We start from the raw sequence: 57,671 nt of genomic DNA, 5'->3' as shown, positions 1-57,671 counted from the left end.
TCAAGTGCCAGATAATTAAACCCGTTCTTTTTTAATTTCTTCAGTAATTGAATTGTAAATATTCGATGTTTTGGATACCAGTGATTTTCATTCACCATAACTACGTTGGTAGATTTCGATTCTTTTGCAATTTTATTCAAGGCAGAGGTATTATAATAAATCTTTGAGGTATCAATACTTGCTATATTTACTTTTTGTTTACTTATTCTCTTCTGTTCAAATACATTAATCAGGCTATCATACATTGTATTATTCTGCATAAAAGAATTGATGGTAGTCAAAAACTGGTATTGCATCCAGTCTTGCCCAAGGCTATCTTCAACTGGCGCATTTATTAGTTTTTCACTTGCTCGTAGATAATTAATATCTTTCCTTACGCTTTCGAAAACACTGGAATAGGTTAAAGCATTACTACTATCTATCTTAAATTGAAAACTTTTTAAAATTTCTTTTCCATCTTTAATAACACCTTCAATATTCATACTATCATCCCTTGTTAATAATAGATAAGCCCTTTTTTGATTATTAGCAGTTTGAAATAGTACCGAGTTCGTTACCGTATCTTTTATGGGAAATTCTAAATTATCTATATCTTTTTCATAATCCCTAAGAAATAAATATGCCGTATATCTGGGTGCGATCGTTATTTTGGAATACGAAAGAAGATCTTTCTTATTTAGAAAAGAGTATTTCTTCAGTAAATTTCGAAGTGAAATTTTATCAATTTGTTTTAAAGGAAGGAACTGCGTATCCCCAAAATACTGAACAGAAATCGCTGCTTCTTTATTTATAAGCTTAGCCCCATTAACATAGTTATATTCAGCTAAATGATGATAAGTACTACAGCTTGAAAGGATAAAAAAAATTAAAAGTATGAAGTAATAGTTGCGATGGCTCATGATTGATAAATTTATAGTAGCAATATACAACTAAATAATTAGTTAAAAAATCAGCGATAACAAATGCTTTCGTAATCTAGTATTACTGTAATCCAAATTCATTATTTTAGCGCCTTATTAGTTAGTTCATTTTTTGAAAAAAGGGCAGCAGAATTATGAAGCAATATCAAGACTTACTACAACATATTTTAGATAACGGTGCAGAAAAGGGCGATCGTACGGGTACCGGAACCAAAAGTGTTTTTGGTTACCAGATGCGCTTTGATCTTAGCGAAGGTTTCCCAATGGTAACCACAAAAAAAGTACATCTAAAATCGATAATTTACGAGCTGCTTTGGTTTCTAAAGGGCGACACAAATATTGAATATCTAAAAGAAAACGGCGTACGTATTTGGAACGAGTGGGCCGATGAAAATGGTGATTTAGGACCAATTTACGGCCATCAATGGAGAAATTGGAATGGTGAGGAAATCGATCAAATTTCAGAAATTATTGAAACTCTAAAGACAAATCCTAATAGTCGTAGAATGTTGGTTTCTGCATGGAATCCTTCAGTAATGCCAGATACCTCGGTTTCCTTTTCAGAAAATGTAGCCAATGGCAAAGCTGCGCTTCCACCCTGCCACGCATTTTTTCAGTTTTATGTAGCAGATGGAAAATTGAGTTGTCAACTTTACCAACGTAGTGCCGATGTATTTTTAGGCGTTCCGTTTAATATTGCTTCTTATGCGTTATTTACGATGATGATGGCTCAGGTTTGTGGTTACGAAGCTGGAGATTTTATTCATACTTTTGGAGACGTACACATTTATAGCAACCACATGGATCAGGTGAATTTGCAATTAAGTAGAGCGCCAAGAGATTTACCAAAAATGAAGATCAATCCAGAAATTAAAGATATTTTTGATTTTAAGTTTGAAGATTTTAAATTAGAGGGTTACGATCCGCATCCACCTATAAAAGGTAAAGTTGCGGTGTAAACTAATTCTAATTTAAAATTTTTATTATCATGAAAAGGTTATTGCTTATCGCAAGTTTTGTATTCGGAACTGTAGGAACAATTGCAGCTCAACAAACCTCTCCGGTTTGGCCAGGTTGTGAAAACAGTGAAGATGTAAAGGCTTGTTTTAATCAGAAGCTTAGTCAGCACGTAAAAGAAAATTATGAATATCCACAAAACGATGCCGGAGAATATGTTCGAGGAAAAGTAACCATCAAATTTGAAGTTGATGAAGAAGGCAAAGTAAATGTTTTGAATATCGAAGGGAATGAACCTTTAGTTAACGAAGCAGCGAAAAAAATGATTAAAAAAATGCCTAAAATGAAACCTGGAAAATTACAGGGCGAGGTGGATGCAAGAGAATTTACGGTCTCTTATAAATTCTAAAAAAATTATACTATAACTTATTACCTTCAGTTTTTATGAAAAAAATACTATTTATTGGTTGTTTGTTAGTAAGCTTGATGAGCTACGCGCAAGAAAATGTAAAAACCGAAGGTAATACTGTTACCGTAAAAGAAATCGCACCAGTATGGCCCGGTTGTGAGAATGAAGACAATAAGGACAATTGCTTTAATAGCAAATTCTTAAATCATGTAAAGACCACTTATAAATATCCGCGGAAAGATTCTGGAGATTTTATTCGTGGTAAGGCGACTATAAAAATGCATATTGATGAAAACGGTAATGCTAAGATCGACAAGATCGAAACTAAGGAGCCAAAAATTAAATCTGCTGTACAAAAAATGCTGGCTGAATTACCTAAAATGACTCCGGGTAAAAAGGCAGGAAAGCCTGTTTCTATAAAATATACGATCCCTTTGCAATTATAGATTATAGCCTAATTAACACAATACATCGGCTTTCTATCACTATTCCTTTTTTAACTTTGGATTAACGCTGGTGAAAACCGCTAGCTTCTAAAAAATTGTAAATTTGAGAGATACGCACTAACCGTATTTCTCTTTTATGCTTACACAGCCAGAATTATTAGATCTTTTTAAAAGCACACGAGCACAATCTGAACTTATTTGTTCTTTTTTAGAAATTGAAGATTACGTTGTGCAACCTATAGTAGATGTCTCACCACCCAAATGGCATCTTGGGCATACTACATGGTTTTTTGAAGAATTTGTTCTTAAACCTTATAAAAGCAATTACCTGCTTTTCGATGAACATTCTGCTTACGTTTTTAATAGTTATTACGAAAGCGTTGGTGAAAAAGTGATACGTACAGATCGCGGAAATCTTTCAAGACCTACCGTTGCCTGGGTCTATAAATATCGTAATTATGTTTCTAAAACGTTAAAACAATTTCTCGAATCTGCTGAGCTAAGCAAAGAAGTTCTTGAAGTTATCGAGATTGGTTGTCACCACGAAAAACAACATCAGGAATTACTCTATACCGATATAAAATATATTTTAGGTAACAATCCTTTGTTCCCTAAATACAACGATCAATTTCAAGAAAACCCGATTCAGGATTTTCCACAAGAATGGATTTCCGTAGAAAAGGGGAACTATGAGATTGGGCATAATAACAACGATTTTTGTTATGATAACGAACTTGGCCGTCACACCGTATATTTAAACGATTATCAAATTTCAAGCAAATTGGTAACCAATAACGAGTATATCGAATTTATCGCAGCCGGTGGTTATAAAGATGTTTTACTTTGGCATGCTGAAGGTTGGGATTGGGTAAATACCAATCAAATTTCAGCACCATCATACTGGCATAAAATCGATGGCCAATGGCATCAATTCACCTTGCAAGGTTTACAAAAATTAAATCCTGACGCTCCATTAAGCCATATTAGTTATTACGAAGCTTTTGCTTTTTCGCAATGGAAAGGCGTACGCCTACCAACCGAGCAGGAATGGGAAATTGCGAGCACAAAATTTGATTGGGGTTCACGCTGGGAATGGACAGAAAGTGCTTATTCCCCTTATCCCGGGTACAGTAAAGCTCCCGGCGCTTTAGGCGAATACAATGGGAAATTTATGGTGAATCAAAAAGTTTTACGTGGTGGCTCTGTAGCAACTTCAGAAAAGCATACCAGATCAACCTATCGCAACTTTTTTCATGCCCCTTTACGCTGGCAATTCACCGGAATTCGCCTTGCAAAATAACGATCAACTTACATTATGAAATCCACACCAACGACCACAACATACGCAACTGCTTTTGAAGAAGATGTTGCCAAAGGCTTAACCAGCTTTCCTAAATATCTGCTTTCAAAATATATTTATGATGAAAAAGGAGACAAGCTTTTTCAGCAAATCATGAATATGTCAGAGTATTATTTAACCAATTGTGAGCTCGGCATTCTTCAGCAACATACGGCAGCAATCGCCGATTCTTTCAACAGCAAAAAAGGTTTCGACCTTATAGAACTTGGCGCCGGCGACGGTAAAAAAACAAAGGTTTTACTAAAACATTTAGTCGGTAAAAATTATGATTTTAATTATTTACCGGTCGATATTAGTCAGCATGTTTTAGATGAATTAGAAGGAGCTTTAAAGACTGAAATTCCCGGTGTAAAAATTAAAACACAACAAGGAACTTACTTTAAAACCTTAGAGAAACTGGCCGATTATAATTCACGAAAAAAAGTGATCATGGTTTTGGGTTCTAACATTGGAAATCTTTTGCACGAAAAAGCGATCGATTTTTTAAAGAATATCTGCGAAGCGATGAGTGAAGAAGATATGCTATTTATGGGATTTGACCAGAAAAAAGATCCGCAAAAGATCCTGGATGCTTACAACGACCCCCATGGAATCACCGAAGCTTTTAATAAAAATCTTTTGGTGCGAATGAATAACGAATTGGAGGCCGACTTTAATACCGATGAATTTAAACACTGGGAAACCTACAATCCCGAAACAGGAACCGCTGCCAGCTACCTTGTTAGTAAAAAAGAACAACAGGTAAAAATCGACAAACTTAACCTAGATATTCATTTTGATGCCTGGGAAACGATTCATACCGAAATTTCACAAAAATATGATGACAATATTGTACAATGGCTAGCCGAAGAAGCTGGATTAGCAGTTACTGGAGAATTTAGCGATTCGGAAAACTGCTATAAAAATTATATCTTTAGAAGGAAAGATTTTTGAATTTGCTAATAAACAGCCATTTTATATGAAAAAGTTACTACTCCTTTTTTCGGCAATTCTTTTAAGTTTCGCGTTCATTCCCGTTCAGAATTATTCTGAAACATCAGAAAATAGAGCTATACAAGAGTTTATTCCGCAGGGAAAAATTAATTTTTCTGAGATAGAATCTGTCGAAAAATCTGCTATAAACAACGAAAATGAAACAAAACTGACGTTTGTTGATATCGAAGACGGTAATGTAATAAAATACCTTTCAGAAAAGACCAGAATAAAAAGTGACATAGCGTATAGTCAAAATGAGTACCTCAAGATCGTTAAACTGAAAGAAAGTTTTATTTACGATATAAAAAAGAATTCAAAAATTATCCAATTTCGATCAACTACAAAAGCGTATCCCGATTTTAGTCTAAACACGGAAGAAAACAAGGTTTCATTTGATCAGAAAACTTATGATTTTTCATCAAAAATGACGATCAATCATACTGAAAATGCTTTTGAAAGCACTTGGAGTGGTTTTGTTTATTCTAATGGAAAATCTAAAGTAGTTTTAGCAAAACTTGAGGATAATCGCATGGGAATTTTAATTCAGCAACCTAATAAAAAACCTCAGGTTTTTATCGAAAATGAACTAAAATAACAACATGAAATTTTCAACACTTTTCCTTCTATTATTTTTCTTTACGCAGGTAGCCACATCCCAAAGCGCCACTAAAGAAACCATGGATAATACTTATAAAGATAGTGTGGATATTCCCATAAAATACTGTTTGATTATACCGTCAGGGAAATTTTTATCGAAATATATCGATATCCAGATTGACTATGGCCAGGAACAGGCATTATTTAAAAATTCTTATATCAGGGATGAAGATGGAAATAAAAGAACATTCAATTCGGTTGTACATGCGTTAAATTATATGGAGAGTTTAGGATGGGAGCTAGTTAAAACATATAGCGAGCAAGAGACCGAAAATAATTTTAGAAGTTATTTTTTATTTAAGTCTGGCGGAGATGCAACACTCCCTATACACCTAGAACCAGCCAGATAAATTAAAAGTATAAAAGAATTATTTATGAAAGCCATTTGGAAAAATACGGTTATTGCTGAAAGCACTGAAACAAAAACAGTAGAAAGCAACCATTATTTCCCCATGGAAAGCATTAAAAAAGAATACTTCAAAAATAGCCAAAAGCAAACCCGTTGCCCTTGGAAAGGGTTAGCTTCCTATTTCAGCATAGAAATAGACGGTGAGAAAAACGAAGATGCCGCCTGGTATTATCCAAAAGCAAGTTACGCTGCCAAGCCTATCCAAAATCACGTCGCCTTTAAAAACGGAGTAGAGATTAAGGAGTGACAAAAAGTATATTGGAAACTTAGAATTTTGGTTTCTTAGATAGCATCTATCTTTTATAATTTTCTAAAGCCTTTACTAAAATATCCAATTCTCCTTCAGTATTAAAATAGTGGAAACTTACCCGCAGACCTTCACCGCGTTGAGAAACAATAATGTCCTTAGATCTCAAATACTGAAATAATTTATCGTCACCTTTAATATTGAAAATCGATGAATGATCGCCTCTTTTCGCAACGGTATGTTCCAACAAATCCATCTCAGTAAATACTTTTTTAGCCTGAACCTTAAGAATATTCACCTGGTCTTCTATCGTAGAAATTCCGATTTGTTTGATCATTTTCAATGCTTCCCCTAAACTCCCATAGTTTAAAGTGTCTTGATGACCTGGCTCAAATTTGCCTAAAAAATTGCCTTCGTGTGCTTTATATTTCCCCTGTAACGAACCAAAACCTAAATGCTTTGGCGAAACTTTACCCTCGATGTCTTGATTGAAAAGCATAAAACCATTTCCATATCCGGCATTTAACCATTTATAAGTACTGGAAATTAAAACATCTATTCCGGTAGCATCAAAATCGAAAGCTTCAGTTCCCAAATACTGTGTCCCGTCAGCAATAAAAATAACTTCAGGAAAGTCTTTTTTTAACTGAGTAAGAAAAGCAGTGCTTAGTTTAATTCCGTTGATATATTGCACAATGCTAAATGCGAAGAAATTGGGTTGTTCTTTCTTTAAAGCTTCAACAATATTTTCTTCTAAAAATTCATTAATCTCAGCATAACAAATGTCAAAATCCCTGGATTCTACCGCCCAATTGATCGATGGGTAATCATTTTTTAGCAATAAAACTTTTTTAGGTTTTTCAATACCTTCTAAAAGCGTATTAAAACCATATGAGAAATTAGGCACCAGCCCTACTCTATTTGGGGCACAACTAAAAGCCTCGCCAACTTTTTCACGAACGCTCGTTAAAAGTTTACTTTGTCCTTCTTTTAAAACACTTCCAGAAATTAAAAAATCGAGATCATGCTCTTGCCGAAATTCTAAAACTTTCTCGTTTAGCAAGCCTGAAGCTGCGGTGTTTAAGTAAGTATATCGCTCTAAAACAGGAAAGCCTTTTCTTAAATTACTCATAAGCCTTAAAGAATTCAGTTCTAAAAATGTAAATTTGTTAATAGCACTAAAGTACCTTTATTTATGTTCTCGAAAAAGAAAAACACTTCTAAAATGGACGCCGAACAGCGTGAGTTGTACGAAAACGCCCGAAAAAGAACTCTTCAGAAAAAAAGATTATTTCAGCATTTTATAGTATTTCTTAGTGTCTCTATTTTGGCTATAATTCTAAATGTGGTGATAGGTTTTAAAGAAGACCTGTTATTATTGGGCTATAATTGGTTTGTTTGGATTGTGCTTATTTGGGGATTTATTTTCTTAATTCATTTTTTTAATGTGTTTTTAGTGAACACATTTATGGGTAAAGAATGGCAGGCCAAACAAATAGAAAAACTGGTTGCTAAGCAAAAAGAAAAAATTGCTAAGCTTGGGCGACAGGTAGAACAGGATTATCCCCTGCCTGAAAAAAACTACAAACAAAATATTGGAGAAAATAGCACTGAAGAAAAGTTTAAACCCATTTCTCCAGATAATCCAAACCAACCAAACAACCACTAGTATATGATTACCATGATCGCGGCAGCAGCCGAAAATAATGCTCTAGGAAAAGAAAATGATCTCTTGTGGCGTCTGCCAGACGATTTTAAACGTTTTAAAGAGCTTACCAGTCACCACCCAATAATAATGGGGCGTAAAACATTTGAAAGTTTTGATGGTATGCTCCCAAATAGAACACATTTTGTAATTACCAGAAATGAAAATTACGATCCCGGTAAAGGTGTCTATGTCGTAAAAAGTTTATCACTGGCTTTAAAAATTGCTCAGGATCTGGATCCTAATCCTTTTATTATTGGAGGTGGGGAGATTTATAAAATGGGATTGGATAGAACTGATAAAATTGAACTTACCCGTGTTCATGAAAGCTTTGATGATGCCGATACTTTTTTTCCTGAAATTGATAAAAATGAATGGAAATTAATTGAGGAGGTTTTTCATGAAAAAGACGAGAAACACAAATACTCATTTAGTTACCTAACTTATGAGCGTAAATGAAACTTACCGACCACTTTTAAATATAATCGAGGAAAGAAACAACTTCAAAATCATTAATATCAGCTCGCTATCTGGTGGAGATATTAATGATGTTTTTTTCCTAAATACTACGGAAGAAGAGAAAGTAGTTAAAATTAACAGCAACACTAAATTCCCGGGAATGTTCGAAGCCGAAATGGCTGGAATGAAAGCTTTAAAAGCTGCCCAAGCCATTGACGTCCCAAAAATGATTGGTATTTATACTGAAAATGAACACTCCTGCCTTTTAATGGAATACCGAAAAACGGGCTCTAAATCTTCAAATTTCTGGTCGGTTTTTGGAAAGCAAATAGCCGATCTTCATAGAAATACACAACCAAAATTCGGTTTTTCTGAAGACAATTATATTGGTAGCTTACCTCAGCAAAATAAAGAGCATGAAAATATCGTCGATTTTTATATTGAGGAACGCTTAAATCCCCAATTCAAACTAGCTAAAGAGCAAGGATATAGTCTAGGTGATACCAACAAATTTTGTTCAGAATTATACAATATTATTCCGCAGGAAAAACCAGCTTTAATTCATGGCGATCTTTGGAACGGTAACTATCTGGTTAACACAGATGGTAATCCATGTCTTATAGATCCCGCTGTTGCTTATGCGCCAAGAGAAATGGATCTATCGATGATGAAGCTTTTCGGTGGATTTGATGCTGAATTATTCAATACTTATTCTGAAGAATTTCCTTTAGAAAAAGGCTTTGAAAATCGTATTTCTATTTGGCAACTTTACTATTTACTTGTTCATCTTAACTTATTTGGTACCGGCTACTTAGGTTCATGCAAAAACATTATAGAACGCTATACCTAATTTCACAATTCTTAACAGCAAACTGGCGGTTTTTAGCAGTTTCTTAGCGCCTTAGCGATTTTTGTAATCGTATCTTCATTAAAAATTAAAACTATGAGCACAGAGAATTTAGAATATAGTGAGGCAAGAAAGAAAATGAAATCTATGGTAGAAGATATTAAAACTGCCATGATGATTACAAATATTGGTTCTAAACCGGTAGATGCGATCCCAATGACCACTAAAAGAGTGGATACTGAGGGAAATATTTGGTTTCTAAGCGGTATGAATAGTGATCACAACGGGAATATTGCTAAAGATAGTGACGTACAACTTTTATATAGTGATCCAAAGGATTATGAATTTATAAGTATCTATGGACAGGCTTCTATAGTAACTGAAAAAGATATTCTGGAAGATCTTTACAGCAAAGTAGATGATACTTGGTTTAAAGGAGAGGACGATCCAAATTTAAGCGCACTTAAGATCGATCCAAAAGAAGCTTATTTTTGGGATACCAAATCCAATAAATATGTTTCACTATTTAAAATGGGTGTAGCTGCGGTTACAGGCGATCAAAAAGATATTGGAGAAAAAGGAAAATTAGATTTGTAATTAAAGATGTATTTGTCGAAGAAGGCCTCGCAACTATTTTTTGTTGTGAGGTCTTTTTTATTCTTGCTATTTTTGCCATAGATTCCTTATTTTTTCTTCGGAAGAAATGATAATATTATTTATAATTTCGAGTTTCGAAACTGCAATAACAGGATCGAGAAAGCTATTAAAGCCTTTTTGAAAGGACAAAATTTAGAAAATGAAAGCATACGTTTTTCCCGGACAGGGAGCACAGTTCTCAGGAATGGGAGCAGATCTTTATGAAAAATCTGCTGAAGCCAAAGAATTATTTGAAAGAGCAAATGAGATCCTGGGCTTCTCTATCACGGATATCATGTTTAGTGGATCTGCTGAAGATTTAAAACAAACTAAAGTTACTCAACCCGCAGTATTTTTGCATAGTGCTATTTTGAGTAAAGTTTTAGGAGCAGATTTTAAACCAGATATGGTTGCAGGGCATTCCCTTGGAGAGTTTTCTGCACTTGTGGCTAACAACACCTTAGAATTTGAAGACGCTTTAAAATTAGTTTCACAACGCGCAACGGCAATGCAAAAAGCATGCGAAATCACTCCATCTACAATGGCCGCAGTTTTAGGTCTAGAAGATGAGCTTGTAGAAGCTGTTTGTGCTGAAGTTGATGGTACCGTTGTTGCTGCAAATTATAACTGCCCAGGACAATTAGTAATTTCTGGTGAAATTACAGCTGTTGAAAAAGCTTGTGAAGAATTGAAAGCACGTGGTGCTAAACGTGCACTGCTTCTTCCGGTTGGAGGAGCTTTCCATTCACCACTTATGGAACCAGCAAGAAAAGAACTGGCAGCAGCTATAGAAGCTACAAATTTCAAAAATCCATCTTGCCCAATTTATCAAAATGTAAGTACTACTGCCGTTACAGATCCAGTTGAAATCCAGAAGAATTTAGTATTTCAATTAACTGCACCGGTTAAATGGACACAATCTGTACAAAACATGATGAAGGATGGCGCTAAAAGTTTTACTGAAGTTGGTCCAGGAAAAGTGCTACAGGGATTGGTTAAAAAAGTAGATCGCAAAATGGAAACTTCTTCTGCGACGATATAGTTATTAAAATGAGGAATAACCTAAGTATAAAAAAAGCCCATATTCAATGAATTTGGGCTTTTTTTATTTAGAATATTGTGGTGCTAATTAAATATAAAAATAGAATATGCTTTCTAAGCATTCACAAATTCGATCAATTCTTTAGTGATATATTTAATTTGCTCTTCATCCAACTCGGTATGCATTGGCAAGGAAATCACCTCTTTAACTAATTGATTGGTCACTTCAAAATCGGCTTCATTATAGCGCTCATCAGCATAAGCTTTTTGCTTATGAAGCGGAATTGGATAATACACACCGCAAGGAATTCCTTTTTCTAGGAAATGTTTTACCAAAGCATCTCGTTTTCCATTAGTGATTTTTAAAGTATACTGATGAAAAACATGAGTATCATCTTCTGCAACTCGAACAGGAACGATTATATTTTCCTGTCCTTTTAAAGCGGCATCATAAAGATCTGCTGCTTTTCTTCTGGCAGCATTATAAGCATCAAGTTTCGGCAATTTTGCTCTTAAAACAGCAGCTTGCAAACTATCTAATCTTGAGTTTACCCCAACAACATCATGGTGATAACGCTCGTACATACCATGATTCACCACACCACGAATGGTATGCGCTAATTCATCATCATTTGTAAAAATAGCTCCTCCATCGCCATAACAACCTAAATTTTTAGAAGGAAAAAACGAAGTAGCTCCAATATGACCGATTGTTCCGGTTTTATAAGAATTCCCAGTTTTATCGTGATAACTCGCACCAATCGCCTGTGCGTTATCTTCAATTACAAAAAGATTATGTGCCGCAGCAATATCCATAATCGCATCTAAATTTGCAGTTTGCCCAAACAAATGTACAGGCACAATCGCTTTAGTTTTTGGTGTAATTGCTTCTTTTATTTTTTCAGGATCGATGTTAAAGGTATCTGGCTCTACATCTACAAGAACCGGAGTTAAACCTAAAAGAGCGATAACTTCTACCGTTGCAGCAAAAGTAAAATCGGCGGTTATCACCTCGTCTCCCGGTTTTAAACCTAAGCCCATCATTGCGATCTGCAAGGCATCAGTCCCATTACCGCAAGGAATTACGTGTTTTGCCCCAAGATATTCTTCCAGTTCCTTCTGAAAATTCTGAACTTCAGGCCCGTTTATAAACGCAGTTGAGGAAATAACCTCATCAAAAGAAGAGTTAATTTGATTTTTTATTCCTTCGTATTGACCTTTAAGGTCAACCATCTGTATCTTTCTCATTTGTTTTTTCTTGTGAATTCAAAATTACGAAATATAGCAGCTATTGCCATACATTTTTATTGAAACCCCTACTTTTGTATTCTAAATTCGGTGTTTTGAGAGGTCTTTATAATTTACTTACTTATTTAACTAAACCAGCATTACCTATTCTTGCAAAATTCAATCCAAAACTTAAATTGTTTGTGGCCGGAAGAAAACAGGTTTTTAGCGAACTGGAGAAATTAGATTTCTCTAAAGATTGGGCTTGGTTTCATGCAGCATCATTAGGCGAATTTGAGCAGGCTGTCCCAATTATGGAAGCAATGAAGAACAACTATCCAGATTATAGAATTCTGGTAAGTTTTTATTCTCCATCTGGTTACGAAAACAAAAAAGAACATCCATTAGCCGATGCCATTGTTTATTTGCCCATCGACACTCCTAAGAATGCAAAACGCTTTGTATCGATGGTAAAACCAAAGCTTGCTTTTTTTATTAAATACGATATTTGGCCAAACTTTCTAAAGGAATTAAAAGAAAATGAAATTCGCACATTTTTAATTTCTGGAGCATTTAGAAAAGAACAGATCTATTTTAAGTCCTACGGAAGTCTCTTTAAAGAATCCCTAAAGGTATTTGAACACATATTTCTTCAGAATGAATCTTCAAAAAAGCTTTTAAAAACCATTAATATTGAAAACACTACGGTTAGCGGGGATACTCGTTTTGATCGTGTGGCGAGGCAGCTAGAATATAATAATCAACTTGATTTTGTAGCCCAATTTAAAGAAAATAAAACCTGTATCGTTGCCGGAAGCACCTGGCCAGAAGATGATGCGATTTTGTTAGATTATATAAATACGGCGCCTGAAAATGTAAAAATCATTATTGCCCCCCATGAGATTAAGCCAGAAAAAATTGAGCGACTAAAAGCTCAAATTGTAAAGAAAACAGTATTATTTTCAGAAAAAAAGGATACTGAAATTAACCAATTTCAAGTGCTTATTATGGACACCATTGGATTACTTACCAAAGTTTACAGCTACGCAGATATTGCTTATGTTGGTGGTGCTGCCGGTACTAGCGGTTTGCATAATATTTTAGAACCAGCAACATTTGGTATCCCGATAATTATCGGTAAAAACTTCGAAAAATTCCCAGAAGCCAGTCAACTTCAGAAACTAGCCGGATTATTTTCCGTTGCTTCCGCAGAAGAATTTAAAAATGTTACAACTAAACTTGTTGAAGATAAAACATTCCGAGAAAAAACAGGAATGATAAGTGGGCACTTTATAAATAGCAATACCGGGGCTACTTCTGCTGTTATTTCCTATTTAAAAAAACATAACTCCTGAATTTAGTCGTTTTTAACATTTGTTACTAAAATTGATTAAAAATATATCCTCTGGATAGTATTAATCGTAATTTCGATCTATAAAAGAATATTTAGATATGAAACGATTAATTGTAGTAGGCGGATTTTTAGCTATAACATTGGGTTCATTTTGGTCTTGCCGTGAAGAACCTCAAAAAACTGTCGTAAAGGAAAAACAAGTTGAGAAGCAAGAGAATGAAGGAATTCTAGAGCGTACAGCAAAAAAAGTAGATAAAAAAGTTAACAAAGAAATAGATGAAGAAATTGATAAGATTGGCGATGATAATTAAAGTGTATTAAGAAATTTTCAGATAAAAGGAAAGATTTAGAAAATTCTTAATAAAATTTTAGAATAATTTTTTATCCGTCTGTCTTTCTACACCTTACATTTATCCTAACCAAAAAAACTAATTTTTATGAAGCGTTACTTTTTAATTTTAGCTTCATTCCTTACTATTTCTCTTACGATGAATTCTTGTAGAGAGACTGCGAATGAAGATACGGATGATACTGAAGTAGATGACGGTATGATAGAAGATAAGTCAGATGACTATGACGACATGAATGATGATGATAACGGTGTTAAAGAAGATTTAGAGCAAGCTGCAGATGACACAGGAGATGCCATAGAGAATGCGGCTAATGAAACTGGGGATGCCATTGAAAATGCGGCTAATGAAACCGGAAATGCTATCGATGAAGCAGCAAACGAGACAGAAAATGCTGTAAATGATGCTGCCGATGAAATTGATGGATCTGACGATTATTAACAAAGACAAAAACAAAATTATGAAAAGAGGTTTAATTATTTTAACGGCATTGGTTACCACGCTAATTTTGACATCATGCCGAGAAGATAAATCGGGTGTAGAAAAAGCAGCCGATAGTGTTGAAGATGCGGCTGATGACGTTGGCGATGCAGTAGAGGATGCGGTTGATTAACACTGAGCAAAACTAACCATCAAAAATTAAAAAAGGCGGTCTAAAAATTATTTTAGACCGCCTTTTTTATTAATTCTATTTTAAAAATACTAGCTAAGTTTTTTCAATAGATATTCCGCTACCAATTCAGAAGAAGCGGGATTTTGTCCTGTAATTAAAAGTCCATCTTCCACAGCATAGGCTTGCCAATCTTCTTTTTTAGAATAAATTCCTCCTTTTTCTTTAAGCATATCTTCTACCAAGAAAGGAACAACATTAGTAAGCTGCACACCTTCTTCCTCGCCATTGGTAAAACCAGTTACCTTTTTACCTTTTACTAATGCTTCACCTTCAGTATTTTTCACATGCTTAAGTACTCCAGGTGCATGACATACGGCTGCAACAGGCTTAGCGTTATTGTAAAAGCTTTCTATTAGGGCAATAGAATATTTATCTTCTGCCAGATCCCATAATGGTCCATGACCTCCTGGATAGAATACTGCATCATAATCCTCTTCTCTTACATCCTCTAATTTTAAGGTATTCGCTAGCTGATGCTGCGCTTCTTTATCCTCATCAAAACGTTTTGTGGAAGCGGTCTGAAAGTCTGGTTCATAACTTTTAGGATCGATTGGTGGTTGTCCTCCTTTTGGTGAGGCTAAAGTAATTTCAAAGCCTTGATCTTTTAAGATATAATATGGTGAAGCAAATTCTTCAATCCAAAAACCAGTTTTTTCTCCAGTATCTCCTAAATCTTCATGACTGGTTAAAACAAACACTACTTTTTTCATAACATTTTCAATTTTATATTTCTTAATAATGCAAACTTCATTAAGCCAGCACTAACAGAAAATGATTTATAATTTCAGTTGTAATTTTATTACATCGCAAAATTACCCTGAATACTAATCGCAAAAATTGATCTATGGTAAGAAATCAGAATGTGCTCACTTCCTTACGGATTCGGCTTAAACTTTCTGTAGTAATTCCCAGATAAGAAGCGATATGATAGTTTTTAACGCTTTGCTCGATATTTGGATACGCTTTAATAAAAGCGAGATAACGTTCTTTTGCTGGCAGTGATAACCCGGCTAAAATTCGTTTTTGAAAACTTGCAAAAGCTCTTTCCATTTTTCTTCGGAAAAAAGATTCTAGTCTCGGGACTTCTAAAAATAACTGTTCCATACTAGACTTCGAGATTCGATATAATTCAGCATCTTGTAAACATTCGATATGCATCAATGATTTAGAAGCACTAAAAAAAGCAGTATAATCACTTATCCACCAGTCGTGAATGGCAAACTGCAGCGTATATTCTTTCCCAGACTGATCTATAAAATACGTTCTTAAGCATCCAGACTGTACGTAATATTGGTAGTTCACAGTTTCCTCTGCTGTTAATAGCAGTTCACCTTTTTGCAACTCTACCCGATGTACATGTTCTTGTAGAATGTCAAGATCTTCATTTGAAAAAGACACCTGCTTAAATATCTGGGATAGGATATAATTTTCGATAATTTAATCTATTATTACGAAGCAGCTTCGTTTCTATACGATTTAAATTGTTGAAGCTCTCTTTTTAGTTCTTCCATCGATTGTTGCAGTTGCTGAAATAATCCATTTTCTGAAGGATTATCAAGGTTAAAAGTAAGTTTACTATTTACCTGCCATAACTCCTGAATATCACCTAATTTCACTTCTATAGGCAAATATTCTTCATTTAAAGAAATCAATAAGAGTTTAGAAGGATCTGGAAGCCGCTGAATTTTCTTGATTAAAACGGAATCGTACATCACTACCACGTAAACCCGATTATTATTAACCTCGTCCATCCCGCCAACACCTTTGGCCATTACCCACTCCCCTGGTCTATAATTAGGTAACATACTATCACCTTCTACCTGAAAACCGCGGTAACTAGCGTTTCTAAATTCTGGTAAGGGAATATCGAAAGCCGGTAATTGCGTGTACCATTCTACATCCTGCACGTTATGAGGATAACCTGCAGCCGCCTTTTGATTAACCATAACAATATTCTCATTATCTCCAACCCGATCTACTGTCACAACCTTTGGACTAACATCTCCTTTTGAAATTTTTAAATACTTTTGGCCGCTATCTCCAAAAAGCCAAAGGGGATTTATACCAAACTGTCTTAAAAGCTCTGCCACAACCCTCCCAGATAGTTTAGTTCTGCCCCGTTCGATATCTGCTGTAGAGTTTTTAATTCCTAAAACTTCAGCAAATTCTGCCTGGGTAAAATTGTTTTCTTCTCTTACTTCTTTAAAATGCTTAATTTCGATGGATGGTACGGCCATAAGTTCAGTATTAGGAATTATTCCATGCAATATGATGATTCTCTGGATTAATTCCAATTTTTAAAACAAATATTTTGATGAAGAAAACAATGTTTATTTTAATTTGCTTGATTTTTAACTTTAGCTTTTCTCAAAACTTACCAGAAGGATTTGTTTACTTATCTGAAGTTATTCCAGACATTGAAAGTGAACTTAGATACTTAGAGAACCATAATTTTACCGGAAGACCAGTACCCGGCTACGAGAGCAATAAAATAATTTTAAGCACTCCAGCTGCCAAAGCTTTAGAAAAAGTACAGCAGGAACTTGAAAATGACGGATATTGTTTAAAAATATTTGATGCATATCGCCCGCAACGTGCAGTTGATAGTTTTATAGCTTGGTCTAAAAAAGCAGAGGATACTTTAACTAAATCTGAATTTTACCCTAATAAACGAAAAATGAATTTATTTAGTTTGGGATATATCGCTACAAAATCTGGTCATTCTAGGGGTAGTACAGTAGATTTAACTATTATAGATGCAAACACACTTGAAGAAATAGATATGGGCGGCAAATTTGACTTTTTCGGGGAGCGCTCTCATCACAATTTTGAGGATCTCAATAAAAATCAACGTCAAAATCGAGAATATCTCAAATCTATAATGTCTAAATATGGATTTCGACATTATAGCGAAGAGTGGTGGCACTATACCCTTAGAAATGAGCCTTTTCCAGAAACATATTTTAATTTTACAATCAAATAAAATTTAACAAAATATTCAATTAAACAACCTTAATTTAACTTTAAATTCGATATTTTTTGTAAATATTTAAACTTTAATTAAAGTATTTTTGAGAAAAACCTACCAATAATGCAGAAAGTTAAATCACTTGGACTTCGAAAGAGATTGAAACAATTGAAAGAGAAATATGATTTTAATAATCTAGATCTTCAGATTCTCAAAAAAGTACAGAATTATCAAATAAAAAGTATTTGCTGCACTACAGATGGTGGATTTGATAAGAATACAGGAGAATTTTACACAGAGGAAAGAACTTTAAATTTCAAAATAAAGATCGTATATCAAAGAACTCCTAACTCAACACTGGAAACCGTACTTCTTAAAGCTGAAGAAGCAGATCATGAACATCTTTTTAGATTTCCCGAAGATGATATAAAACTAAACAAAGCTGTATAACTAATTCACAAATAAGACCATATTTTTTTAGATTTAATTTAAATAACATCTTAATTATTTAAGTAATACATATTTTTCCTATTTTTCAGTGGATACTTGTTACCAAAGAAATGGAAAATGAAAATGTTAGGCATGAGCTGTTAAGTAGTTTTAAATTTCAGGATAAAACTTCAGAAAAAATTCTTGACGAATTAACTCAAATGGCTTCCGCTATTTGCGATACCCCTATTTCATTAATTAGCCTTGTTGGTAAAGAAAAGCAGTTCTTTAAATCTAAAATTGGACTCGATATTAAGGAAACTCCTATAGAAAACTCATTTTGCAGATATGCCATTAATAACCCGCAGGAAGTTTTAATTGTAGAAAATCCTCTTGAGGATATTCGTTTTAAAGATAATCCATTAGTAGTAGGAAAACCTCATATAAGATTTTATGCCGGCGCACCTCTTATTACCGGTAGCGGGGTTGCTTTAGGCACATTATGCGTGATCGATAATAAAAAACGTAAATTAACTTCAACTCAAATTGAGGCGCTTCAAATTTTAAGTAATCAAACGATAGATTATTTAGAACATAAAAAAGAGCATATAAATCAAACCGATTTATTGAGAAAAAGCATAAATAAATTCAATAAATTAAGTAATCACTCTCTAGATGCTTTATTTCAGTTAGAAGTAAATGAAGATAAAAACGTTCAGTTTACTTATATAAATGCGACTTTAAAAAAGCTCTTACCCCAGCTAAGCCCAGAAGAATTTAAAAAAAATCCATTTAAGGCCTTACCATTTGTACATCCAGACGATCGACTAAAAGTAGAGAACACTTTTGTTGAAGCTATAAAAAATAAAAAAGAATTAGATGTTACCTACCGAGTTAGCAAGCCTAATGGCGACTATGCATGGCATCAATCTCGTGCATTTCCAGACAACCAGGCAGGAAAACGAACAGTTTGGTACGGAAGTTTTAGGGACATAACCGATAAAAAGAATTATATAGATTTACTTGAACAAATTATTTTTGACATCTCACATATAATGAGAAGACCTATCGCCAATATGCTTGGGTTGATTCATTTACTGGAAGTATCATCCACTGAGGAAGACATGCTAAATAATAAAGAAATTATTAAATATATAAAAGTTGTTTCCGAAGAGATTGATGTAGAGATAAAAGGTCTAAACGAAAATTATCAAAAAATAAAGAAAAGCTTCAGCAAACTATATTAAAAAAAAATGCCCTAATATCTTAGGGCACTTTTCAAAACTAATCTTAAAGAAATAACGAAATATTTAATTTTTCACAACTCCGAAATGAGGTTCGAAACTGTCGCTACTAGACCAACTCAATTTTCCGTTGTAGTATATCTTATCTTGAATTATGTATCGATCACCTTTTAAGAACTCACTTTTAATGGTATCTATATCTCTCTCATTCCACTGTACTAAAGTAAGTGGTTCTTCTTCGTCAGAATAGTTCTGTACGATTCTCATTCTATATTCATCTCCAGATTTAAAAACAACAAAACTTCTAGGTAGATCGCTTGTTTCATCATAAACTTCCTGCGCTTTACCATTCTCCACATAATAAAGTTTTATTTCGTCTGAATTGATACTATTAGGATGGCTAGGATCTAAAAGATTTTCTCCACGTTGATTCTCAACTGTAATCTCGACTGCTACATCCAAATTAAAAGTATCTGCACCTGGTCTTTCCTGACTACATCCTATTGTTAAAAAAGCTATTAAAAGTCCTAAAAGTATTTTTGATCTCATGCTGTTCTTAAGATTTGTTACCTATTATTTCGTATGGTAAAATTAAAAAATAATAGACACGAAAAACATTTTAAACTCGATGAAAAGCACCTAGAGAATGAAATTACATAATTTTAACTATATTTTGTAAGCTAATTCTTACAATACAGAGTAAATAGATGCGTGCGCCTCATAAAAATGTAAGAATTTACGCTCAATAAACACAGTGCTAAACCGTTTATACATGGATAAAATACCTTTTTTACAGTGAAAGAACAAGATGAAGCGCACAAAAAAACCTCCAATTGGAGGTTTTTTATCGATAAAATTTTCGTTTGAAATATTAATTATCAGAAAAAGCTTTTTCAATTCTAGCAATTAAATCTTTATAATGATATCTACTCAATCGGTCTGAAGTTGAGTATTGCATACGATTTATCTGAGCCTTTAAATTCTCTAATTCACCACGCATTAATGCAATAACATCTGTGTTTGCGACTTGATTCCCATTTTCAATTTCCTTAATATAGCTAATACCTATATCTACGTAAGTTCGCTGTAAATTTCTACGATATGCATCTACTTTTTCTCCACGATAAAGTTCGGTGAAAACTCCGTTTCTCAAATCATCAAAAAGTTCTAATACTGAATAGCTATTACCATGTAACTGCTGATTTTCTACCATTCTTAACAAACGATCTTCGTCCAGCAAATAACTTAAAACTCTAGTCTGTAGTTTTTGAATACGCTCGATTGCTCCTGTAGACTGTATACGATCTAAAATTTCTTTATCTAATAACCAATCTGGTGTTGTAAAAGCATTCTGATTTAAAAATTCTACCGCTTTTTCCTGAATATCATCCGGAACTGGTGAGTAAACGACACCTTCTTGATCTGCGGTTTTCCTTGTCTCATAAACACCCCCAACATTAGTAACTACATGATAAAGATAGCCTCTCCAAAGGCTTATAAGTTCTCCGTAAACTTCTTCTAAATCATTATAACCATATCCATCTTTTGTTGTCCAATCGATCAAGTTAGGTACAACTTTTTTCATGTTAGCTAAACCATATTCGCTAGCTTTTACCTGATCTTTGCCTAAGCTTTCTCGCTGTGATTGAGGATCGCGACCACCATAACCACTCCCAAATTCATAAATAGGATCGCCAGCTTTTTCAAGGATCCATTTATCCAGACTTTCTTTCTCGTCTGCAGAAGATTTTGCTTCTGGTAAATAACGATAGCCCCAATTAATGGCATAAATATCATAAGGACCCATCATTCTAATATATCGCACGCCTTTGTCCTCTGGCTGCGCCACATAATTTACACGGGCGTAATCCATAATCGACGGTGTAAGTCCATATTTTTGTGTAAACTCGGCAGAGCGTAATGAATCTGTTGGATAAGCAGCACTGGCTTTCATGTTATGTGGTAAACCTAAAGCGTGACCCACTTCGTGTGCAATTACCATTCGCATCATTTCTCCAATTTCCTCTTCAGGAGTTTCTAAAGTTCGGGCATTTGGATTTTGCGCACCAGCTTCAATCATAAACCTATTTCTGTAAGATCGAAGGTGATTGTGATACCAAATGATATCACTTTCTATAATTTCACCAGTTCTAGGATCTGTTACAGATGGTCCTACAGCATTTCTGGTTGTACTAGCTACATAACGCACAACCGAATATCTTACATCCTCTGGACTAAAATCTGGATCTTCTTCTTTAGATGGTGGATCTTTTGCAATAATCGCATTTTTAAAACCAGCTTCTTCAAAAGCTTTATTCCAATCTTCTATACCTTTTTTAAAGTAAGGTCTCCAGCGTTTTGGTGTTGCAGGATCTAAATAATAAACAATTGGTTTTACAGGCTCAACTAATTCTCCTCGTTTGTAAGCTTCGATATCCTTAGGTTCTAAACGCCATCTTCTAATAATCTCATAATCATCAGATTTTAAAGCTTCAGAATTATAATCGTATTTACCAATGGTAAACCAACCTACACGGTGATCGGCAATTCTGGGCAACATTTTATCTTCAGGCAGAAGAATCATAGATTGATTCATTAACATAGAAATGGTACTGGCTTGCCCACGTTCTGGTGGCTCTTCCGCATCATACGTCATTACGTGTCTCACTTCTACATTTTCAGGGAAAGAATGCACTTCTTCAATATAAGACCTGCTTTTATCTAATCGCTTTACCTTATATTTTTTTCGTGCAGATGCATTCATAGCGTTTATAGCCGCAACTTCATCTTCAAAAAGATTAGTAACATCAATCACATAAGCACTGCTATCTGGCGTCGTTGTCTCTATAGCAGCGCTATAAAGAATCGGCTCAAAATTATTCGCTTTAACCGATTTATAAATTGGAGATTCCTCATCGCTCTGATTTTCAAAGCTCATCACTCTTACATCAATATTTTTTCCGCGCTTATTCCACCGCACAACCTGCTCGTTTACCTTAGAGCCTGCGTTTACATAACCGCCGCCATAACCAGCAGGTGCTTTAGCAATCCTGCTTACCCAAAGCATATCTTTATTAAATAATGAATCTGGGATTTCAAAAAAGACCTTATTATCCAACTTGTGCGTAGTGAATAATCCACGATCTGAAATTGCATCATTTGTAATTACTTTGTTGTAGGATTTAAGATCTCCGTTCTTTTCTGTTTGAGGAACTTCTGCGACAGGTTTAGAAGTTTTACAGCCAACACTTAGTGCTGCCAATACTCCAATCGCTAGTACTTTTTTTATCATGAAGGTTTTAAATTTTCCCACAAGGTAAGTAAAGTTCAATTTATGCGAAAAAAACACAAGATATCCGGCTTCGACTCAAAGATGGACGAGACAGCAAAATCATTTCAGAATAAAAATAATTTTAAAGCCATATAATATCACTGTGATCTATTCTGAAAATATTTTTTTAACAATTATAAATTTTGAAATAAGCTGTTTTTCTTGAAAAGAAAACAGCCTATTTTATGCTTAATCTGAAGTACTCTTTTATTATAATTTATAATTCGCTATTTTTAAAGAGTATTTTTTAAATAATTGGCACGTATTAATTTTATAGCTATAAATTTCGCAATAAAAGCAATAGTTTTTTACTATCAAAAAACCGAAAAACATAATAATTAGTTATTTATTTTTGACCAGGTATTAATTAAAATCTTAAGTTATGTCAAACAATAATCATCAAGACAATCCAGATAATCATAAGGTTTGGGAAGTAAATGATTCTAGTAAATGTCCTTTTTTGGGCGGATCCAAAAAATTTACAGCAGGAACCGGAACTACCAATAAAGATTGGTGGCCCAACCAGCTAAATCTAAGAATATTGAGTCAGCATTCCTCAAAAACCAATCCTATGGACGAGGATTTTAATTATGCTTCAGCATTTAACCAACTAGACCTAAAAGCAGTTAAACAAGATCTTTTTGAATTGATGACCGACTCACAAGATTGGTGGCCGGCTGATTATGGCCATTATGGACCATTTTTTATCAGGATGGCATGGCACAGCGCGGGGACTTATCGAATTGCTGATGGCCGTGGTGGCGCAAGCTCGGGATCACAACGTTTTGCGCCTTTAAATAGCTGGCCAGATAATGCGAATTTGGATAAAGCAAGGCTACTTTTATGGCCTATTAAACAGAAATACGGAAAGAAAATTAGTTGGGCAGATCTTATGATCCTTGCCGGAAACTGCGCTTTAGAATCCATGGGATTCGAAACTTTTGGTTTTGCCGGTGGTCGTGAAGATATTTGGGAACCCGAAGAAGATATTTATTGGGGATCTGAAGGCGAATGGCTAGGAAACAAAGAACGTTATGAAAACGGAAATACTTTGGAAAATCCGCTTGGCGCTTCACATATGGGATTAATTTATGTAAATCCTGAAGGGCCTAACGGAAATCCAGATCCACTAGGTGCTGCGCAAGATATTAGGGAAACTTTTGGCCGTATGGCAATGAACGATTATGAAACCGTAGCATTAATTGCCGGTGGGCATAGCTTCGGAAAAACTCATGGTGCTGCCGATCCTGAAAAATATATTGATGCTGAACCTGCCGGAGCAACAATCGAAGAAATGAACCTTGGATGGAAAAACACCTTCGGAACAGGAAATGCGGGCGATACAATTACTAGCGGACTTGAAGGTGCCTGGACGACCACTCCCACAAAATGGAGCAATAACTTCTTCGAAAATCTATTTGGTTTTGAATGGGAACTTACCAAAAGCCCCGCCGGTGCCCATCAATGGAAACCTAAAGACAATGCCGGCGCAGGCACAGTTCCAGATGCACACGACCCTAATAAAAAGCATGCACCCTTTATGCTTACCACAGATCTTGCGCTTAAAATGGATCCCGAATACGAGAAGATTTCAAGACATTTTCACGAAAATCCAGATGAATTTGCCGACGCTTTTTCTAGAGCCTGGTTTAAATTAACGCATCGTGATATGGGGCCACTTTCAAGATATTTAGGACCAGAAGTTCCTAAAGAAGAATTGATTTGGCAGGATCCCGTACCGGCTGTAGATCACCAATTAGTGAATAAAGATGACATTGCAGGATTAAAGGATACAATTTTAAACTCAGGATTATCGGTTTCAGAGCTTGTTTCTACCGCATGGGCTTCAGCTTCAACTTTTAGAGGTTCAGATAAACGTGGTGGTGCCAATGGCGCAAGAATTCGTTTAGAGCCACAACGTAACTGGGAAGTAAACAAACCGGCACAACTTCAAAAAGTGATTTCGAAATTAGAAGAAATTCAAGCCGATTTTAATAATTCTTCGGAAAGAAAAATTTCTTTAGCAGATCTTATCGTCCTTTCAGGAAATGCCGCGATCGAGAAAGCTGCAGCAGACGCAGGAAATTCTATTGATCTTGAATTTACACCAGGACGTACCGATGCTACTGAAGAACAAACCGATGCTGATGCCTTTAACGCATTAGAACCAGAATCTGATGGATTTAGAAATTATATTCGAGGAAGCGAGAATGTAAATACTTCTGCGGAAACCATGCTAATTGATAGAGCGCAATTGCTAACATTAAATGTTCCTGAACTAACGGTTCTTTTTGGCGGACTTAAAGTTTTAAACATCAACTACGATGGCTCTAAGAAAGGCGTTTTTACTGAAAAACCTGGTGTTCTAAATAACGATTACTTTATGAACCTGCTAGATATGAGCACTACGTGGAGTTCTACGAACGATGCACAGACAGAGTTTATTGGTAAAGATCGAAAAACAGGAGATACAAAATGGACAGCCAGCCGTGCCGACTTAATTTTTGGATCAAACTCTGAACTACGCGCACAAGCTGAAGTTTACGCCTGTTCTGATAGCCAGGAGAAATTTATAAAAGATTTTGCTAAAGCCTGGACTAAAGTAATGAACCTAGATCGCTTTGATTTAAAATAAAAATATTGATCTAATATATCGAAAAGCAGCTTCTTGATAGGAGCTGCTTTTTTAGTTAAAGGAGATTAAAATTTAATTAATCAAAGCTAATCACAATCATCATTACAAAATTCTGCATTCTCATAATCTTGCTCAGTAAAAATAAATACTTCTCTCAGTTCCTTATATTCGCAATCATTTAAAGGATTGTTTTCGTTAGAACAATCTGATTTATAAAAACTTCTTTTTTGGTTCCCATATATAACTATAAGAGAATCTCTGTTCGAAGCTCCCCCAAAAAAGACTTGATAACTGTATCCTTTAGGAGGCAATCCATCTTTATAAGTTTTAATAATTTCTTCGCCTTCTGGAATTATTGTTATTTTAGGTTCAACTTCAGGTTGATAGGATATGTAACTCCTAATTTCTATTGTAGCTCCACTATCGTTCCGAACAGTATAATTATAAGTGACAGTATCTCCTTGATCTGCACCACATTTACAAAATAAAGCTATAGATAAAATTAAATAAAGAACCTTTTTCATAAGTCTTTTTAGTTTGACAGTTAACAGATAGTGAGGTTAATCTGTAAATAAAAATAGATAATTTCTAGATTTCCTAGGTATTTTTATATGTCATAATTAACTAATAAGCGAACACATCGTATTATTCATATACTCATTTCACTTTCAATATTTATTGTGGGATTTACTAAAATAACTATACGACTTATAAATATTCTTTGAATTAAAATATAAACTATCACAAAGAGGAAAGAGGGTATAAAACAAAAAACCCTCTAAATCAATAAGATAAAGAGGGTCTTTGTACTCGGAGCGGGACTTGAAACCTTTCTTTATAAACACCTAAAAACAAAGAAAAAACTAATATTTAAGGTGTAAGTATCAGATTTTAAGAGGTTCAATAATTCCCGAATTTTTTCAAATATTTTTAAATTATTTCAATTTTACGGGGAAGATACGGGGAAAGTTTTTAATTTTGCTATTATAATACTTCTCAGATGGCTACATTTAAGTATATCGTTAAAAGCAAAACTTATCCTGCAAAAGTTTATTTAAGACTTAGACATAGTAACACTTTAGATATTGTAAAGACAACAAATATTTTAATTGATCCTACAGACTGGGATTCCAAAAATCAGAAACTTAAAAAAAAATATAAGTTATCGGCAAAAGATCAGGTAGAATATAGCAAGACGGAAACGACACTAGCGCAACTCAAAGAACATATTAAAAATGCTTTCAACCAGCGAGAAATTCCATTAGGTCAGATTGATAATAGTTGGTTAGAGTACCATATAGATATTTTTAACGGAGACGTTATTCCTGAAATTGAAAGAAGTGATTTTTTAATAGATGCTATCCAGCACGTAATTGACACCGCCAACATAAGAGAAAACAATCAGAAAGGACTTGGTTTATCTAAAAGCCGGGTAAATTCTTACAATAATCTTTTGAAGATTATAAAAAAATATCAGGGAAAAAATATCAGATACCGCATTAAAGAAATAGATCTAAAATTCGGGAAAGCTTTTTTAAACTGGCTTATTAATAGTCAAAAATATTCTGAGGGATATGCTAGAAAAAAAATTGATGATCTAAAAACAGTATGTCGTGATGCTCAATTAGACGGACTTGAAACCAGCTTGCAATTAAATAAAATTAAAGGCGGTAAAACAAAAAAAGAGCATGCTATTTATTTAAATCCTCATGAACTTGATAAGATCGAAAATACTCATCTAGTTAGTGAAGCATTAGTAAATGCACGAAAATGGTTAATACTGGGAGCGAATATAGGTACACGAGGCCAAGATCTATTAAATCTCACAAAAGATAATTTTGTTAATCGTTCCGGATTAGAGGTTATAGAAATAAAGCAACAAAAAACTGGTAAAAATGTAACTATTCCCATACTTGATAAAACAAGAGAAATAATAAAAGATGGTTTACCAAAAAAAATATCTATCCAGAAACTAAATACATATTTCAAGAAAATATGTGAATTATCAGAAATAAACGAACCTACATTAGGAACTAAAATTTTAATGATTGATGAAAACGGCCAAGAAATACCTAAGGATAAAAATGGAAAGTATATTAAAAAAGGAATAAAAAGAGCTGTAACCGGTACTTACCAAAAATGGGAGTTAGTTACAACCCATGTTTGTAGAAGATCTTTTGCTACTAATCAGTATGGCATTTTACCTACCAGTTTAATAATGAGAATCACCGGCCATAGTACCGAAAAGCAACTGTTAGAATATGTAAGAAAAGATTCACTCGATTATGCTCAACAAATTGCTGACTTCTACGAATTACAAAAACTTAAACAGGAAAAAACACCTAAAATGAATATTATAAAAAACGTATCAAAATTATAAGCTATGGAAAATACATCAAAAAAAGAAAAAATAAACCAATTCGATAAAGAACTCAAATTGTTTATCGAGCATCGAAAGAATTATAACAAAGAAGAACGAAAAAAAATAATTAGCTCTCTCTTTAAAGATTACTTTAATGCGTACAAATCAAATAATTAGTTCATACCAACGACTTTAAAATGAATAATAATAATAATTCAGAATCAGAAAGAAATCTAGAGCTCGAAAACAAGGAACTTCGTAAAAAGTTAGCCTTTGTTACTAAAGAATTTAATAACTATAAATTACTAATTCACAACGAAGTTATTCCAAGAAATGAAGATTACAGATTAAGGGCTGTAGAAGCCGAAAAAGACATAGATCAATTAAAAAACATAACTGATGCCTTAATAAATTTCGTGTTTGAAAATGGTTTAGGAGAGCGTTATAATAAGGCTTTTATAAATGATATCATGCATCATGTTCATGAAGATGTAAACTATAAAAGCAAAAATGAAATAAGATTTGCTGAGGTTAACGAGGGGTTTACAAAAGCAAAAATGAATTACCAGTTACAAAAATCCTTTTTTAAAAATTAAATCTCGGCTAAATGGAAACTTTCGAGAATTTACAACCGTTACATAATGATATTTATAGCAAAATTAGATATGCTAATTCGCAATTTGAATTTTTAGAAAAGACTAATTTTAAAAACGAAGACTTAGCTCAAACTTTACACGATCAAATAGACAAGCTAAAAGAAGAAGCAGCCATATTCGCTGCAAAAAACATGCTTACAAAACCTAAAGAGAATTGGTTGAAAACAAAACTAAAATACCTCATTAGATCGCAAAGTATTATTGATAGCAAAATCAAATTAGATAAGTACCAAGAATTAATTGATTTAAATCAAGAAATTGAAATATTAATAAACAATCAAAAAGAAAGTTTTGAAAATGATTTACAGTTTGAAAAATATCAGGATTTTTTAAATAGCATCATTGACACAGCTGAAGTACCTGATGATGATTTTTTAAAAATAAGCTCTCTCATTGCTACAGGAGAAATCGAAATAATTGAAACAAGTCAAAGCTATAAGTACAAAAACAAGCCTTATAAAGATGTAATCCTAATTTACAAAGACGTTCAAAAACGCTTTCCAAACATCGGAAAAACTACCGTTCGAAAAATTATTTCAGATACTCTAACAAATCGCACTACTCCACCTAATAAAAATATGTTCTACTTTGACAACACTTCTGGACGCCTTAAATGCAATAAAGGTATTGTAGAAAAAACCATTAAATACTGTGAATTTTATAATAAAAAGATAACGTGCCAGAAGCTTATTGACACATACGAAGACATTAAAAGATATTTATAGTATTTGAAAAAGGACTAAACAACGGACTAGTCCACTAAGTAAATAACTTAATCTTTCCCAAAATTTGCATCTATAATTAATAAACTTCAATATGGATGCTAAAACAAAATCATTGAATTTGCTGAGCCGAAAAGAAGCTGCAGAGCTTCTTGGCATAGGAGAAACAACACTCTGGCGTTGGACAAAGGAAAAACACTTGAAAAGCTACGGAATTTCTGGTAAACGATTCTATAAACTTTCAGATATCGAAGCTGCTTTAGTCGAAATGTAAATCATAACATTTTACAAAACTAAAAAGCTTTAACCCATTAAACAACAAATTTCAGATCATTAAAACCAAAGTTAACAAAACAACTTAGGCAGGGATAGTATTATCAAAATTTAAATCAAATATCAAATTTTTAATCATGAAAAAAGTAAGTAGAGAAATTGCGTTAAATGAATTAGTTGAATTCGTAAAAATTCACAAACCAAAAGAAGTACGTAGAGGTCAATTAACACCTGAAAAAATCGAAGATGATTTCTTAGACATACTAGAGGCCATTGAAGATGGAAACTTGATGTTTAAGGATGAAAAACCGGTGTACAGTTTATTAGAACCAGTCAAAAATCAAGATGATGAGGTAATACTTGAGACTATTAATTTTGAGCATACCAGAATTAAACCATCACAATTAGCAAATCTTTCTAAAGGTCTCGATATAAGCAAAAATGCTTTTGAATTTGGTCTAAGGTGTACTGCTTACATTATTGGCGAGCCTAAAACATTTTTAGACAAGCTAAGTACTACAGATTTTAAAGTTGTACAAGGATTAGCCAGCCTTTTTATGTAAGCGGTGGCTGGTCGCTTAATAAAAATCAGATAGATAATATTTTAATGAGTTTAGTCAGTGAGTTCCACTGGACACCAAAAACAGTATCAAATATGTTTTGTGATGATTTAGATCATCATGGGATAATATACTGGTACGAACTCATAAAAGAGCAATCAAAAGAAAGAGATTCAAAATTCGGTAAATAATGGGTAGTGCAATTAAAGTACCTGCAGAATTTATAGCAGTAGATAAGTTTTCATCGGTAATTAAACGCATGACAAGTAGAGTTTCTACTTTCTCAACTAGAGCTGCAGGGCTAGAGAGGTTTAATACTAAACTGAACAAATTTAAATACCATGCTATGGCTGGCGGTGCTGCTTTAGGTGTAACTGTAAATCAAGCAAATGATTTTCAGAAATCAATGGGGAACGTAAGCACATTAATTGACACTAACTCAGAAGATATGGGTAAAATGGGCGATCAGGTATTAAAACTTAGTACCAGATTGCCGGTACCTATTAATGAGCTTACTACATCATTATATGATATAAGATCTGCAGGTGTTTCAGCTTCTCAGGCAATGGGAACTCTAGATACAGCCGGTAAACTTTCTGTAGCGGGACTTTCAACAGCTTCTGAAGCTACAAATATCCTTACATCTGCAATGAACGCCTTTAAAACTGAAAGCTTAAAATCAGAAGAAATAGGTAACATTTTATTCAAAACCGTTAAGTACGGTAAAACGACATTATCTCAATTAGCTCAAAGCTTCGGAGCTACTGCGCCAATTGTGCAAAGTTCAGGAGTGAAATTAGCCGATTTTAGTGCTGCCACTGCAGCATTAACCACACTTGGAACTCCTGCAAGTACAGCACAAAATCAGATTAGAGCTTCAATAGTTGCTATGCAGAAACCAACTGCAGAAATGACAAAAATTTATAAAAATTTAGGAGTTGCATCTGAAAAAGAACTAATAAACAAGAAAGGTAGTTTAGTAGGTGCTATGCAAGCTATTAATGAAGCAGGTGGGAATATGGGACTTAATATGGCAAAGGCTTGGAGTTCTGTAGAAGCTGGAGCAGCTGTAACCGCACTAACAGGGTCTACGAATAAAGCTTATTTACAAACGCTTAAAGATATGACTGGTTCTTCACAGGAGTTAACTACAGCATTTGAAAAGCAAAAAAATACAGATTCAAGCCAATTAGTATTAGCTCAAAACAACATGGAGGCACTGAGCATCACAATCGGTACAATGCTCGCCCCTGAAATAACTAATTTGGTAAAAAAGGTAATACCACTAATCAAAGCCTTTAAAGATTGGATAAAGGAAAACAGCTGGTTAGTTGAGTTAATACCTACAGTTGTTTTGGGATTTGCAGCATTTAAAGGAGTTCTATGGGCTACAAGAGCAGCTTTATTTATCAATAGTATTGCAATGGGTGTAAATGCTGCTCGAATGGGTGCAATGTCTTTAGCTATGAATGGAAATAAGATAGCCATGGCTGCATTCAATATTTATACGAAAGCTGCTGCTGCTGCACAATGGATATTTAACGCTGCTATGAACGCTAACCCTATCGGCTTGGTTATAGCTGCAATTGTAGTACTCATAGGCGTTGTAGCAGTTATAATTAAATATTACGATAAATGGGGTGCTGCTTTAACCTTAATACTTGGTCCGTTTGGAGCAATCATTAATATTATTATGGGTATTAGAAAGCACTGGGACACTATTGTAAAAACATTTAAAGAAGATGGTATTCTGGCCGGTATAAAAATGATTGGTAAAGTGATTTTTGATTCAATGCTTTATCCTGTAGAGCAGTTCTTAGGATTACTTTCTAAAATACCAGGTGTTGGAAAATATATAGATCCTGCTATGAAGTTTGTTGAAAATATGCGAGCAAACTTAAATCTGGAAACAGATCAAGATTCAAATAATGATGCTGAGGTTACAACTAATAAGGAAATACCTCTCATCCCATCATCTCGAGATCAACAATTCAGTCAACAACAAAGTATAATGCAAAAATATGGCAAAGGAGAACTATTAATTAAAATGCAAGATCCTAATAACAACATAAAAAGTATTGAATCAGGCAATAGTGATTCTCTACCAGTTAAACTAACTCCCACAGTGGGACAAATGTAAAATGAACTTATGACACCAGATGAAGTAAAAGAACAATTTCCAGAAACGTATCACAACATTCTCAATTCAGGTATTAACAAAGCTAGAAATATTATTACAGGTACTATAAATCAAGGTTTTCAAAATGTTGAAGATTTAAAAACCAAGATTGATCAAGCATTTATAAGTGAAATAAATTCTGAAAACGAATTAGATGTTTTCAACAAAAAATTAGATGAAATTTTAAATAATTAAGCATGGCAATACTAAGCAAGAAAAAACAAACATTTAAGCCCGTTTTTTTATATAAAGACAAAGGAGCTATCAAGAGACATATAAGTAAAGCAAAAGATTGCGCACCTTACTTCAAAAACGTTTTAATTGAATCTCAAAAGCTTTTTAAGGACGATTTAACTGAAATCGAAAAGCAAAATATAATTAGATCCGGTTGGAGTTATTTGGAAAACCTTATAAAGGAAAAATACAATTTTCCTAATGCCAATGATGTAAGTATAATATTAAGTCTACAAGGCTTAAGTTCTAAGGGTGTTTTAAACTCTCTAAAAGAAATGGTTAATGCTGTACCAAATCGCTCTAAGATAGAAGATTTTATAATCACTGCTAACAATGAGGTTTATCTAAGTGATGAAGCAATAAAAGGATTTGATAATGTAGCAACATTTCACACCCGAAATGAAAAACAAAATGAAGCTTTAGAAATTGCAGCAAATCTTTGTAAACTTATAAACCAAGCGATAGAATCAGATTTTACCGTACACTCATTAGGCACTTTCCCAGACCTTGACGCCTTAAAGGATTTAATTACGCCAAAGTTAAATGAAAATCAACCAGAATCACAATATCATAAACGGAAAGTATTCTACATTCCAAATTATGAAAAAATCCGGTTTATGGGCGATTATTAATTATTAAAAATAATAAAGAGCCTCACTACAGGCTCTTTATTATTCCAAATATCTTCAAATTCTACAAGCTTAGCCCTGCAGAGATACGGCTAAGATAAGCAATTCTTTCTTTATTATCTATGCCTATAGACGGGGTCAAAATAAAATGTATTGGCACTCACTATTCTCAGTGGGAAAAATCCCCGTTATTATCATTCAGCACTAAAGTAGATACGGAAACAGGAGAAATTAAATCCCAAACTAAAATTGCTTTCTACCGAGGCTTATATTTTTTATTAATCCCATCAACCATAAGCAGCGAAATTCACTGCATAATAAGAGGATCACTACCAAGATATTACAATCATGGAAGAAACAATGCTTTTGACTATACCTATGATATGCTAGAAGAAACTGTAAATGATTTATCAATAAAGTTTCATTTAGATATAAATAAAGCCATTATACAGCATTTTGAATACGGTGTTAATGTTGAATGTCCTATCACGCCAAAAAATGCAATACAAGGCATAAGGGCTTATCAAAGCGATGCTTTTACAAATATGAAAACCGATGAGGTATTTAGCGGGAAACAAATACAAAAACAAGAGTATCGTTTTAAAGTCTACGATAAAAGTTTACAAATTGAAAAACCTGAATTAAAGCTATTAAGGATAGAAATTGCGATAAAGAGCCGAAAAAAAGCTGCTAAATATGGTATCAAAAATTTATCTGATTTATTGGACATTGGGAATCTGCGAAAAATAACACCAGATCTATTACAAATATGGGATGATGCTATTTTTTACGATAAAGGGATGAAATGGCGACAAATGACAAGAAAGCAAAAAGAAAAGATGCTTTATTACCTAGACGCTACTAACTGGATAAAGTTTACCAGAAAACAAAGATCTAGAGCTAAAAGCACTTTTTTAGAGCTAAAAGAAAAATTTTGTAGCTCCACAACGCAAAAAGAAATATCAAATTTAATATCCAAAAAGTTTCAAATTTTAGAAGCCAAAAAAGGTCACGCTTTACGCAACTTTAAGGTCGAAAACGAAAGCCAAAAAAGGTCACGCTTTACGGATTTAAATAAAGGCGTAAAACGTGGACAAAATCAAATTGAAAATTATAAAAGGGTAAATGTTAAAAAAAGTGACAATACAGCAACTAGAAAATGTATAGTTTGTGGTAAGGATATTTCAGATAAAAGACCAGATGCAATGTTCTGCTGTAAAAAACATAATAATTCTTATCAAGCTAAGAGACGAAGAAAAAAAAGGAGACAATTAAAATCCAAAGAATTAAAAGACCTATCAATCCTTTTGAAACATTTAGAAAATCACAATGATTTAATAAAGATTAAATTCTCAAATAGAACTCGATCTATATCCATACTAAGCCATAAACTTAAACTCTCTAGTAAGGATATCACCAAAATTTCTAAAGTTGAAGTAAACGACATTGTTTTAACATCATATAGAGCTAGGAAATTAATTAAAACTATCATTAAAAGCATAGATCATGAGCCAGAGCCTTATAAAACTTGACTTATACAAATGCATAGCAAAAGCAGATAGAATTAGAAGATCAAAAGGATTAGTACCGGTTATTGATATAACTGGTCTATACTATGAACTCATCCTACTAGATGGTGACAGGTACTATCCAGATGCCACCAGAGTTAATCTATATAAACTCCAGAAGAAAGGAAAGCATACAATAGATCACATATTAATTAATGATCTTACTAAAATACTAATGGTTGATCGATCAGAGTTATTTAGATATCCGAAAGATAAAAAAAGGTACTGTAAATAGTTTCGATATCCAGCGCAATACGTTGCGCACGGCATTCTTAAAACGCTTACCATTGATTTCACTACTGTAACGCTATGTGTAACGCTTGTAACACTAAATTCCACACTGTAACGCTATTTTTTGAACTGTAACGCTTTTCAAAAACATCAATTAACCACAATCCAAATTTGGATTATCCTAATTAATCAACTCTGCAGATAGAAATTCTTTTCTTTTGATTTTATAAGATGGACAAAAATGTCCGGAAGGTATCAGGTACTAAAAATTTAAAAGAATAATTACACTTTAACGGTTCAAATTTTACACGTTGAGCATCAATGCAGATGTAGAATTTCAAAAAAAATTTTAAGTAAAACTTTTTATTTAAAATTTAAATAGTGAAAAGCATTGAAAACACTGAGGTCAAAAGATTTTTAAATTATTTCTCGAACTTTTGTCCCTTTTTTTATCAATTAAATTTTGTATTGAAAATGAAAACACTGGGCCTACCATACAATAACTAGAATTTAAAAACCATTCAAAAAGTACTAAAAAAATATAACTAATTAAAAAACAAGACTTTAAAAAATGTCCTTTTAATAAAATGTCACTAGGCATAATTTGCAGACATAATATTAAATTTTAAAACATGGAATTATATCTCAATTTAAATTCAAATGCAGCTGGATTATTCTTTATTTTACTTCTAATAATCATTATTAGTAAGACTGGGAAAAATTTCTCTACCATCCGTTCAAAAGAAAAAAGGTTTTTTTTAAAATTAATCATTCAATTTATATGTCAGGTCATGTTCTAACATATAATCAAAATCAAATTACGGGGAACATATGGGGAAAACAAACATTTCTAAAAACAAAAGACCCTCTAAATCAATAAGATAAAGAGGGTCTTTGTACTCGGAGCGGGACTTGAACCCGCACGAACGTTGCTGTTCATTGGATTTTAAGTCCAACGTGTCTACCAATTCCACCATCCGAGCATAATATTATATATACTGAGCGAAAAACGGGATTCGAACCCGCGACCTCCACCTTGGCAAGGTGGCGCTCTACCAACTGAGCTATTTTCGCGTATTTAAAAGAACTTTCGGTTTTACCGATGCGCAATTGTTTATTGCGGATGCAAATTTAGCACATTTCTTAAAACGACCAAGCTTTTTTTTAATTTTTTGCGTTTTCTTGCTTCTTTTTTTGTTTTACCGAGAGCATTCGCTTTATCTCATTTAACTTCATCAAAGCCTCCACCGGCGTAAGTGTATCAATATCAATACTTACCAATTCGTCACGCAAATCTTCCAACAAAGGATCATCTAAATTAAAAAAACTGAGTTGCATCTCTTCTTCAGCAGATTTTTTTAAAACTTCGCTGCTTTCTTCCATTTTATGGGTTTGCTCCAGCTTCTGTAGGATTTTATTAGCTCGATGCAACACCTGTTGTGGCATCCCTGCCATTTTAGCCACATGAATCCCGAAACTATGTTCACTACCTCCCGGAACCAGCTTCCGAAGAAAAAGAACATTATCTTCTAATTCCTTTACAGAGACATTATAATTCTTTATTCGGCTAAAGGTATCACACATTTCATTTAACTCGTGGTAATGCGTCGCAAATAGTGTTTTTGGGCGCGCTGGATGCTCATGCAAATATTCACTAATTGCCCAGGCGATAGAAATTCCATCATAAGTACTTGTTCCCCGACCAATTTCATCTAGTAGCACTAAGCTTCGTTCAGAAATATTATTCAGGATATTCGCCGTTTCATTCATCTCTACCATAAAGGTAGATTCACCCATCGAGATATTATCGCTGGCTCCTACTCTAGTAAAAATCTTATCTACCAAACCAACATTAGCAGCTTTTGCGGGCACAAAACTTCCCATTTGTGCCATTAGTACAATTAAAGCAGTTTGGCGCAAAATAGCCGACTTACCACTCATATTTGGCCCGGTGATCATAATCACCTGCTGCTCTTCTCTATCCAAGAAAACGCTATTAGTTACATAAGATTCGCCAATAGGTAATTGCTTTTCGATCACGGGATGGCGACCGTCTTCAATTTGTAATTCAAATCCTTCTTCAATTTCAGGTTTACAATATTGCTCGATCTTAGCTTGTTGCGCAAACGAACATAAACAATCCAACTGCGCAATAAGCTGTGCATTTTGCTGTACCGGCTGAATATAATCGTTCATCCATAGCACCAATTTTGAAAAAAGATCTTGCTCTAATTGCAAAATTTTCTCTTCGGCACCTAAAATTTTCGCTTCGTATTCTTTTAACTCTTCAGTAATATAGCGTTCCGCATTTACCAGCGTTTGTTTTCTAACCCATTCGGCCGGCACCTTATCTTTATGTGTATTTCTAACTTCGATATAATAACCATACACGTTGTTATTACCTATCTTCAGCGAAGTTATTCCGGTTGCAGCACTTTCCCGCTCCAACATATTGTCGAGGTAATCTTTTCCTGAAAATGCGATATCACGAAGTTCGTCCAGTTCTTTATGAAATCCTCTTGCGATCACATTTCCTTTTTGCAGCAATACCGGCGCTTCCTCATTAATGCTCTCCTTTATTTTAGACCGAAGTAATTCACAAGCATGTAAATTATCGCCAATCACTTTTAAAGCTTCGTTTTCGCATCCTAAAGCTGTTTCCTTTACCGGAATAATAGCTTCTAAGGAATTTTTAAGCTGAATTACTTCTCTTGGTGAAACTTTACCCGTTGCTACTTTTGAAATTAAGCGTTCTAAATCGCTCATTTCTTTTACCTGCTCCTGTATCTTATATAAAACCTCGGGATGTTCTAAAAGATAGCCAACAACCTCGTGGCGCTTCTTTATTTTTTCTGAATTTTTTAAAGGCAGCGCCAGCCAACGTTTCAATAATCGGCCTCCCATAGGCGAAATCGTCTTATCGATCACATCTAAAAGGGTTACCGCATTGGCGGCTGTACTATGATATAATTCAAGATTCCGTATGGTAAATCGATCCATCCAAACATATTCTTCTTCTGCAATACGATTTATCGCGGTAATATGCTGAAGCTTGTTATGCTGAGTTTCGGCCAGGTAATGAAGAATCGATCCTGAAGCTATAATTCCTTCCTCTAAATGAGCAACCCCAAAACCTTTTAAAGAAGCCGTTTTAAAATGACTATTTAAAGTTTCACTGGCAAAGTCGTTTTTAAACACCCAATCTTCCAGATAGAAAACATGATAATCTTCCCCAAAATCAGAAGCAAAATTCTTTTTATATTTCTTCTGAATTAAAACTTCACTCGGGTTAAAATTCTGAAGCAGTTTATCGATGTATTCTTGCGTTCCCTGCGCAGTTAAAAATTCACCCGTAGAAACATCCAAGAATGAGATCCCAAGATTTCTTTTTCCATAATGTATCGCACAAAGAAAATTATTCGACTTACTGTTTAAAACCTCATCGCTTAAGGCAACACCCGGAGTCACAAGTTCGGTTACTCCACGCTTCACGATCTTTTTAGTCATCTTTGGATCTTCTAATTGATCGCAAATCGCCACACGCTGCCCGGCTTTTACCAGTTTTGGTAAATACGTGTTTAAAGAATGATGCGGAAAACCAGCAAGCTCGCTTCGCTCGCCGCCGTTATTTCTATTGGTTAGCACAATGTTTAAAATTCTGGCAGCCACCACGGCATCTGCACCAAAAGTCTCATAAAAATCCCCAACTCTAAACAATAACATTGCATCTGGATATTTAGCTTTTATAGCTAAATACTGCTTCATTAGGGGGGTCACCTTTGCTTCTTTTTTTGCTGCCAAATCAAGGAAATTTTAGAACCGCTAAAATAAAGAAACCTATCTTCTATTAGAAAATTTGGCTCTAGCTTTTTTATGAATATTTTTTTATTACATACTAGGAGTGTAATTCGTTGGTAGTTTTTCGATTTCTGTTTTCTGTTAAAAAAAGGAGCTTTCAGCAGTTAGCTTTAAGCGATTTCTTCATTCAAAATTCAGCATTACTATTTAAAAAAAACAGCGTAAAAAAACTTGCGTCATCCCAGACTCAGGTCCGGAATAACGTTTATTAGTATCATTTTGACACCCTGAAAGAACAGTATTTTATATTGAAAAATCAAGTTCAAAAATGCCCAATTTGGGTAGAACAAGTCGTTAGTCTTTAGACCTTAGTTTTAAAAGTTTTATGTTAATAGCAGCAAGCTTTTAGTGATCTACATCTACTCGTAAACTTCTATAGATATCATAACTGCTCTAATTTTTCTTCCCATTTACTATCGACCAAAAACTTTCTATAATCTTGAATAGTAAGCATATCCCGAATCGCCTGCTTTTTATCTTCTGCATTTTCATAATAGGATTTACAGATTTCATAACCAATCCAGTATCCTAAATCTGGATAGCTATCTTCTGAAGCTTTGCTATAATTGGCAATCCAGTTATTATAGCGATCATAATACATATCCTTTTTAAAATCTGCCCAAATTTGTTTTTCTTTTCCTTTGGCCCAGTCCACTATCTTCTTATTCGCATTTTCACCGCTAATTAATTCACCAATAAAATCTGCCATACCTTCTTTGATTGCGTAGCCAAGGGTAATGGTATCATTTTTTAAATCATTTTGCTGAAAATGGATTAATTCATGAGAAACGATATATGGAATATTTTCAGATTGATTCATTAATAATTTATCTCCAAAATCCAATTCTTCTGTATTTACATCTTCTCCATCACTCATTTGATTGATACCGATAAGTAAGCCCGATGAAGAAACGGTTCCTCCACTGGTAAAGGCTCCCATCACAAAATAAACATCCGGAAATTTTGCCGATGGGTAAATCTCCTTAAGTTCTTTAAAACTTTTTTGAATATCTTTTTTATAATCGTCTACCTTAAGTGTATTTTTTCGAATGGTTTTATAAAGTTTAGGATGGCTTTCAATATGTTTTACGAAGTATTTTTTAGAGCTTACTTTTAAACCCATATAATCTTCCATACCAGGACTGGCTTTTTCAAAATAATACTGATCGTAAATACGCAATGCATTATTAGAATTCTGCGCTAAATCGTAAGCCTCCCAAAAGTTATAGACATCCTGTACCACAATATTCGCCAATTCAGGGTCAGTATTATATGATTTCGGTTCTTTAACTTCATTCAATAATTTACTCCACCTTTCGTCCTTGTGTAAAATATTTAAATCTGAGTCTGAAGCAAGATGAGATTTGTTGTTCATCCCAAATCTAATCGCTTGTTTTAACATTATAAAAGAACTATCTACTTTTTGCTGTAAAGCCAAACAACAAGCAGCATTGTAGGCTGCTCCATTTTTCTGAACTTCAAAATCGGCAATTTCAATTAGCTTAATGTAATTTTTAGTTGCTGAACTATACTCTTTTTCCTGGTAATTTTTATCTGCTTCTTTTTTAATTCTGCCAGGATTTTCTTTCTCTTGCGCGTTTAATAAATGAACTGAAATTGAAACAAATAAAAAAAGTACTATTTTCTTCATGAGATGTTTTTTTTCTAAAGACGCCCAACTATCAAATTCGTTACAACTAAAAACGGCATTGACCAAATAATTTAATGCCTACGAGTTCTAACACAAATCAAAAACCAAATGCAACATCAGAAGCTGAACTCAGCATGACCAAACTTTACGGACGTTAGCGCTTCGTTAACTTTCAATTTTACGAGCAATTTTCGATAGGCCGGGTTTTCGATATACAATTTCTATTCTTACTCTACATTAGCACATCAACACATTATCAAATTAGCACATCTCCAAATTAGTCTCTTCTCTCTTGTCTATTTTCTAACAGCGAAGCGGTCTAACTAAGGCTTTCCATTCGCACATAAACACATTATCAAATCAGCACATTTTCAAATTGATCATTGTTTATTGAATCTTGATTTTTCCAACAGATCCGTTTTCCGTCGGAATCAATTCATATTCAAAATCGGGTTTTAAGCCTTTTTCTTTTCTATGCGAAACATATATAATCGCGGTATCACTTTGGGCTGCGATATGATTGATAAGATTTGTGATTTTTAAAGCACTTTTATCGTCCAGGGCAGTTGAAGGTTCATCCAGAATTAACAATGGCGGATGCTTAATCATTGCGCGTGCAATAAGTATCATTCGTTTTTCAAGATTGGACAGATCGTTAAAAATTTTTTTGGCTTTATCCTGAAAACCTAGAGTTTCTAACCACTGCTTAGCCAAAGCTTTTTGTTTATCTGTTGGTTTTTGATAAAGCCCAACACTATCAACCAATCCTGAAATTACCATATCTTCAACCGTATTTCTACGATTAAACAGTTCAGTTAAAGCGGGAGAAAAGTAACCGATTTTCTTCTTAATATCCCAAACCGATTCGCCACTTCCCTTTTTCTTTCCGAAGAGAAATAAATCCACGCCATAAGCTTTTGGATTATCGCCGTAAACCATGCTCAAAATTGTGGTTTTTCCTGAACCATTTGGCCCGGTAAGTTTCCAAAACTCGCCTCGCTTTATTTCCCAGCTGATATTGGACAAAATTGGGCGTTCTTCATAAGAAACATTTACCTTATTCATTTTGATCAGGCTTTCAGGAACATTTTCAAAAATCTTTGAAGCAGGCGGAATCGCTTTTATTTCCGATAAAATTCCTTTCTTATTTTTAATAAAATCGGCTTTATCTTTTAGCATACTTTTTCCGGAAGAATCGAAACTAAGCACCTTACCGATAAAAGGCAAAATATCATCTTCTCTTCTAAAGATCTGTAGCATTGTAAAGTTTTCTTTAACTTCAGCCAATCTTGATTTAAAATTAGCTACAGATTGCATATCCAAACAATCAAAAGGATCGTCTAAAATAAGGTATTCTGGCTCTTTTTTCAGTAGATATTCCAGTAAAGCTTTTCGTTTTTCACCGCTAGAAAATGTGCGTAAACTTCGATTTTCATCTTTGACTAAAATCGAGTTTCCATGCTTTTGATCTTCTTTTATAAAGTTTTGAAGAACAGCTTCAGAATGTTCATATCCTTTTTTATGCTGAAGTTCTTCGAATCCTTGTACTTTTCTACCTTTTCTAAGATCATCGATCAGTTTGGAAACCAACTTGTGATCTTCTGCATAAATTGCAATATGTGTCATAAATTAATTTAAATTCCTCAGCCAATCGGTTAATCGTTCACTCCAATTTTCTAGGTAATACATTCCATTTGCCAGCGAAAATCCGTGTCCACCTTCCGGGTAAATATGCATTTCAGTTTTCACGCCATTTTTTTGCAACGCTGAATACATTCGTAAACTGTTTGCTACCGGTACCGAGCCATCATCACTTGCATGCAAAATAAAAGTAGTTGGTGTATTCTCGTTTACTTGTAACTCGTTAGAAAATTGCTTTTCTAATTCCTTGCCGGGACTTTTACCCAAAAGATTATCATGCGAGCCTTGATGGGTAATTGCCGGATCCATACTGATTACCGGATAAATTAAAACCATAAAATCTGGACGAATTTCTTCTGAATCTGTACTATCTATTGCTGAATAAAAAGCGTCCTGAAAATGTGTCCCTAAAGTTGAAGCCAAATGCCCGCCAGCAGAGAAACCCATCACACCTACTTTATTTTTATCGATATTCCATGCTGAAGCATTTGCGCGAAACATCCTAATACCGCGTTGTGCATCTTGCAGTGGCGCTTTAAAATTTTCTTTTACTGAAGCTGAACCCGGTAATCTATATTTCAAGACTCCGGCTGCGATGCCTTTGGTATTTAAAAATTTAGCAATCTGCGTACCTTCCCAATCGTAAGCCAAGCCAGCATAACCGCCACCGGGACAAATTAAAACCGCCTGCCCGGTCGCGGTTTGCTTCACCGGAAGATAAACTTCTAAAGTAGGTTGTTGCACTTTGGAAATCCAAACCACATCACCATCATTAATTTCTTCTTTTTCTGAAGATTTTTGATAATTAGGCATTTCATTTTCTGGCCAAAGTGGTAAAGTTTGGATTTGTGCCGAAAGCGACAGACTTAAAAACAGGAATAAAATGCTAAGGATCCTCATAAGAAACTGAATTATTTAGCATAAATGTAATTAATATTATTAATTTTCTATCTGAATTAAATGCACTATTTGTTGTTACGGATCGATAGCTCTAGATACCGAATCCTAGCACGATTGTTCCAAACTTCACCCCATAAAATTCATCAATTAACAACTTCTAAATTGCCATTTTTAGTATTATATCATGCTGAAGGAGTTTGATTATTCTAATAAGAAATATTAGTTCTAGAAAAAAATTATCAACCGCTATCGGAAATTTTGGGATCTCATCATTATGAGATCCCGGGTCAATCCCGGTATGACGGGACTTTTAAGGCGTTTTTTCAGCAGTACGTCATGCTGAACTTGATTCAGCATCTCATTGCGCTTAAGAAATCTAAATTATTGAATTCGAATTGATTTTTTCAAACTCAGCATAATGAGATCCCGGGTCAAGCCCGGGATGACGATATTATTTATGAATCATAAAAGAGAATAATTATCAAAAAGTAGTTTTTTGGAAAAAACTTCAAAACTTTTACTGATATCCTGCCGCTTGCAGATTAAATAATTCGGCATATAATTTATCATTCTCCATCAATTCCCGGTGTGTACCAATTTCTAAAACTGCTCCGTTTTTCAATACCATAATTCGGTCGGCAATCCGTACCGTACTAAATCGGTGCGAAATAATTACGGCTGTTTTTCCTTTGGTGAGATTTATAAAACGATCAAAAGCTTCCGTTTCGGCTCGCGCATCTAAAGCTGAGGTTGGTTCATCTAAAATTAAAATCTCAGCATCTTTCATATAAGCCCTGGCAATCGCAATCTTTTGCCATTGTCCACCCGAGAGGTCTTTCCCTTGTTTAAAGCGCTTACCTAATTGCTGATCGAAACCTTTAGGTAAATCTGATATTACCTGATTTGCTAAACTTTTTTCGGCAGCAGCATCTAATTTTGTTTGATTTTGAATTTCCCGAATGTCGCCCATGGCGATGTTCTCTCTCAGCGTCAATTCAAACTTCACAAAATCCTGAAAAATTACTCCGAAGTATTGCTGATATTGAGTTTTATCGTATTGTGTTACCGGAATTCCTTCTAATATAATTTCGCCTTCTGTAGGTTCGTAAAACCTTAGCAATAATTTTATTAAGGTAGTTTTTCCGGCACCATTCTCTCCTACAAAAGCTAGTTTTTCACCGGCTCGTAATTCAAAATTAATATTTCGAACCACCCATTTATCTGATTTTGGATATTTAAAGCCTACATTTTTAAAAATAAAGCCGGTTTTTATTTTCTTCGGAAGTGGTAATCCATCGATTACTTCATTCTCGTATTTTAAATCAAGAAACTCAAAGTAGTCTTGAAGATAAAGCGCACTCTCGGTAATTGCGGTAAAACGAGTGAAAAATCCCTGCAATTTAGAGCGTAAACGATTAAACGACCCCGATAAAAACGTAAGATCACCAAGCGTAAAAACACCTAAAACGGTTCTATAGACAATTAGTAAATATGCTCCATAATAAGCTGAAGTTCCAATTACATTAAAAACAGACCCCCAACCTGCACGTTTTTTAGCTAGTTTTTTATTCGCTAAATAATATTGATCTGAAAGTGACTTAAACCGATTTGCCAAATATCCTGAAAGTCCGAATAACTTTACTTCTTTAGCCGTTACATCACTTGCTCCTGCATAGCGCAAATAATCGAGTTCTCGGCGTTCTTGCGTCCAACTTCTGGCCAGAGAATAACTGGTGCCGCTAAACTTGATTTCATTTAAAATGGTGGGAACGATAGAAACAACGAGTAAGATTAACAACCAGGGTTCAAAAACCACAACACCGGCAAGCAATGAAATAATTACAATTAGATCTTCGCCCTGAGTAAGAATATTCGACATCAATCCAACTCTTCCAGTGGTTTGGCGACGCGCTCTTTCCAACTTATCGTAAAATTCTGAATCCTCTAATTGATCTAAATTCAGTTCAGCTGTTTTTTCAATAATTTTTACTGAAGTATCTATCGAATATTGATCGCCAAGCAAAGCATCAGATAAAGAAACACCCCGACTTAAAAGATCTGATAGAATCGCCAGACCAAATTCCGAAGCAACAAATATCCATAATCTGGAAAGATCTTTTACCTCAGCATCAATCTGCACTACAACCTCATCGATTATGATCTTCCCGATCCACAATAAAGCCAAAGGAATTACCGCGCTTAAAACCCGGCTAGCAACATTGGCATAAAACAATGATGGATTCACTTTCCTGATCTCTTTAAAAAAGCGAGGCACAAATTTTAAAGAAGCAAAACTATCTTTAAGATTTATTTTATTGGGCTCTAAGGACTTTTTTGGTCTTGGCAATGACTTTGGTTTTAACTGCGTTCTTCAAAATGGTCTTTCAATTTACTAAAACCTTACTAGAACTGCGGAAATAAAAAAGCTCCGAAGAACGTATCCCGGAGCTTTTATGATTTGATTTTATAATAATTTATTCTTCGGCTACCTGATCGAGTAAAACCTCGATTCCTTTTTCCAGTTGCTGATCGCGACCTTCGCTAATCACACCAGGCATATTTTTCACGATAATATCTGGTTCGGTTTGATTGTTTTCCATCCATTCTCCAGCTTTATTTTTAGCACTTACAGGAACAACTCCCCAACGCGTACCGTCGGCAAGACCTTCCCAACCTGCGAAACTACAAGTTCCCGGTACCGGCATACCAATCGTTGTACCAATGTTAAGATCTGTATATCCACTCGCATAGCAATGCCCATCTGAATACATACTTTCATTGAAAAGTGAAAGCGTAGGTTTTGTCCATCGTGAAGTTGGCTCGCCGCCTACAACTTTAGCTTCCGTTTCGTAAGTGATAAAAGGCGTTCCTGTAAAGAATGCTGCAAGATCTGCTACCAGATCTCCACCGCCATTAAAACGTGTATCCACGATCACCCCTTCGGTTTCAAAATATTTACCCATCATATCTTCGTAGATCGAACGATAAGGCTCGTCGCTCATTCCAGGGATATGTACGTAACCTAATTTTCCATCAGATTTTTCTTCAACTTCTTTACGGTTAATACGTACAAAACGATTGTACAATAAACTGCGTTCTTCACCTAAAGAAATTGGCTTCATCGTAATTTGATTCGGCTCTTTGGCCTCAGGATCATTGATCTCTAACAACAAAAATTTATTGGCTTTATGATTCAGGTATTTAGCAATATCCTGATCGCTTTCTATCGTTTGCCCATCTATTGCGGTGATAATCATTCCCGCTTTGATATCATAAGCTGCTTTATCTAAAGGCCCGCCTTTAATGACTTCGGTAATTTTGATTCCGTCTTCTTTAAAATCATAATCCATAAAAATTCCTAAAGAAGCCGTTTCGTCTCCGTCGTCACTGCGATTACTATATCGAGCTCCCGAATGCGAAACATTTAGCTCTCCTAACATTTCAGAAAGCATTTCAGCAAACTCATATGAGTTCCCGATATGCGGAAGATATTTTTTATACTGAACATATAACGAATCCCAATTCTTTCCGTGGAATGTTGGTTCGTAGAAAATATTTTTTGTTCTTATATACACATGATCGAACATCTTTTCTCGTTCAGCGTCTTCGTCGTAATCCATATTTCCGGCGATCTTGATTCCTTCAGATTTACTTTTATCTACATCGATCTTAGAAATGTTTCCACCGCTTAATAAATAAAGATTCTCCTGTTTTTTATCCCAAACTAAACTTCCACCTCTGGAATTCAGTTTTACTGCCATTTTAGTTTCTCCGGTTCTAAGATTAGTTTCCCAAAGATTGTTTTTATCTTCAAAACTCGACAGGTAATAAATCTTTTCTCCGTCTTTAGAAAGTACCGCATCACTTAAGCTACTAGAATGCGTAGTAAGTCGTTTTTTGCGTTCTTCCAGGCCGTCCCAATCGAACTTAAGCTCTTCAACTTTTTTGTCTTTCTTGTCCTTCTTATCTTTTTTATCGTCCTTTTTGTCTTCGTCTTTATCTTCTTTCTGAGCTTCTTCAACAGCTTTCATTAGCTTATAATCTTCTTCAGACATATTGAATTTATCATAAGCATCCTGCGTAAAGAACATCGAATACACATCAGCTTCAGTTCTACCGCTGGTCGCATAACTTTTTAGTCCGTTTCGATTACTAAACCAAAGCATTTGCTTCCCATCGTTTACCCATTTAGGATTATAATCCTGGTAACCACTTTCGGTTAAATTTTCACGCTTACTGCCATCTGCGGCAAGTAATAAGACTTCATTATTACTTAGCAATTTTCCCCAGCTCATCAAAAGCCACTTGCTATCTGGGCTCCAGGTAAAATCTTTATCGCCATCGCTCATGGTAAATAGATCTTCAGGAGTTAAAAGATCAATTTCTTTACCTGAATCCAGATCTTTTACACGCAAAGTTCTTCTTCCTGAAATATACGCCAGCTTTTTACCATCTGGAGAATATTTTGGGATGTAACTATCAGTTTCTCCTTCGATAACCGGCTCTTCTTTTAGTAAGGTTGAAGCATAGAAAAAAGGCTCCTCTTTTCTTACAATTTCGGTTTTATAGATACTCCATTTTCCATCACGCTCGCTAGAATACACCACCGATTTTCCGTCTGGAGTGAACGACACAAAGCGCTCCTGGTTTGGCGTATTGGTTATTCTTTTTGTTAAAGATCCATCTACAGAAGTCACAAAAACCTCCCCGCGAGCGACAAAAGCGATTTCTTTACCGTTTGGAGATATTTCCATTTCGCGAACACCATCTCTAATATTTATATAATTATCGCTATTGTCTACAGATTGCGTTCTAATAGTTACATTCACTTTTTTAGGCTCGCTACCTTCTTTCATGGTGTATAATTCACCATCATAGCCAAAAGCTAAAACACCATTACCAAAACTTAAAAATCGAACCGGAAAATCTTTAAAATCGGTTAATTGCTCAGATTTTTCAGGGGTTTCTATTGATAGTTTATGAACATTAAAGTTGCCACTTTCTTCACTTAAGTAATATAAATTTTCTTCAGAATCATCAAAAATCGGCTGACGATCTTCTCCTTTAAACGAAGTGATCATCGTGTGTGTATCACTTTCAACATCGTATTTCCAAAGATCACGAGTTACCGAAGATACGTGGTGTTTACGCCATTCGTTCTCTCCGCCAACTTTATCATGATACACCATTGTTTTCCCATCTTCACTTACCTGAACATATTCTGCCGGGATCGTAAAAATCTGATCTACTCGCCCACCTTCAGCAGGAACGCTATATAATTCTGGTTGATAGCTGGTAGGAAACTGGCGGTGCTCCGCTAAATCCTGGCGAACAGCCCCAAAAATAACCGACTTATTATCTGCGGAAAAAGAATACGGATGCTCATCGTTACTGTGATACGTTAATCTTGTTGCCGGGCCGCCCAAAGCATCCATCACAAAAACATCAAAATTACCGTAGCGATCTGAAGCAAATGCCAATTGCTTACCATCCTTGCTCCAAACCGGCATATAATCGTGAGCTTTATGAAATGTGATTTGTTTTGCATCGCCACCACTCGCTGCAACTGTATATAAATTGCCTTTATACGTAAATGCAATGGTTTCACCATCTGGAGAAATAGATTGGTATCTAATCCATTTTGGGGTGACCTGAGCAAAACTTTGCCCAACAGCCAAAAGAATGGCAAAAATTGAAAAGAGAACTTTCTTCATGTTATGGATTGTTGTTTTTGAAGTTATTGACCTCTCAAAGATGCCAAAAAAAGCTGAGCTTTGAAATAGCAAGGCCTTACGGCAATTCACGCTTAAATGTAGGTATTATCAAAAACTTTTATTTTCAGCATAATTCTATAAAATCATTTCTCATTTTATAAAAAATTGGTTTTTAATTATTAATTCTGAATTTCTATAAGCAATAATCTCTATGTTAAAGCCAGCAAATATTTTTATTTTTACGGCATGAAAAATAGAAAGATCAAAAACAGCGAACTTAATCGTAAGTCGGTTGAAGAATTTAAAGAAGCTAAAAAAACGCCAATTATTGTTATTTTGGATAATATTAGAAGCTTAAATAATATTGGATCTGTGTTTAGAACTGCCGATGCGTTTTTGATTGAAAAAATCTATTTATGCGGAATCACTGCAAAACCACCACACAAAGACATTCAGAAAACGGCCCTTGGTGCTACAGAAACCGTAGTTTGGGAACATGTTGAAGATACTTTAGAATTAGTAGAAAAACTTAAGAAAGAAAACACAAAAGTTTTCGCTATTGAACAAGCTGAAGGTGCCGTAATGCTAAACAATTTTAAACCTGAAATGGGCGAAAAAATTGCGGTAGTTTTTGGTAATGAAGTTAAAGGAGTGCAACAAAAAGTAGTCTCAGCAAGCGATGGCGTTATTGAAATTCCGCAAGCCGGAAGCAAACATTCGCTAAATATTTCGGTAAGTACGGGAGTTATTCTTTGGGATCTGTATTCTAAACTAAAATTTCAGGATTAGAACGCTGCGCTGCTAGACCTTAGAGGTGAGATTATAGAGGTGAGATTTCAGAAAATAAAGAAAAGACGAGAGCGTCAAGATGCAGGAATCAAGATGAAAATTTTTGAATTCTGAATGATGACTATTGAGTTTACAATTACTATTTATAAGTAGTATACAAAACGGCCTACCGAAAATTACTCGTAAAATTGGAAGTAAGAGAAGCGTCTTAATTTTAGGCTGTCTGAGCGATAGCGAGTTTCTAAAATTCAGCTTCCGAACGTACAATTTAGAGTAAGTTTAGTAAGCCTAGACTTTTTTGTTTCTTTTTTCGGCAATGGAAAAAAGAAAATGAATGAATCCAAATAAACCTATTTTTTCTTCATGCTGAACTTGATTCACCATCGCATCCAACATAATTAGATTCCGTATCAAGCACGGAAAGACGACCACTGTAAATTGGTATCTGTAATCTACAAATCAATCTCCGCTAACAGCTTCAAATAATCGTTACGGTTATTTACAAAATCCAGTTCAGAAATATCGATAATCTGGACTTTCATATTGGTTTGAGACTTTATAAAAGAGAGATAACTTTTATTGATATTCATTAAATAATCGGGCTGAATATTCTGTTCGTATTCCCGCCCTCGTTTTTTTATATTCTGAAGTAAACGCTCGGTATTTTGATACAGATAAATGTACAAATCGGGCTTCACCAACTCTTTATACATCAGATGAAATAACTTTTGGTAGAGTGAATATTCATCTTCTGCCAAGGTAATTTTTGCAAAAATAAGCGATTTAAAAACATCGTAATCTGAAATCACAAAGTCTTTAAACAAATCGTATTGCGCAAGATCATCAGACAATTGTTGATACCGATCGGCCAGAAAAGACATTTCCAGAGAAAATGCATAACGCTCCTGATCTTCGTAGAATTTCGGTAAAAAAGGATTGTCTTTAAAACGTTCTAAAATCAACTTCGCATTAAAATCTTGCGAAACCATCGTGGAGAAACTGGTTTTCCCGGCACCAATATTTCCTTCAACTGCAATGTAATTACAAGAACTAAATTTATTCGCAATCTTTGGCGTTTCTAGCTTTGCATCGATCTTAGTTAATTTAGCTTCATCTTTTACTTCCAACAATAATTGCTGAATTTTCTTTTTTAAAACCGGATGCGTTTCGTTCGCAGCTATATCATTTAAAGGCTGCAATACAAAACGTCGATTCTGTATTTGTGGATGCGGCAATGTTAGTATTTCGGTTTCACTAACTTCATCTTCAACCAGTAAAACATCCAGATCTAAAGTTCGATTTTGGTAATTTTTAGAATCACTTCTTTTTCTTCCAAAATGAGCTTCAATCGCTAATAACTTCCGCAGCACATCTTCCGCAGAAAAACGTGTAGAAACCGCAATACAGGCATTAAGAAATGCATTTCCAGAAAAACCCCAGGCTGGCGTCTCATAAACCGAAGAAATCTGAACGATCTCACCAATCTCTTCAAAAATCTTACCTATGGCATTTTGTAAAATCTCAAAACGCTCTCCTTCATTGCTTCCCAGCGCTATATGTACTATCTTAGGGGATTTCAAACTTTAATTAAGAAAATTTTAATAAGGGATCTGCTATAATTTCACAGCAAATTAAGCAAAACAAAAGCACATACCCTTAATTTTGCGAGGAAGTCTTTTAAAAAAATAATTTGGCCAAATTGAAGCTTAAAGATAAACTAACAGCGTATCGATTTTATTTGATTTTAGCGTCTTTGTTTATTGCATCCCTGGTAGTTTCTAATTTAATATTTCAAAAATTTTTTAGTTGGGATTTTTTCGGAATTTACAAATTTGAAATTTCAGTGGGTATTTTACCTTATCCGGTCACTTTTTTGATCACGGACATTATTAGCGAAGTATACGGTAAAAAGAAAGCCAACCAAGTAGTTACCGCAGGAATTTTTGCATCGCTCTTTTCTTTACTGATTATTTACACGGCAAATGCTGTTCCGGCAACAGATTGGTCACCAATTGGAGACGCGCTCTTCACTAAAGTTTTTGGTGCTACCGCCATTGCTGTGATAGCTTCGATGCTTGCATATCTATTTGCCCAATATATCGATATTCAGCTTTTTCATTTTTGGAAAAAACTGACTAAAGGAAAACATCTTTGGCTTAGGAATAATTTCTCGACTTTCTTATCTCAGTTTGTAGATACGGCTTCGGTTCTTATTTTGTTATGTAGCTTTAACAAAATTGAATGGGATAAATTTGGTGTTCTATTACTTAGCGGATTTCTGTTTAAAGTAATTGTAGCCATTTGCGACACACCATTTCTATATCTTGCTGTCTATGGCATTAGAAAACGTTTTAAATTAGTTGAAGGAGAAGAACTTACACTAGAGGAATAACTAAGTTTAACCAAAACTTAGCACATTACAAAAACGACTTACAAAACTGATCTGACTATGAAAAAAGTTTTTAAAATTATAGGAATCACACTGCTGGTGATTGTATTGTTACTAATCGCAGCTCCATTTATATTTTCATCACAAATTGAAGATTTCGTCAAAAAAACCATCAACGATAATGTAAACGCCAAAGTAGAATTTGCAGATTTAGATTTAAGTTTATTCCGAAGTTTTCCACAAGCCACAGTAGTCCTTAGCGATGTTAGCGTTATAAACAATGCGCCTTTTGAAGGCGATACACTTGCTGATGTTGAAGAGCTAACATTAGAGATGAGCATTAAAGAACTTTTTAAAGGCAATGATGAAGCTAAAAAAATTGATGAATTTAAAATCAACAATGCTTACCTAAATATTTTGGTAGACTCTTTGGGAAAAGCCAATTACGATATTGCAAAAGTAGATACTACAGCAACAAATAAAACTACTCCACCAGATACAACAGGCGGATTAATTTTAGACCTGCAACATTACGAAATCAATAATTCCCGATTAAATTATATCGATAAAGGCGCTAAAATGGCCTTGCGATTAGAAGAATTAAACCATAGCGGAACCGGAGATTTTTCGCTCGATCAAACCGAATTAGATACCGATACTGAAGCCATAGTTTCTTTCGAATTTGATAGTATTAATTATTTAAACCGAAATAAAGTAGCGCTAGATGCTGTGCTTCAAATGGATTTAGAAAATATGAAATATACGTTTCTAGAAAATGAAGCAAAAATAAATCAATTACCGCTTACTTTTGATGGTTTTGTACAAGTTGATGGTGATAATACCAATATCGACTTAACATTCAAAACACCTTCGTCTGACTTTAAAAACTTCTTGGCGGTAATCCCGGAGGTGTATGCGAAAAATATCGAAAATGTTGAAACTAAAGGTGATTTTGTGGTAAACGGCATGATTAAAGGAACTGCTAACGACACCTATATTCCGAAATTAGATATTTCAGTAACCTCAAATAATGCTTCATTTAAATATCCCGATTTACCAAAAAGTGTAGAAGACATTAATCTTGATCTTCGGGTTTTAAATGAAACCGGAATTGTAGAAGATACCTATTTAACCTTCAACAATGTAAAATTCAGAATCGATCAAGATCGTTTTGCAGCTAACGGAAGTGTAAAAAACTTAATGGGCAATATGCTTGTTGATCTTGATCTGGATGGAACGCTAAATTTAGCCAATCTCGATAAGGCCTATCCGCTAGATATGGATTTAGATTTAAACGGAATTTTAACGGTAGATGCTTCAGCCAATTTCGATATGAATAGTATCGAAAAAGAACAATACCAGAATGTAAAAAGTAGTGGTACGGCAAGTATTAAAAACTTTAGTTATAAATCTCCGGAAATTCCGAACGAAGTAAAAATATCAAGCGCTAAAGTAAACTTGGCTCAGGGTAATGTTTCGGTTCCTGAATTAAATTTAACTACCGGCCAAACCGATCTGCAAGCAAACGGAACTATACAGAATTTGATGGGATTCCTGTTTACTGATCAAAAATTAAAAGGAGACTTCAACGTAAAATCGAATACTTTTGCAGTGAACGATTTTATGGTGGCACAAACCGAAGAGAAGCCTGCGGAAACTTCCGAAGAAAATACTGCTGAAACGCCTAAAACCGAAAAAGTAGCCACTGGCGAAGAGGCTATAAAAATCCCATCTTTTCTTGATGTAGCCCTTACTTTTAATGCTAACAACATTTTATACGATAACTTGAAGCTTACCAATGCCAAAGGTAAAGTGATTATTCGCGACGAAACCGCTACGCTGCAAAATATCACTTCAGATATATTCGGCGGAAAAATTGCCTTAAACGGAAATGTTTCTACCAAAACACCAACGCCTACTTTCGACATGTCGTTAGATTTGAATGCGATTAGTATTGCTGAATCTTTCAATGGATTAGAGTTAATGCAAGGCCTAGCGCCAATTGCCAATGCACTACAAGGAAAAATTCAGACTAACTTAAAACTCAACGGTAACCTAAATAACGACCTAACCCCAATATTAACAAGTTTAGCCGGTGATGCTTTGGCTCAAATTTTAACGGCAGATATCGATTCTAAAAAAATGCCGCTTTTATCAAAATTAGACGATCAAATTAATTTTATTGATTTAGATAAAATTGATTTGAGTAATCTGAAAACTAAATTAACTTTTGATAATGGTGCGGTGAATATCCAACCTTTCGATTTCAAGATTAAAGATATTCTGGTAAAAATTTCAGGGAGCCACGGGTTTGATATGAATATGAATTATAAATTGGATCTGGATGTTCCAGCAAAATATTTAGGAAACCAAGTAAGTAGTACGTTAAGCAAACTTAGCGGATCGAGTCTTGAAAATACAATGGTTGAAATTCCGGTAGGTTTAAACGGAACTTTCCAAAGTCCAAAAATCAACCTGAATATGCAACAGGCAATTACCAGCTTGACCCAGAAAATTGCAGAAGAACAAAAGGATAAGCTGAAAGAAAAAGGCACTAATGCTTTAAATGATCTTATTAATAAACAATTAGGAAAAAATAGACAGGATAATACAGCTACTACAGACAGTACCGGTACAGCAAAACCTACGAAAACTGCAGACACCACAAAAACTCAGGAGAAAAAAATCGAAGATGCTGCTAAATCAATCTTAGGCGGACTTTTAAATAAGAATAAAAAGAAGAAAGATACTGCGCAGTAGAGCAATGAGCAGAAAAAAGAAAACCCGCTAAGATTTTTAGAATTTTAGCGGGTTTTCTTTTTTGGGACTATCTCAAAAACTGTGTAAGTAGAAAATATCGGGGTTTGCAAACCCCGATATTTTTTTAATCTTGCCTGTAATTTCAGGCCTCTAATATTTACACAGTAATGAAAAAAGAAGATTTATTTGACGATGATTTTTTAAAGCAGTTCAAATCCGGAGAAGAACTCAGTAATTTCCTAAAACAACTCCAAAAGCGTGGTCTGGAAAAAATGCTGGAAGGTGAGCTTGATGGTCACCTTGATTACGAGAAAAACCAGCGATCTAAAGAAGGTAATACCCGCAACGGCTATTCCCAGAAGAAGGTTCGCAGTTCCTATGGAGAAGATTCTATAAAGGTTCCAAGAGACAGGGACGGATCCTTTAATCCCATGATTGTTCCAAAGCGGCAGAATATGGTTGATGGAATCGAGAATGTAATTGTCTCTCTTTATGCCAAAGGAATGAGCAATAGTGATATCGAAGAACAGATCTCTGAAGTCTATGGTTTTGATGTTTCTACTTCCACCATATCCCGAATAACTGACCGGATTAGCAATGATATTGTCGCCTGGCAGAACCGCCCTTTAGAGCCGGTTTATCTTATTGTCTGGATGGATGGGATTGTGTTTAAGGTACGAGAGAACTCCAAGGTAGTCAACAAAACGATTTATATCGCAGTAGGTCTTAGGAGGGATGGAAAGAAAGAGGTTCTTGGCCTATGGCTGGGTAAGAATGAATCTGCGGCTTTTTGGATGAGCGTACTTACTGATATGAAAGCCCGTGGTGTGGAGGATATTCTGATCACCGCTACAGATAACCTGAATGGATTTACCGATACCATTAGAAACGTATTCCCGGAATCCAGAACGCAAATATGTGTAGTCCACCAGATCAGGAATGCTTGCAGGTATGTGGTCTGGAAAGATAAAAAAGCCTTTACAAAGGATATGAAGCTCATCTATGATGCTCCGACCAAACAGGCCGCAGAAGCTGCCCTAGAGGATTTTGCACGCAATTGGAATGACAAGTATTCCTATGCTATTAAAAGCTGGAGAGACAACTGGGAAGATCTTACAGTTTTCTATGAATTCCCACTCGAGATCAGGCGTATCATTTACACCACCAACCTGATTGAAAATTTAAACGGTAAGATCAGGAAGTACACCAAGAATAAATTATCCTTCCCAACAGATGATGCTGTTATGAAATCAGTATATTTGGCATTAAGGGAAGCCACAAAAAAGTGGACTATGCCGGTTAGAAACTGGGGAATTATCCTCAATCAGTTCTTAACTATATATGAAGAAAGGGTTCGACTTTAAGTAATAAAGCCAAACCCCCTTATTTAAAACTTACACACTTTACGGGATAGTGTCTCTTTTTTCAATATTTAGTGTTTATTTGATCATTATCGCATTTGCCTTTGCGATATTAGCAGCTGTTTTGGTGACAAATTTCACTAATATAATGCTATCATCTTTTTTAGTAGTCGGGATCTTCTTTACCATTAATTTTAGAAGATAATTTTTATCTATTTTACAAATAGTATAATCTACATCTAAAAACTCCTCGTCAATTTGAACCACAATTGGATCTTCAATATCTATCTGTTCTGAAATAATACTTTTTATGGATACATATTCAGGTTGATATTCGTCTATATAGGTAATAATTATTTTACCATCAAAATGAACGCTATCGAGGATAAAAGGCTCTTTCTCGACTTTAAGACTTTCAATATTATCTGGATTTAATGTTGCGTATAATGTCTGATTTCCTATAAATTGATCTTCTATAAACAGAGCGACCTGATCTTCTGCATTTGCACTCTTCAATAGATTAACGACTTCCATTTTGGAGTCTTCAGAATACTTTTTTTTGTGGATGTTCCATTTCCTGTCCAAAAAGCACAGAAGTTGCAAATAACAACTGGACAAGATTCGATAACTTCAGCATAAATCTTGTTTATTAGTTTAAACAGCAAAAATTATTGCTTTATTTTCTTAATTACTTTGCAAGGATTTCCGGCAGCAAAAACATCATCAGGAATATCTTTAGTAACTACACTTCCAGCACCTATCACAGCGCGATTCCCGATTTTCACACCTGGACAGATAGTCACGTTACCACCAACCCAAACATCGTCACCAATTTCAATAGCTTTTGAAAATTCTAAAAGCGAAGCTCTTTCTTTTGCTTTTAAAGGATGTGAAGCTGTATAGATTTGCACATTGGGACCAAACATACTTCTATCACCAATACTCACTTCCATGCCATCTAAAATTATACAATTAAAATTGAAGTAAACACTATCTCCAGTTTTGATATTATATCCGTAATCACAAAAAAAAGGCGGCTGAACAACTAATTCTTTTCCACCATTCGGAATCAAATCCCGTAAAACAGCAGTTAGTTTTTCCGTCTGATCTTCGGGAATAGAATTATATTTTTTTATCAGCTCCCGAGCTCTCATACGCTCCTTCGTCAGCTCTGCATCACCGGCAAAATATAATTCGCCGGAAAGCATTTTCTCTTTTTGTGATTTCATATTTTGGTTTTAAGCGACTTTAAGTTCTACCACAAAACCTTCATGGGCTCTAACGTTAAAAGCAGTTCCATCTTCAAATAATAAATATTGACCTTTTATACCCATTAATTTTCCCTGATAAAATGGTGATTTTGTAAGATTCAGCGTTTTAATTTTTGGTGAAAATTGCTTGACAGGAAACTTAATTTCGGTTTCTTTTTGATCGGCTAAATAATAGGCTTTGGCTTCTTCAGGAATAAAATCTTTCAATTTTTCTCGCTCTTCTTCCAGATTCAAATCTAAAATATCATTGGTAAGCATTTTTCGCCAGTTTGTTTTATCAGAAACATGCGCTTTTAGAGCAATTTCTGTAATCCCGGCCAAATACCTGTTAGGAACTTCAACAATTTCAATTGCTTCGTGTGCTCCCTGATCGATCCATCGTGTGGGCACCTGAGTTTTACGAGTCACGCCTACTTTTACATTACTCGAATTTGCTAAGTACACAATATGTGGCGTTAGCTGCACTCTTTTTTCGTATTCTAAATCTCGATCTTCCAGATCTAAATGTGCTTTACTTAGTTCTGGCTTCATGATCCATTCCCCGGCTTGCGGAATCGAGCTAAAACAATCATAACAAAAACCCTGTCTAAAAATTTTCTTTTGTTGCCCACAGTTAAGGCATTGAAAACGTAGAAAATTTAAAC

At 34.7% G+C, this 57,671-nt stretch carries 54 protein-coding genes and 2 tRNA genes (2 of these 56 cut by a window edge); 35 read left to right on the top strand and 21 right to left on the bottom strand.

All coding sequences use genetic code 11. The features are described 5' to 3' along the window. Window positions 1-899: the 5' portion of a hypothetical protein gene (locus PBT89_RS03320; protein ID WP_270063384.1), read on the bottom strand. Its footprint begins 724 nt before the window's first position; the window shows 899 of its 1,623 coding nt (coding positions 1-899); it begins with the start codon at window positions 897-899; the stop codon falls past the left edge of the window. Between the two features lie 155 nt (window positions 900-1,054). On the opposite strand from PBT89_RS03320, the gene PBT89_RS03315 reads away from it, so the two are divergent. The 8 genes from PBT89_RS03315 to PBT89_RS03280 all read left to right on the top strand — a co-directional run bounded on the left by PBT89_RS03315 (window position 1,055) and on the right by PBT89_RS03280 (window position 6,380). Continuing rightward, window positions 1,055-1,879, top strand: coding sequence for a thymidylate synthase (locus PBT89_RS03315; protein WP_270059121.1), 825 nt, complete (start codon window positions 1,055-1,057; stop codon window positions 1,877-1,879). Between the two features lie 29 nt (window positions 1,880-1,908). Next, the gene (locus PBT89_RS03310) at window positions 1,909-2,286 is read left to right on the top strand and encodes a TonB family protein (RefSeq protein WP_270063383.1); all 378 of its coding nucleotides are present in this window, start codon (window positions 1,909-1,911) and stop codon (window positions 2,284-2,286) included. Window positions 2,287-2,321: 35 nt separating this feature from the next. Beyond that, complete coding sequence (locus PBT89_RS03305; RefSeq protein ID WP_270063382.1) at window positions 2,322-2,732, top strand: energy transducer TonB; 411 nt, start codon at window positions 2,322-2,324, stop codon at window positions 2,730-2,732. Between the two features lie 136 nt (window positions 2,733-2,868). Beyond that, window positions 2,869-4,032 carry an ergothioneine biosynthesis protein EgtB gene (gene egtB, locus PBT89_RS03300; protein ID WP_270063381.1) on the top strand — a complete coding sequence of 388 codons (1,164 nt, stop codon included), beginning with the start codon at window positions 2,869-2,871 and terminating at the stop codon, window positions 4,030-4,032. 15 nt (window positions 4,033-4,047) lie between these two features. Beyond that, entirely contained in the window at window positions 4,048-5,025 is a 978-nt protein-coding gene (locus PBT89_RS03295; RefSeq protein ID WP_270063380.1) for an L-histidine N(alpha)-methyltransferase, read from the top strand. Window positions 5,026-5,050: 25 nt separating this feature from the next. Next, window positions 5,051-5,662: a hypothetical protein gene (locus tag PBT89_RS03290; RefSeq protein ID WP_270063379.1), complete on the top strand. Its 612-nt coding sequence runs from the start codon at window positions 5,051-5,053 to the stop codon at window positions 5,660-5,662. A gap of 4 nt (window positions 5,663-5,666) precedes the next feature. Continuing rightward, window positions 5,667-6,074, top strand: coding sequence for a hypothetical protein (locus PBT89_RS03285; RefSeq protein WP_270063378.1), 408 nt, complete (start codon window positions 5,667-5,669; stop codon window positions 6,072-6,074). Between the two features lie 24 nt (window positions 6,075-6,098). Next, a complete protein-coding gene (locus PBT89_RS03280) occupies window positions 6,099-6,380 on the top strand; it encodes a DUF427 domain-containing protein (RefSeq protein ID WP_270059128.1) in 282 nt (93 codons plus the stop codon). A gap of 46 nt (window positions 6,381-6,426) precedes the next feature. Here PBT89_RS03280 and PBT89_RS03275 read toward each other — a convergent pair whose 3' ends face one another. Next, a complete protein-coding gene (locus PBT89_RS03275) occupies window positions 6,427-7,512 on the bottom strand; it encodes an aminotransferase class V-fold PLP-dependent enzyme (RefSeq protein ID WP_270063377.1) in 1,086 nt (361 codons plus the stop codon). 93 nt (window positions 7,513-7,605) lie between these two features. Here PBT89_RS03275 and PBT89_RS03270 point away from each other — a divergent pair, with 93 nt between their 5' ends. From PBT89_RS03270 to fabD, 5 genes are all read left to right on the top strand, one after another. Continuing rightward, window positions 7,606-8,049, top strand: coding sequence for a 2TM domain-containing protein (locus PBT89_RS03270; protein ID WP_270063376.1), 444 nt, complete (start codon window positions 7,606-7,608; stop codon window positions 8,047-8,049). A gap of 3 nt (window positions 8,050-8,052) precedes the next feature. After that, window positions 8,053-8,544 carry a dihydrofolate reductase gene (locus PBT89_RS03265; RefSeq protein ID WP_270063375.1) on the top strand — a complete coding sequence of 164 codons (492 nt, stop codon included), beginning with the start codon at window positions 8,053-8,055 and terminating at the stop codon, window positions 8,542-8,544. Then, the gene (locus tag PBT89_RS03260; protein WP_270063374.1) at window positions 8,531-9,394 is read left to right on the top strand and encodes a fructosamine kinase family protein; all 864 of its coding nucleotides are present in this window, start codon (window positions 8,531-8,533) and stop codon (window positions 9,392-9,394) included. The genes PBT89_RS03265 and PBT89_RS03260 overlap by 14 nt, the downstream gene beginning before the upstream one ends. 93 nt (window positions 9,395-9,487) lie before the next feature. Next, window positions 9,488-9,988, top strand: a complete 501-nt coding sequence (locus tag PBT89_RS03255; RefSeq protein WP_270063373.1) for a pyridoxamine 5'-phosphate oxidase family protein — start codon at window positions 9,488-9,490, stop codon at window positions 9,986-9,988. A 199-nt stretch (window positions 9,989-10,187) separates the two neighbouring features. After that, the gene (fabD, locus tag PBT89_RS03250; protein WP_270063372.1) at window positions 10,188-11,069 is read left to right on the top strand and encodes an ACP S-malonyltransferase; all 882 of its coding nucleotides are present in this window, start codon (window positions 10,188-10,190) and stop codon (window positions 11,067-11,069) included. Window positions 11,070-11,182: 113 nt separating this feature from the next. Here fabD and PBT89_RS03245 read toward each other — a convergent pair whose 3' ends face one another. After that, window positions 11,183-12,316, bottom strand: coding sequence for a DegT/DnrJ/EryC1/StrS family aminotransferase (locus tag PBT89_RS03245; protein WP_270063371.1), 1,134 nt, complete (start codon window positions 12,314-12,316; stop codon window positions 11,183-11,185). A 74-nt stretch (window positions 12,317-12,390) separates the two neighbouring features. Here PBT89_RS03245 and PBT89_RS03240 point away from each other — a divergent pair, with 74 nt between their 5' ends. From PBT89_RS03240 to PBT89_RS03225, 4 genes are all read left to right on the top strand, one after another. Next, window positions 12,391-13,650 (top strand): 3-deoxy-D-manno-octulosonic acid transferase, encoded by a 1,260-nt coding sequence (locus PBT89_RS03240; protein ID WP_333474145.1) that lies wholly within the window; start codon window positions 12,391-12,393, stop codon window positions 13,648-13,650. Window positions 13,651-13,747: 97 nt separating this feature from the next. Further along, the gene (locus tag PBT89_RS03235) at window positions 13,748-13,960 is read left to right on the top strand and encodes a hypothetical protein (RefSeq protein ID WP_270063370.1); all 213 of its coding nucleotides are present in this window, start codon (window positions 13,748-13,750) and stop codon (window positions 13,958-13,960) included. Window positions 13,961-14,086: 126 nt separating this feature from the next. Continuing rightward, the gene (locus PBT89_RS03230) at window positions 14,087-14,440 is read left to right on the top strand and encodes a hypothetical protein (protein WP_270063369.1); all 354 of its coding nucleotides are present in this window, start codon (window positions 14,087-14,089) and stop codon (window positions 14,438-14,440) included. Window positions 14,441-14,459: 19 nt separating this feature from the next. Next, window positions 14,460-14,612: a hypothetical protein gene (locus tag PBT89_RS03225; RefSeq protein ID WP_270063368.1), complete on the top strand. Its 153-nt coding sequence runs from the start codon at window positions 14,460-14,462 to the stop codon at window positions 14,610-14,612. 89 nt (window positions 14,613-14,701) lie between these two features. Here the strand turns inward: PBT89_RS03225 and PBT89_RS03220 are convergent, their stop codons facing one another. The 3 genes from PBT89_RS03220 to PBT89_RS03210 form a co-directional block, all read right to left on the bottom strand. Further along, window positions 14,702-15,382 (bottom strand): type 1 glutamine amidotransferase domain-containing protein, encoded by a 681-nt coding sequence (locus PBT89_RS03220; protein ID WP_270063367.1) that lies wholly within the window; start codon window positions 15,380-15,382, stop codon window positions 14,702-14,704. A gap of 145 nt (window positions 15,383-15,527) precedes the next feature. Next, a complete protein-coding gene (locus tag PBT89_RS03215; RefSeq protein WP_270063366.1) occupies window positions 15,528-16,070 on the bottom strand; it encodes a Crp/Fnr family transcriptional regulator in 543 nt (180 codons plus the stop codon). Window positions 16,071-16,120: 50 nt separating this feature from the next. After that, window positions 16,121-16,909: an XRE family transcriptional regulator gene (locus tag PBT89_RS03210; RefSeq protein WP_270061475.1), complete on the bottom strand. Its 789-nt coding sequence runs from the start codon at window positions 16,907-16,909 to the stop codon at window positions 16,121-16,123. Window positions 16,910-16,986: 77 nt separating this feature from the next. Between PBT89_RS03210 and PBT89_RS03205 the strand changes: the two genes are divergently transcribed. The 3 genes from PBT89_RS03205 to PBT89_RS03195 all read left to right on the top strand — a co-directional run bounded on the left by PBT89_RS03205 (window position 16,987) and on the right by PBT89_RS03195 (window position 19,316). Further along, on the top strand, window positions 16,987-17,655 hold the full coding sequence (locus PBT89_RS03205) for a M15 family metallopeptidase (protein WP_270063365.1): 669 nt from the start codon (window positions 16,987-16,989) through the stop codon (window positions 17,653-17,655). 108 nt (window positions 17,656-17,763) lie between these two features. Beyond that, window positions 17,764-18,090: a hypothetical protein gene (locus tag PBT89_RS03200; RefSeq protein ID WP_270063364.1), complete on the top strand. Its 327-nt coding sequence runs from the start codon at window positions 17,764-17,766 to the stop codon at window positions 18,088-18,090. Between the two features lie 110 nt (window positions 18,091-18,200). Beyond that, window positions 18,201-19,316 (top strand): PAS domain-containing protein, encoded by a 1,116-nt coding sequence (locus PBT89_RS03195; RefSeq protein WP_270063363.1) that lies wholly within the window; start codon window positions 18,201-18,203, stop codon window positions 19,314-19,316. Between the two features lie 63 nt (window positions 19,317-19,379). On the opposite strand, the gene PBT89_RS03190 is transcribed toward PBT89_RS03195, so the two are convergent. Together PBT89_RS03190 and PBT89_RS03185 are read right to left on the bottom strand one after the other, a co-directional pair. Beyond that, window positions 19,380-19,862, bottom strand: coding sequence for a hypothetical protein (locus PBT89_RS03190; protein WP_270063362.1), 483 nt, complete (start codon window positions 19,860-19,862; stop codon window positions 19,380-19,382). Window positions 19,863-20,184: 322 nt separating this feature from the next. After that, a complete protein-coding gene (locus PBT89_RS03185; RefSeq protein ID WP_270063361.1) occupies window positions 20,185-22,605 on the bottom strand; it encodes a zinc-dependent metalloprotease in 2,421 nt (806 codons plus the stop codon). Window positions 22,606-23,026: 421 nt separating this feature from the next. On the opposite strand from PBT89_RS03185, the gene katG reads away from it, so the two are divergent. Beyond that, on the top strand, window positions 23,027-25,279 hold the full coding sequence (gene katG / locus PBT89_RS03180) for a catalase/peroxidase HPI (protein WP_270063360.1): 2,253 nt from the start codon (window positions 23,027-23,029) through the stop codon (window positions 25,277-25,279). Window positions 25,280-25,365: 86 nt separating this feature from the next. On the opposite strand, the gene PBT89_RS03175 is transcribed toward katG, so the two are convergent. Beyond that, on the bottom strand, window positions 25,366-25,803 hold the full coding sequence (locus PBT89_RS03175) for a hypothetical protein (RefSeq protein ID WP_270063359.1): 438 nt from the start codon (window positions 25,801-25,803) through the stop codon (window positions 25,366-25,368). 476 nt (window positions 25,804-26,279) lie between these two features. Here PBT89_RS03175 and PBT89_RS03170 point away from each other — a divergent pair, with 476 nt between their 5' ends. The 10 genes from PBT89_RS03170 (at window position 26,280) to PBT89_RS03125 (ending at window position 34,426) form a co-directional block, all read left to right on the top strand. Next, window positions 26,280-27,659 carry a tyrosine-type recombinase/integrase gene (locus PBT89_RS03170; RefSeq protein ID WP_270063358.1) on the top strand — a complete coding sequence of 460 codons (1,380 nt, stop codon included), beginning with the start codon at window positions 26,280-26,282 and terminating at the stop codon, window positions 27,657-27,659. A 179-nt stretch (window positions 27,660-27,838) separates the two neighbouring features. Beyond that, window positions 27,839-28,237 carry a hypothetical protein gene (locus tag PBT89_RS03165; RefSeq protein ID WP_270063357.1) on the top strand — a complete coding sequence of 133 codons (399 nt, stop codon included), beginning with the start codon at window positions 27,839-27,841 and terminating at the stop codon, window positions 28,235-28,237. An 11-nt stretch (window positions 28,238-28,248) separates the two neighbouring features. Then, window positions 28,249-29,022 (top strand): hypothetical protein, encoded by a 774-nt coding sequence (locus PBT89_RS03160; protein WP_270063356.1) that lies wholly within the window; start codon window positions 28,249-28,251, stop codon window positions 29,020-29,022. Window positions 29,023-29,113: 91 nt separating this feature from the next. After that, window positions 29,114-29,293 (top strand): helix-turn-helix domain-containing protein, encoded by a 180-nt coding sequence (locus PBT89_RS03155; RefSeq protein ID WP_270063355.1) that lies wholly within the window; start codon window positions 29,114-29,116, stop codon window positions 29,291-29,293. Between the two features lie 136 nt (window positions 29,294-29,429). Then, window positions 29,430-29,855, top strand: a complete 426-nt coding sequence (locus tag PBT89_RS03150) for a hypothetical protein (RefSeq protein ID WP_270063354.1) — start codon at window positions 29,430-29,432, stop codon at window positions 29,853-29,855. Between the two features lie 44 nt (window positions 29,856-29,899). Next, window positions 29,900-30,043, top strand: coding sequence for a hypothetical protein (locus PBT89_RS03145; RefSeq protein ID WP_270063353.1), 144 nt, complete (start codon window positions 29,900-29,902; stop codon window positions 30,041-30,043). Then, window positions 30,043-31,992, top strand: a complete 1,950-nt coding sequence (locus PBT89_RS03140; RefSeq protein WP_270063352.1) for a phage tail tape measure protein — start codon at window positions 30,043-30,045, stop codon at window positions 31,990-31,992. Before PBT89_RS03145 ends, PBT89_RS03140 begins: the two co-directional genes overlap by 1 nt. Before the next feature lie 9 nt (window positions 31,993-32,001). Further along, window positions 32,002-32,226, top strand: coding sequence for a hypothetical protein (locus PBT89_RS03135; protein WP_270063351.1), 225 nt, complete (start codon window positions 32,002-32,004; stop codon window positions 32,224-32,226). Window positions 32,227-32,228: 2 nt separating this feature from the next. Then, window positions 32,229-32,897, top strand: coding sequence for a hypothetical protein (locus PBT89_RS03130; RefSeq protein WP_270063350.1), 669 nt, complete (start codon window positions 32,229-32,231; stop codon window positions 32,895-32,897). A gap of 119 nt (window positions 32,898-33,016) precedes the next feature. Then, window positions 33,017-34,426, top strand: a complete 1,410-nt coding sequence (locus PBT89_RS03125) for a hypothetical protein (protein ID WP_270063349.1) — start codon at window positions 33,017-33,019, stop codon at window positions 34,424-34,426. Window positions 34,427-35,590: 1,164 nt separating this feature from the next. Here the strand turns inward: PBT89_RS03125 and PBT89_RS03120 are convergent. The 8 genes from PBT89_RS03120 to PBT89_RS03085 all read right to left on the bottom strand — a co-directional run bounded on the left by PBT89_RS03120 (window position 35,591) and on the right by PBT89_RS03085 (window position 48,457). Next, window positions 35,591-35,676, bottom strand: a tRNA-Leu gene (locus tag PBT89_RS03120). A gap of 18 nt (window positions 35,677-35,694) precedes the next feature. After that, a tRNA-Gly gene (locus PBT89_RS03115) sits at window positions 35,695-35,767 on the bottom strand. Between the two features lie 90 nt (window positions 35,768-35,857). Next, the gene (gene mutS / locus PBT89_RS03110; RefSeq protein WP_270064296.1) at window positions 35,858-38,458 is read right to left on the bottom strand and encodes a DNA mismatch repair protein MutS; all 2,601 of its coding nucleotides are present in this window, start codon (window positions 38,456-38,458) and stop codon (window positions 35,858-35,860) included. Window positions 38,459-38,933: 475 nt separating this feature from the next. Beyond that, complete coding sequence (locus PBT89_RS03105; RefSeq protein ID WP_270063348.1) at window positions 38,934-40,202, bottom strand: gliding motility protein GldB-related protein; 1,269 nt, start codon at window positions 40,200-40,202, stop codon at window positions 38,934-38,936. 387 nt (window positions 40,203-40,589) lie between these two features. Beyond that, entirely contained in the window at window positions 40,590-41,828 is a 1,239-nt protein-coding gene (locus tag PBT89_RS03100; protein ID WP_270063347.1) for an ATP-binding cassette domain-containing protein, read from the bottom strand. 3 nt (window positions 41,829-41,831) lie between these two features. Further along, window positions 41,832-42,743, bottom strand: a complete 912-nt coding sequence (locus tag PBT89_RS03095) for an alpha/beta hydrolase (protein WP_270063346.1) — start codon at window positions 42,741-42,743, stop codon at window positions 41,832-41,834. A 517-nt stretch (window positions 42,744-43,260) separates the two neighbouring features. After that, window positions 43,261-45,090, bottom strand: coding sequence for an ABC transporter ATP-binding protein (locus tag PBT89_RS03090; RefSeq protein ID WP_270063345.1), 1,830 nt, complete (start codon window positions 45,088-45,090; stop codon window positions 43,261-43,263). Between the two features lie 127 nt (window positions 45,091-45,217). Further along, the gene (locus PBT89_RS03085) at window positions 45,218-48,457 is read right to left on the bottom strand and encodes a S41 family peptidase (RefSeq protein ID WP_270063344.1); all 3,240 of its coding nucleotides are present in this window, start codon (window positions 48,455-48,457) and stop codon (window positions 45,218-45,220) included. A gap of 246 nt (window positions 48,458-48,703) precedes the next feature. On the opposite strand from PBT89_RS03085, the gene PBT89_RS03080 reads away from it, so the two are divergent. Further along, a complete protein-coding gene (locus PBT89_RS03080) occupies window positions 48,704-49,246 on the top strand; it encodes an RNA methyltransferase (RefSeq protein WP_270063343.1) in 543 nt (180 codons plus the stop codon). A gap of 452 nt (window positions 49,247-49,698) precedes the next feature. Here PBT89_RS03080 and folK read toward each other — a convergent pair whose 3' ends face one another. Beyond that, a complete protein-coding gene (gene folK, locus PBT89_RS03075) occupies window positions 49,699-50,826 on the bottom strand; it encodes a 2-amino-4-hydroxy-6-hydroxymethyldihydropteridine diphosphokinase (protein WP_270063342.1) in 1,128 nt (375 codons plus the stop codon). A 110-nt stretch (window positions 50,827-50,936) separates the two neighbouring features. Between folK and PBT89_RS03070 the strand changes: the two genes are divergently transcribed. From PBT89_RS03070 to PBT89_RS03060, 3 genes are all read left to right on the top strand, one after another. Continuing rightward, a complete protein-coding gene (locus PBT89_RS03070) occupies window positions 50,937-51,638 on the top strand; it encodes a queuosine precursor transporter (protein WP_270063341.1) in 702 nt (233 codons plus the stop codon). 57 nt (window positions 51,639-51,695) lie between these two features. Next, a complete protein-coding gene (locus tag PBT89_RS03065) occupies window positions 51,696-54,395 on the top strand; it encodes an AsmA-like C-terminal region-containing protein (RefSeq protein ID WP_270063340.1) in 2,700 nt (899 codons plus the stop codon). A gap of 167 nt (window positions 54,396-54,562) precedes the next feature. Continuing rightward, a complete protein-coding gene (locus tag PBT89_RS03060; protein ID WP_270061650.1) occupies window positions 54,563-55,759 on the top strand; it encodes an IS256 family transposase in 1,197 nt (398 codons plus the stop codon). 75 nt (window positions 55,760-55,834) lie between these two features. On the opposite strand, the gene PBT89_RS03055 is transcribed toward PBT89_RS03060, so the two are convergent. The 3 genes from PBT89_RS03055 to PBT89_RS03045 form a co-directional block, all read right to left on the bottom strand. After that, window positions 55,835-56,290 carry a hypothetical protein gene (locus tag PBT89_RS03055; RefSeq protein WP_270063339.1) on the bottom strand — a complete coding sequence of 152 codons (456 nt, stop codon included), beginning with the start codon at window positions 56,288-56,290 and terminating at the stop codon, window positions 55,835-55,837. A gap of 134 nt (window positions 56,291-56,424) precedes the next feature. Next, entirely contained in the window at window positions 56,425-56,985 is a 561-nt protein-coding gene (locus PBT89_RS03050) for a sugar O-acetyltransferase (protein ID WP_270063338.1), read from the bottom strand. 9 nt (window positions 56,986-56,994) lie between these two features. Further along, on the bottom strand, window positions 56,995-57,671 hold the 3' portion of the coding sequence (locus PBT89_RS03045) for a DUF2797 domain-containing protein (protein WP_270059220.1). Its footprint extends 118 nt past the window's final position; only the last 677 of its 795 coding nucleotides appear in the window; its start codon lies beyond the right edge, outside the window — the gene reads right to left on this strand; its stop codon occupies window positions 56,995-56,997.

It is taken from the genome of Zunongwangia sp. HRR-M8 (genome assembly GCF_027594405.1).
Classification (GTDB): Bacteria; Bacteroidota; Bacteroidia; order Flavobacteriales; family Flavobacteriaceae; genus Zunongwangia.
Note: the sequence above shows the minus strand (reverse complement) of the source record. Positions and strands in the feature narration are given on the sequence as shown.

What these genes read in the sequence shown, in the direction of transcription:
- PBT89_RS03275 (WP_270063377.1), bottom strand. Translation starts at nt 7,512, where the DNA reads ATGAGTAATTTAAGAAAAGGCTTTCCTGTTTTAGAGCGATATACTTAC.
- PBT89_RS03310 (WP_270063383.1), top strand. Translation starts at nt 1,909, where the DNA reads ATGAAAAGGTTATTGCTTATCGCAAGTTTTGTATTCGGAACTGTAGGA.
- PBT89_RS03165 (WP_270063357.1), top strand. Translation starts at nt 27,839, where the DNA reads ATGAATAATAATAATAATTCAGAATCAGAAAGAAATCTAGAGCTCGAA.
- PBT89_RS03255 (WP_270063373.1), top strand. Translation starts at nt 9,488, where the DNA reads ATGAGCACAGAGAATTTAGAATATAGTGAGGCAAGAAAGAAAATGAAA.
- PBT89_RS03200 (WP_270063364.1), top strand. Translation starts at nt 17,764, where the DNA reads ATGCAGAAAGTTAAATCACTTGGACTTCGAAAGAGATTGAAACAATTG.
- PBT89_RS03235 (WP_270063370.1), top strand. Translation starts at nt 13,748, where the DNA reads ATGAAACGATTAATTGTAGTAGGCGGATTTTTAGCTATAACATTGGGT.
- PBT89_RS03055 (WP_270063339.1), bottom strand. Translation starts at nt 56,290, where the DNA reads ATGGAAGTCGTTAATCTATTGAAGAGTGCAAATGCAGAAGATCAGGTC.
- PBT89_RS03185 (WP_270063361.1), bottom strand. Translation starts at nt 22,605, where the DNA reads ATGATAAAAAAAGTACTAGCGATTGGAGTATTGGCAGCACTAAGTGTT.
- egtB (WP_270063381.1), top strand. Translation starts at nt 2,869, where the DNA reads ATGCTTACACAGCCAGAATTATTAGATCTTTTTAAAAGCACACGAGCA.
- PBT89_RS03080 (WP_270063343.1), top strand. Translation starts at nt 48,704, where the DNA reads ATGAAAAATAGAAAGATCAAAAACAGCGAACTTAATCGTAAGTCGGTT.
- PBT89_RS03285 (WP_270063378.1), top strand. Translation starts at nt 5,667, where the DNA reads ATGAAATTTTCAACACTTTTCCTTCTATTATTTTTCTTTACGCAGGTA.
- PBT89_RS03280 (WP_270059128.1), top strand. Translation starts at nt 6,099, where the DNA reads ATGAAAGCCATTTGGAAAAATACGGTTATTGCTGAAAGCACTGAAACA.
- PBT89_RS03260 (WP_270063374.1), top strand. Translation starts at nt 8,531, where the DNA reads ATGAGCGTAAATGAAACTTACCGACCACTTTTAAATATAATCGAGGAA.
- PBT89_RS03145 (WP_270063353.1), top strand. Translation starts at nt 29,900, where the DNA reads ATGAGTTTAGTCAGTGAGTTCCACTGGACACCAAAAACAGTATCAAAT.
- PBT89_RS03175 (WP_270063359.1), bottom strand. Translation starts at nt 25,803, where the DNA reads ATGAAAAAGGTTCTTTATTTAATTTTATCTATAGCTTTATTTTGTAAA.
- PBT89_RS03305 (WP_270063382.1), top strand. Translation starts at nt 2,322, where the DNA reads ATGAAAAAAATACTATTTATTGGTTGTTTGTTAGTAAGCTTGATGAGC.
- PBT89_RS03295 (WP_270063380.1), top strand. Translation starts at nt 4,048, where the DNA reads ATGAAATCCACACCAACGACCACAACATACGCAACTGCTTTTGAAGAA.
- PBT89_RS03205 (WP_270063365.1), top strand. Translation starts at nt 16,987, where the DNA reads ATGAAGAAAACAATGTTTATTTTAATTTGCTTGATTTTTAACTTTAGC.
- fabD (WP_270063372.1), top strand. Translation starts at nt 10,188, where the DNA reads ATGAAAGCATACGTTTTTCCCGGACAGGGAGCACAGTTCTCAGGAATG.
- PBT89_RS03065 (WP_270063340.1), top strand. Translation starts at nt 51,696, where the DNA reads ATGAAAAAAGTTTTTAAAATTATAGGAATCACACTGCTGGTGATTGTA.
- PBT89_RS03135 (WP_270063351.1), top strand. Translation starts at nt 32,002, where the DNA reads ATGACACCAGATGAAGTAAAAGAACAATTTCCAGAAACGTATCACAAC.
- PBT89_RS03100 (WP_270063347.1), bottom strand. Translation starts at nt 41,828, where the DNA reads ATGACACATATTGCAATTTATGCAGAAGATCACAAGTTGGTTTCCAAA.
- PBT89_RS03315 (WP_270059121.1), top strand. Translation starts at nt 1,055, where the DNA reads ATGAAGCAATATCAAGACTTACTACAACATATTTTAGATAACGGTGCA.
- PBT89_RS03290 (WP_270063379.1), top strand. Translation starts at nt 5,051, where the DNA reads ATGAAAAAGTTACTACTCCTTTTTTCGGCAATTCTTTTAAGTTTCGCG.
- PBT89_RS03125 (WP_270063349.1), top strand. Translation starts at nt 33,017, where the DNA reads ATGCCTATAGACGGGGTCAAAATAAAATGTATTGGCACTCACTATTCT.
- PBT89_RS03220 (WP_270063367.1), bottom strand. Translation starts at nt 15,382, where the DNA reads ATGAAAAAAGTAGTGTTTGTTTTAACCAGTCATGAAGATTTAGGAGAT.
- PBT89_RS03270 (WP_270063376.1), top strand. Translation starts at nt 7,606, where the DNA reads ATGGACGCCGAACAGCGTGAGTTGTACGAAAACGCCCGAAAAAGAACT.
- PBT89_RS03195 (WP_270063363.1), top strand. Translation starts at nt 18,201, where the DNA reads ATGGAAAATGAAAATGTTAGGCATGAGCTGTTAAGTAGTTTTAAATTT.
- PBT89_RS03190 (WP_270063362.1), bottom strand. Translation starts at nt 19,862, where the DNA reads ATGAGATCAAAAATACTTTTAGGACTTTTAATAGCTTTTTTAACAATA.
- PBT89_RS03225 (WP_270063368.1), top strand. Translation starts at nt 14,460, where the DNA reads ATGAAAAGAGGTTTAATTATTTTAACGGCATTGGTTACCACGCTAATT.
- PBT89_RS03245 (WP_270063371.1), bottom strand. Translation starts at nt 12,316, where the DNA reads ATGAGAAAGATACAGATGGTTGACCTTAAAGGTCAATACGAAGGAATA.
- PBT89_RS03085 (WP_270063344.1), bottom strand. Translation starts at nt 48,457, where the DNA reads ATGAAGAAAGTTCTCTTTTCAATTTTTGCCATTCTTTTGGCTGTTGGG.
- PBT89_RS03170 (WP_270063358.1), top strand. Translation starts at nt 26,280, where the DNA reads ATGGCTACATTTAAGTATATCGTTAAAAGCAAAACTTATCCTGCAAAA.
- PBT89_RS03155 (WP_270063355.1), top strand. Translation starts at nt 29,114, where the DNA reads ATGGATGCTAAAACAAAATCATTGAATTTGCTGAGCCGAAAAGAAGCT.
- PBT89_RS03095 (WP_270063346.1), bottom strand. Translation starts at nt 42,743, where the DNA reads ATGAGGATCCTTAGCATTTTATTCCTGTTTTTAAGTCTGTCGCTTTCG.
- PBT89_RS03105 (WP_270063348.1), bottom strand. Translation starts at nt 40,202, where the DNA reads ATGAAGAAAATAGTACTTTTTTTATTTGTTTCAATTTCAGTTCATTTA.
- PBT89_RS03160 (WP_270063356.1), top strand. Translation starts at nt 28,249, where the DNA reads ATGGAAACTTTCGAGAATTTACAACCGTTACATAATGATATTTATAGC.
- PBT89_RS03140 (WP_270063352.1), top strand. Translation starts at nt 30,043, where the DNA reads ATGGGTAGTGCAATTAAAGTACCTGCAGAATTTATAGCAGTAGATAAG.
- PBT89_RS03265 (WP_270063375.1), top strand. Translation starts at nt 8,053, where the DNA reads ATGATTACCATGATCGCGGCAGCAGCCGAAAATAATGCTCTAGGAAAA.
- PBT89_RS03210 (WP_270061475.1), bottom strand. Translation starts at nt 16,909, where the DNA reads ATGGCCGTACCATCCATCGAAATTAAGCATTTTAAAGAAGTAAGAGAA.
- katG (WP_270063360.1), top strand. Translation starts at nt 23,027, where the DNA reads ATGTCAAACAATAATCATCAAGACAATCCAGATAATCATAAGGTTTGG.
- PBT89_RS03130 (WP_270063350.1), top strand. Translation starts at nt 32,229, where the DNA reads ATGGCAATACTAAGCAAGAAAAAACAAACATTTAAGCCCGTTTTTTTA.
- PBT89_RS03060 (WP_270061650.1), top strand. Translation starts at nt 54,563, where the DNA reads ATGAAAAAAGAAGATTTATTTGACGATGATTTTTTAAAGCAGTTCAAA.
- PBT89_RS03230 (WP_270063369.1), top strand. Translation starts at nt 14,087, where the DNA reads ATGAAGCGTTACTTTTTAATTTTAGCTTCATTCCTTACTATTTCTCTT.
- mutS (WP_270064296.1), bottom strand. Translation starts at nt 38,458, where the DNA reads ATGAAGCAGTATTTAGCTATAAAAGCTAAATATCCAGATGCAATGTTA.
- PBT89_RS03050 (WP_270063338.1), bottom strand. Translation starts at nt 56,985, where the DNA reads ATGAAATCACAAAAAGAGAAAATGCTTTCCGGCGAATTATATTTTGCC.
- PBT89_RS03150 (WP_270063354.1), top strand. Translation starts at nt 29,430, where the DNA reads ATGAAAAAAGTAAGTAGAGAAATTGCGTTAAATGAATTAGTTGAATTC.